The sequence below is a fragment of the Bacteroides gallinarum DSM 18171 = JCM 13658 genome (assembly GCF_000374365.1).
Classification (GTDB): domain Bacteria; phylum Bacteroidota; class Bacteroidia; order Bacteroidales; family Bacteroidaceae; genus Bacteroides; species Bacteroides gallinarum.
Genome location: NZ_KB894115.1, coordinates 284,322 through 341,992, shown reverse-complemented (window position 1 = coordinate 341,992; position 57,671 = coordinate 284,322). Strand labels below are relative to the sequence as shown.

The window sequence follows — 57,671 nt, the reverse complement described above, 5'->3', positions numbered from 1 at the left end:
AGGCGCTATTACATACCACCGCGGATATTTTATACACAAAGAAGTGGCAAGTGCAAAAGCCGATGCCGTATGCCCCGACGGAAACGAGGGGCTGCTCTCATAACTGTGCGGATGTACTCTGTCCGGATAGCGTTCGTACGGACGCTCGCGGTCCACGAGATACTTCATGCCGTAAGTCACGGCAAATGCACCCGCCACACTCGTCCCTACATATATGGCATCTTTCAATAAATCCTTATCCTTCTTAGCCCATGCGGTCAGAGCCATAGCTACCGGAACCCCAATCGCCACATAAGGTTCCGAACGCGAAATAAACCTATTATAATTACGGACAAACGTATTGTCCCAACTATTGACCCAATGCAATGTATTAATATCCCAATTCTGTGCAGAAAGATTTGATACAACTAAGGAAACAAAAAATACAAAAAAAACGACTCTCTTCATACAACCTGTCTATTAGTTCGGCGCAAAGATAGGCGAAATCATTAGAGTATTCGCAAAATTATCTTATCTTTGTTGCCATAAATGGCATATTAATACAATTCACATATCTATTCATGACATCGAACGGTTGTTGCTCTCGGCAAATTGATTGCGCATTATGTTCTAAAACGTCCCAAGGAGCATTGATATATAACCAATACCCTAAAGGACAACATCTTCCTGCCGAAAAGTGTACGCAAAACTGCATAATATTTATGTTGAAAGGCGAATTGCTCGTTAACAGCGAGGAATATCCCGGTACTGTCCTGTGCGGCCGCCGATGTATCCTGCAAGCTATCGGCTCCAAAGTAGAACTGCTGGCGCTGACCGATGTCGAATACATCACCTACTGGTTCACAGAACTCCCGCTACTCTGCGAGGAACGCTATAAAGAGATACTCGAAGCAGCATGCGCCCCGTTGACATACACCCCTTTGAACATCATTCCCAAACTGGAAAGGCTGCTCGAAGACCTGGCAGGATATTTCAAAGAACAGCCGGATACGTGCGATAAATACCTCGATATCAAATGCCAGGAAATAATTTATATCCTTACCTGCTACTATCCGATTCAGCCAATCGGTATCTTCTTCTATCCAATCAGCACATACACGGAAAGCTTCCACTACTTCGTCATGCAGAATTACGACAAGGTAAAAAACGTGGAAGAGTTCGCCCACCTCGGAGGATACACCACTACCACTTTCCGCCGGTTATTCAAGAACATGTACGGTGTACCTGTGTACGAATGGATTCTGGACAAAAAACGCGAAGGTATTTTAAACGACCTGCAATATACCAAACAACGTATCTCCGTAATCAGTACGCGCTACGGATTCGACTCATTATCGCATTTCGCCCACTTCTGCAAAGACTCTTTCGGCGACACGCCCCGTGCCTTGCGAAAGCGCGCCGCCAATGGTGAAAATATCGTTGTCACCTGCAAAGAACACAACAAAGAACAAGAGTGCGAATAACGCCGGTCTGCATACTCACGGGTTCCATTGCCCCTAATTACGGAATTATTTCTTTAATTCCTTGTTTAATCAAGGTATTTCCTCTATTTTTGCGGGAAAATAGTAAAACGGCATTCTAAGAAAATATTTTCTAACTATTAAATAATTTAAATTCAATCATTTATGTGGTTAAGTAATTCATCTGTAGGAAGGAAAGTGGTGATGAGCGTTACCGGTATCGCCCTTGTCCTGTTTCTGACATTTCACATGGCGATGAACCTTGTTGCACTGGTTTCGGCCAACGGCTACAACATGGTTTGTGAATTCCTGGGAGCAAACTGGTATGCATTGGTGGCAACCGTAGGTTTGGCTGCTTTGTTCATCATCCACATCATCTACGCTTTCTGGCTGACTATGCAAAACCGCAAAGCACGCGGTAACGAGCGCTATGCTGTGGTAGACAAGCCGAAAACTGTGGAATGGGCTTCTCAAAACATGCTTGTGCTGGGTATCATCGTTATCGTAGGCCTCGGCCTGCACCTGGTAAACTTCTGGGCTAAAATGCAGCTTCCCGAGTTGATGCACAACATGGGCGCACATGCCGACACGCTTACCCTGGCATACGCTGCAAATGGCGTTTATCACATCCAGAACACCTTCTCCAACCCGGTATTCGTAGTGCTTTACCTCATTTGGCTGGGCGCATTGTGGTTTCACCTGACTCACGGTTTCTGGAGTTCCATGCAGTCTCTGGGCTGGAACAACAAAGTATGGATTAACCGTTGGAAATGTATCTCCGACATCTATTCCACTATCATTGTTGTATGCTTCGCCCTGGTAGTTGTCGTATTCTTCATCAAATCACTGATGTAAGGCGGCGCTTGCTGATAAATTATTATAAATGATTAAATTGTAATAGCATTATGACTAAGATAGATTCTAAAATACCGGAAGGACCGGTAGCAGAGAAATGGACTAACTATAAAGCTCACCAAAAATTAGTGAACCCCGCCAACAAGCGCCGTTTGGACATCATCGTAGTAGGAACCGGACTTGCCGGAGCCTCTGCCGCCGCTTCCCTCGGCGAAATGGGTTTCAAGGTATTCAACTTCTGTATTCAGGACTCCCCGCGCCGTGCACACTCTATCGCCGCACAAGGCGGTATCAATGCTGCAAAGAATTACCAGAACGACGGCGACTCCGTTTACCGCTTGTTCTACGATACGGTTAAGGGCGGCGACTATCGTGCCCGCGAAGCCAACGTTTACCGTCTGGCCGAAGTATCGAACGCTATCATCGACCAATGCGTCGCACAAGGCGTTCCCTTCGCCCGCGAATACGGCGGCCTGCTCGACAACCGCTCTTTCGGCGGTGCACAGGTTTCGCGTACATTCTACGCCAAAGGCCAGACCGGCCAGCAATTACTGCTGGGTGCATACTCCGCACTGAGCCGCCAGGTAAACGTAGGAACCGTAAAACTGTTTACCCGTTATGAAATGCAGGATGTCGTTCTCGTAGACGGACGTGCCCGCGGTATCATCGCAAAGAACCTCGTAACCGGCAAGCTGGAACGCTTCGCTGCCCATGCAGTAGTCATCGCTACCGGCGGTTACGGAAATACCTACTTCCTCTCTACCAATGCAATGGCATGTAACTGTTCCGCAGCTATGGCATGCTACCGCAAAGGCGCCTGGTTCGCCAACCCGGCATACGTACAAATCCACCCGACGTGTATCCCCGTTCACGGCGACAAACAGTCCAAGTTGACCCTGATGTCCGAATCGTTGCGTAACGACGGCCGTATCTGGGTTCCGAAGAAATTGGAAGACGCCAAGAAACTGCAAGAAGGTACGCTGCAGGGCAAAGATATTCCCGAAGAAGACCGCGACTACTACTTGGAGCGCCGTTATCCGGCATTCGGTAACCTCGTTCCGCGCGACGTTGCCAGCCGTGCAGCCAAAGAACGCTGCGACAAAGGCTATGGTGTAAACAACACCGGACTTGCCGTATTCCTCGACTTCAGCGACGCAATCAACCGTCTGGGCAAAGACGTAGTAGCCCAACGTTACGGCAACCTCTTCGATATGTACGAAGAAATCACCGACGTAAGCCCGTACGAAAACCCGATGATGATTTATCCGGCTATCCACTACACAATGGGCGGTATCTGGGTTGACTACGAACTGCAAACCTCTATCAAAGGCCTGTTCGCTATCGGCGAGTGCAACTTCTCCGACCACGGAGCCAACCGCCTCGGCGCCTCCGCATTGATGCAAGGTCTTGCCGACGGTTATTTCGTATTGCCTTACACTATACAGAACTACCTTGCCGACCAGATTACGGTTCCCCGTTTCTCTACCGACCTGCCCGAGTTCGCTGCCGCCGAAAAGGCTATCCAGGAGAAAATCGACTGGATGATGAACATCAAGGGTAAGAAATCCGTAGACTCTATCCACAAAGAGCTGGGTCATGTAATGTGGGAATACGTCGGCATGGGACGTACTGCCGAAGGCCTGAAAGAAGGATTGAAGAAAATGAAAGAAATCCGTAAGGAATTCGAAACCAACCTCTTTATCCCCGGCGACAAAGAAGGCATGAACGTAGAGCTCGACAAGGCTATCCGCCTGTACGACTTCATCACAATGGGCGAACTGGTAGCATACGATGCCCTGAACCGCGACGAAAGCTGCGGCGGCCATTTCCGTGAAGAATACCAGACCGAAGAAGGCGAAGCCAAACGCGACGACGAAAACTTCTTCTACGTTGCTTGCTGGGAATACCAAGGCTCCGACGAGAAAGCCCCGGTATTGCTGAAAGAACCGCTGGTATACGAAGCAATCAAGGTACAGACTCGTAACTATAAGAGCTAATCGGGAAGTTGAACATTTAAAGAATTAAAGAAAATGGATAAAAATATATCATTTACGCTCAAGGTATGGCGCCAGAAGGGTCCGAAAGCAAAAGGCGCTTTTGAAACATACCAAATGAAAGATATTCCGGGCGATACTTCATTCCTCGAAATGCTGGATATCCTGAACGAACAGCTCATCAGCGAAGGTAAAGAACCGGTAGTATTCGACCATGACTGCCGCGAGGGTATCTGCGGCATGTGCTCCCTCTACATCAACGGACATCCGCATGGACCTGCAACAGGTGCTACCACCTGCCAGATTTACATGCGCCGCTTCAACGACGGCGACACTATCACCGTAGAACCGTGGCGTTCCGCCGGTTTCCCGGTTATCAAGGACTTAATGGTAGACCGTACGGCATACGACAAGATTATGCAGGCAGGCGGTTATGTCAGCGTACGTACGGGTGCTCCCCAGGACGCCAATGCTATCCTGATTCCGAAACCCATTGCCGACGAAGCTATGGATGCCGCTTCCTGCATCGGTTGCGGTGCTTGTGTAGCTGCCTGCAAGAACGGCTCAGCCATGCTGTTCGTTTCTGCTAAGGTAAGCCAGTTGAATCTGCTGCCTCAAGGCAAGCCGGAAGCACTGCGCCGCGCCAAAGCCATGTTGAGCAAAATGGACGAGCTCGGTTTCGGTAACTGTACGAATACCCGTGCCTGCGAGGCCGAATGTCCGAAAAACATCTCTATCAGTAACATCGCACGCCTGAACCGCGACTTTATCATTGCGAAACTGAAAGACTGACCCGTACTTCCACATTTGATTAATATCACGAATAACTCCTCTGCCGGAACCGGCAGGGGAGTTATTGTTATTATACAAGAAGTCCGGAAATAGAAGCACAGAACCCAACACGACAAAACCACAGCAAAACTACAGTAAAACCGCTCCAGACAAGAAATATAAGAAAAACCGCCTCGGCAAGAACCACCTTAAACAGGCTGAAGCACAGGACTCGGAGATACAGAAGACGAAGCATCCGCATCATCCCCCTTCCTTAAACTCCGGGGAGACAGCCCGAAATTCTTCTTGCAGAAGTTAGAAAAATGAGGCAAAGACTCGAAGCCATACCTATAACAGATTTCGGAAATCGTAGCATCCGTTTGCTGGAGGTCATAGAGGATACCTTCCTTCCTGCGCTCCTGCATCCACTCGTACACCGGTTGGTGGAATACAGAAGTAAATATGCGGCGGAAAGTCGTAACCGTATATCCTCCCAAGCGGGCAAGTTCCTCGACCGTCTTGACTCTGCCGTAGTTTTTCAGCACGAAATACTGAAAACTGTCGGTGTACTTCGACAGCGGGTGCACTAACATGGAAAGCTCGTAGTCCGAATAATAGTGCCACAGAATAAAGGCAAGCTCCTTCTGCTTGAACAGCATCAGCTCCCTGCATATCTTCTCCCCCGCCAGGTAAGCTTTGGAAGCCTCCAAGAAGAAATTCAACTCGGGACAGATTTTCAGAGGAAAGAAAATAAGGGGCGGAACCACCTCCTCCACGACATGCCGGTAACCCCCTTCGCAGAAAAATTCCGGCTGTACGAACCGGTAACATACGCATTCCACATCCGTCATGGCAAGAACCTCATACCTCGAACCGATAGCCTGGAGGATAAACTCACCCGCATGCAACCTCACCCCGGGATACTCCTCGCTATTGACGAGCACCTCGCCTTTCAGAAGAAACATGATAACATTATCCTCGCACTTAGACACGACAAGGTGGAAACCCCTGCCATGAGAAGCATACAGAATGAGATTGTCCACAGCTTTGGGACATTTCAGACAATCGATGTCGGCCGCTCCACAAGCGGGAAAGTCATACATGGTGGGGCAGAATGTTTCTATTTGTTTGCAGCGGCAAAAATAAACATAAACACCCGACAAAAAAAAGATATTCCCCGAAAACTTCTCCTTTCGAAATTTTCGGGGAAACATTGAAGTATTATAAAAGAATCAGGATTTCCGTATTCGGACAATTACAGTCCGGTAGAAGTTCCGTTTTCATCCGTCCATACATCTACCTTAGGAGTAAACTTGATAGGAGCGGCATTGTTAGTCAACGTCAGTGTATAACGCACATTCTTTCCCATTCCCCAGCTTCCCGTAAGCGTAACTGCCTTCGTGTCGTTCCAAGTATATTCAGCCGGCTTATCCGTTGGCGCAGCGGTATAGGTAACATCCAGGGTCACCCCCGTCAAATCCTGGGGCATCAGCATAAACAAAGCGTTACCCGAAGTCTCGAACGATGCAGACGCACCGGTATCCGCCGTAGTCGTAGTAACCGACACGGGCGTACCCGCATATTCGTACGTTACACCTGCGGCAGACTCTGCCAGATTGCCCCAGCCACCTACGGAACTGGTCCCGTCGAAAGTGAAAGTCGCCTTATCCTTAGCACCTTTAATCACCAGCTTCGATACAGTGTAGATAAAATCCGCCGCATCGCCTTTAATAGTAAAATTCACCTGGGTCAATAAATGCTGGAAAGGAAGGGAAAGAGCCGTTTCGGACTTAACCTGGTCTATCACGTTGGCGGCAACCAAATCTTCCTGGTCGGCAACCGCTTTCACGGTATAGTCGAATGTAGGATAACCAGCAGTAGTCGCAACATCCAAAGTCTGTACCGGCGAAGTGGCAAAGAATTGCAGTTTGCCGGAAACAGGCCAGTAACGTGTCCCCGTATACTGCCATTCCGTAGCAGGTTTTGTTACCTCGACATCATCCATGAAACCTGTACTCAACTGTACGTCCGTTCCCATTGCATCCGCCGTTTTATAAGCACTCACGGTAAACGTAGTAAAGTTATCGGTAGTAGTTACCACCGCTTTCGTACCTGCCTTCACCACTGTACCAAATGTTATCTCCACCTTCGTACTTTCATATTCGAATTCTTCATTTTCAGCGCAACTCACCATTGCTACGGCAGCCAGCGCCACCCATAAAATCTTTTTCATAACCACTTGTCTTTTTTAATTAATATATCAATCCTTTCATATTTCTCCGTTACACAACAATACCCACATCGGTTTCATCGTCCCAATCGCCCACATCGCCGTCAATACCCCCGTTGCTGCCTTCCCCCGCAGTCGCCTCTACCGTAATCTGCCCGTTGGGAACAGGCACTTCAATAGGTATCTCCCTACCGGGAGCAGGCGGCATCTCCTCTCCGCCGGGGAGCGGAGGCATTATCAAATCGCCAATATCCACCTCCACCTTCTGTACCCGCGTATCCACCCTGATAATCTTAATCATCAGTACCACCGGGTTATCTGCACGTGTAACAGCACTTTCCGGGCTTATGAAATGCGAGAAACGCCCTCGCAACATTCCGTCCTTACAAGCAGTCTCCACACAGACAGGCGCCCCGGCGGGTATGCACCTCCTCTTACCGAGAAAATACTCCCCGTTCAATCCGCTGGCATGGCACACGATAGCTGCTATATTCTCCATACCGTTCACCTTTATGCCGAACGAATAACTGCTTACCGCCCGTTCCGGCTTCAGTTTCATCGGGACAACCGTTTCGCTTTTCATTACCTCCACATCGTCCGATGCCGCTACATAAAGTTCGTCCGGCGACCAAACCATATCCTCTCCCGTATCTATGCCCGTGCACGGCTCCGTATAAGCCCTGATAGTCTCGTAACTCTCATCATCCTTTATACAGACACTCTCCGTATCGTAATTATAGGCGACCACTGCATAGTTGCCGGGAGGCACTCTCATCTCCCCGCCTGTGGCAGGCAGGTAGCCTTCCACCTTCCGCCCTTCGGCATCTTTCGGATAAAATATCACCCGCACCGTCTCCGGCAGCTTCTCCGTAACATCCGTCCAGTCCAGCACTATCTGTACACCGCTGACAGGATAATCGTCCAGTACTTCCCGGAAACCACATCCCGACAGCACTGCCGCCGACAGGCAGGACAGAAACATCAGCAAACCATATCCTACCTTCTTCACTGCATTCATCTCCCTGCCTTTATATGCCACACTAAAGAAACCTTCGCCTTCGTGGGGCCGATAAAGTGATAGCGGCCGCCATTAGCCCAAACCAAATCTCCTTTGTAAGAAGTATATTTACGGTACTCCGTCGTCAAATAACCTATTCCCAAACTGAACTCCACAGCAAGGCATCCGGCAATCCGGCGGGCATATCCACAGGTCAGCCCCGAAGCCATGTAATACCTGCCCCGGACGCCGTTCTCCTCCTTCAACTGGAAATCGTACGCTCCACCCTCCGTATACGCCCCCAGGAAATACCCTGTCAGCCTATTGCGCACTCGTCTGTTGCCCAACCAGTAACGAACTTCCATACCTCCCGAAAGAAGCTGATAACAGAAATCGTGTCTGCTGTTCAGCCACCAGGGGCACTTATATTCGGTATTCAAAGACCACCTCCGTCCTATCGAAAGTTCCACCTCCACATTCGGAGCCAGCACCAAATCATACAGTATATTATTCTTCAAAGCTATAACGACACCCTGCGACGCACGGACATCCCGCCCCGCAATTCCCGGAACGGACGGAATAACTTGCACGGCATTCATTTCCACAGTAACCCTTTCCGCCGCCGGCAGCACCCTCCCGGGAGCCACCCGCATTTCCGTTGCAGCAAGTTCCCCGGCTCTTACAGCATACCTGCCTATCCGCGGAAAAACGGACTGAGACAAATAAGCATACGCCGCACCTCCGTCCAGATAGTGCAACAACTCCTCCAGCCTGCCGAAATTCCCGTAATGATGCCGAATCAGCATCAGAACCTCCTCCCTGTCCGGTACATCCGCATCGGCAAGTACCCAACGATAAGTCTCCTCCCACTCATCCGCCACGGCAACCGTATTTTGCGCCGCACCATTTACAGGCGTCAACGCACCTGCCCGCATATATACCCTCCCCGACATCAAAAAAAAGAGTATCACAAGAACTGTTATATCGATGCGGTTCATCATATCTTTGCGTTGCATGCAATCAAAAGTAAACTATTAAAATTAATAAAATACGGAAAATCCAACTCTTTTAGAGCTCTGGCAGGTTCTGTGAAACGATTGGAAGCTTTTCGCAACTTATGCAAGTTCCGGTACGGACAAAAAGGAAGAACACCCCGTATCCGAAGGAATGATACGGGCATTCCCTGCCCGACAAATAATTATCATATAGTCAGCATAAGCCTTTTATTTAAGACACAATGTCAAATCGTGTACGAAAACAGTAAATATCCGTGAAAGAAAATTAAAAGAATTTCCGAAAAGAATAAATATTTGGAAGATACCGGGAGAAATCCTACATTTGCTACGTGATTTTTTTCATAGTATTAGATTTAAGGTTAACAAAGGTTGGAGTACGGCGGTACTCCTTTTTTTTATGCCAGCAAACGGTACATCCCTCCGACCAGCGTCCTTACCAGCCCCTTCATCTCCAGCCCAAAAAGCAAGGCGCTCATGCGTCCTACGGGAATATCCGCCTCCACAACGAGCACATTGATATGCACATCTCCCCGGCGTGCCAATATGCGCACCACCATTTCTTCCTCCTCCGTCAGTCCCGGGAACAAGTCGCGCTGAACACCCGTCGCCCCGGACGGGCTCGCTGCTTCCGCCCAGCCCATTGCCTTCACAAAGTCTCCGGCATTCTGTATAAGCGCTGCCTTATTGTCTTGTATCAGCCGGTTGCAACCCACAGACGCGACATCGCCTACCCGCCCGGGAACAGTAAAACAGTCGCGGTGATACCCTCCGGCCAAATCTGCGGTAATCAAAGAACCGCCTTTGGCGGCAGATTCCACGACGACCGTCGCGTCGCACATTCCCGCTACGATGCGATTACGACTGACAAAGTTATACTTGTCCGGATTGGTTCCGGTAAGGAATTCGGTAAGCAGGCCGCCGTTTGCCAACATATCGACCGCCGTTTTGCGATGCACAAAGGGGTAGATGCGGTCTAGCCCGTGAGCCAGTACGGCAACCGTGGAAACATTGTTTGCCAGGGCGGCACGGTGCGCATGGATATCGATGCCGTAAGCAAGCCCGCTCACCACCAATACATCGGGAAGAAGGACGGACAAGTCGCGCACGAAATCCGCACAAAACTGCTTGCCATAGTCTGTTGCACGGCGTGTACCTACCATATTGACAACATGCAGGCGATTGAAATCTGCATTTCCCTTGAAGAACAAGACAAGCGGAGCATCCTCGCATTCCCGCAGGCGCGAGGGATAAGCCTCATCTATCAAAGTCAGGCAAGCCAGGCGGTTCTTCTCTACGAACTCCATTTCGCGCCCGGCACGGAGAAAAGCCGCCGGACAGTCGAGGGCGGTAACCACAGAAGGAGATATTCCGGGCAGAAGCTCCGGCAGCTCCCTGCGCCGCCTGAAAACGTCGGCAGCGCTTCCCGCACCGTCTACCAGACGTTTTGCCCCGATATGCCCTATACCGGGACAAAGCGTAAGAGCTATGCTGCAAAGACGTTCGTCGTCACTCATGACCGAGGTAAGGGGCAAAGACGTTATCGAATAACTCGCTGTCGCTTAAACGTCCGTTCACCACACATACCGTTTCAACCACCGCCTTAATGGCTACCTTATTATCGCTTTTCCGGAAAATATCCTGATAGAACACATACTTGATGCCCTCTTTCCTCATTGCCAGCTTCGACACGAACTCATCGCCGCTTTTCAGCGGCGTCTTGAAAGCCATATTGATTCGCGCCACCACCGGGTCTACCCCCTGCTCGTGGAGCGCGGCGAAGCCGATGCCCGTACTCGCCAGGAACTCGTGCCGCGTATGCTCCAGGTAATGCTGGTAGTTGGCATTGTTGACGATGCCCTGCAGGTCGCACTCGTAGTCGCGCACCTTCATCTGCAATTCATAGATATAATTCATTATGAGACATTTATTATTTGACTATCTGCTGTCTACTACCCAATAGTTAACCGCGCTTGTTCTCTATATCCAAACCTTTGAACTTCTTCAGTTCCTCTACGGAAACCAGTTTGTAGAGTTTGTCGCTGGGACGTATTTTGTCCGCCTTCATTGAGAAATGTTCTCCCTTCCTCACGGTCTGTACGGGTTTCAAATCCACGCGCGCCTCTTCCAATGTAGTAAATACGGCTCCCGTTGTAGGTCCCGTTATCAGCAGCTTGTCGCCTACGTTGATTTCGGCAGCTTCCACCAAGAACTCCGCCACACCGATATTCGAGAAATAGCGGATACCCTTGCCTACGTAAATCTTGCGCTCGGTGGCGGCAGAGCCGTAATTCCGGGTCCATTCGCCCAGGCGCTGTCCCAAGTAATAGCCGTCCCAGAAGCCGCGGTTAAAGACCGTTTTCAGGCGCTCGTCCCACGCAGCTATCTTCTCGTCGGTAAACGTACCGTCCACATACGAACGGATAGCCTCCTTATAACACTCCACTACGGTACGTACGTACTCCGGGCCGCGGGCACGCCCTTCAATCTTGAACACACGCACGCCGGCATCCAGCATTTTGTTCATAAAGTGAATGGTTTTCAGGTCTTTGGGCGACATAATGTACTGGTTGTCTATATCCAGCTCCACATCCGTCTCCTTATCGCGTACGGTATAAGAGCGGCGGCACACCTGCATGCAAGCTCCCCTATTGGCAGAATGGTTCATCTCGTGCAGGGAGAGGTAACACTTGCCCGATACCGCCATACATAAAGCACCGTGACAGAACATCTCGATACGTATCCGTTCGCCGCCCGGACCACAGATATTCTCCTCGCAGATATGACGGTAGATTTCCGCCACCTGTTCCAGATTCAGCTCGCGCGCCAGCACCACCACATCGGCAAATTGGGCATAGAAACGCAGCGCCTCCACATTCGAAATGTTCAATTGGGTAGACAGATGCACCTCCTGCCCTATCTGCCGGGCATAGCTCATCACCGCCACATCCGCCGCAATCACCGCCGAAATGCCTGCCGCCTTCGCCGCATCCACAATGGTACGCATCAACGGAATATCGTTGTCATATATAATGGTATTCACCGTAAGATAGCTTTTCATGCCGTGCTCGTCGCAGGTACGAGCTATCTCGCGCAAATCATCTATTGTAAACGTATTTGCCGAACGGGCACGCATATTCAGATTTTCGATACCGAAATAAATAGAATCCGCACCTGCCTGGATAGCAGCCGCCAAAGATTCGCGCGAGCCTACCGGCGCCATAATCTCGAAATCACTGATAGAGGGCATAAGCATTAATTAAAGATTAAGAATTGAAAAAGGGGAAGAGACAGACCTGTAAGTACATCATTATCCACCGCTTTATACTTTTCACTATAAACTTATGTGCAAAGGTAGGCTTTTTTCCGTACTTTTGCAGGCAAATCCCGTTAGATTATGAAGATTAAAGATATAGACCTCGGCAAGTACCCCATACTGCTCGCCCCTATGGAAGATGTCACCGACCCGGCTTTCCGCCTGATGTGCAAACATTTCGGGGCAGACATGGTATATACCGAATTCGTATCGAGCGACGCACTGGTACGCTCCGTAAGCAAGACCGAACAGAAGCTGAACATCAGCGACGAAGAGCGTCCCGTAGCCATACAGATATACGGCAAAGACACGGACACCATGGTAGAAGCGGCACGGATTGTGGAACAGGCGCACCCGGATACCCTGGACATCAACTTCGGATGCCCCGTGAAGCGCGTAGCCGGCAAGGGAGCCGGAGCCGGGATGTTGCAGAACATCCCCAAGATGCTGGAGATAACCCGTGCCGTAGCAGACGCAGTAAAAATACCCGTCACCGTAAAAACCCGCCTCGGCTGGGATGCCGGCAACAAGATTATCGTAGACCTGGCAGAACGGTTGCAAGACTGCGGCATCTCCGCCCTGACCATACACGGCCGTACCCGTGCCCAGATGTACACCGGCGAGGCGGACTGGACTTTAATCGGCGAAGTGAAGAACAACCCCCGCATGCACATCCCCATTATCGGCAACGGCGACGTCACCACCCCCCAGAGAGCCAAAGAATGTTTCGACCGCTACGGAGTGGACGCCGTAATGATAGGCCGTGCCAGCTTCGGCCGCCCCTGGATATTCAAAGAAGTGAAACACTACTTAGAGACAGGCGAGGAGATGCCCCCGCTCAGTTCCGAATGGAAGCTGAACGTACTCCGGCAGGAAGTGGAAGACAGCGTAAAGCTGCTGGACGAACGGAGAGGCATCCTGCACGTACGCCGCCACCTGGCTGCCAGTCCGCTGTTCAAGGGTATTCCCAACTTCCGGGACACACGCATCGCCATGTTACGGGCGGAGACGAAGGAGGAGTTGTACCGCATCTTCGACAAGATTGCCGGCCTGCTGTAAGTGGAAACACTTATCCGCCCACGCCCTTCCGCAGAAAAAAATCACCCCTTCCGCAAAGAACGTATGTACGACACCCGGATGTGGGCATGTCTGACACCCGGATGTCGTACATACCCACACCCGGGTGTCAGACGTGCCGAGACCCGGGTGTCGTGCATACCTCCGCCACAAAGGCGAATATCTTCATATACCGGAATAAAGAACGGGAAAGGCTTTACCTGAACATCGGCTGCGCAAACCACCGCTTGAACATCCACGTTACCGCCACATAAAGGGCAATGGCAGAGAAGAAACCCACGATAGCATCTATCAGGTAATGCGCCTGGATATATACCGTAGCCCCGCACAGCAGCAGATAGAAAGGAAACAGCCAGGCGAACAGACGCCTGCTGCCCCGCCATGCCATAATCATCAGAATGGTGGACATACCTACGTGCGAGCTGGGAAAAGCAGCCGTGGGACGCTCGCCCACTTGTTGCGAACTCTCTACCAGGTTATAGAAGAATCCGTGTTCGTACCCCGGACCGGGCAGTAATTCCTGGTTGTGGTTGAAATAATCGCCGATAGCGGGGAAGACACCCTGCGCCACATTATCGTACCCGATAGCCGGGAAATAGAACTGCGGCCCTGCTACCGGCACGAAAATATAGAACAGGTAATAGATAAAGAAAGCGGTGACTATCACGAACGACACTTTCTCGAAAAGCTCGAAACGATAGAGGAAATACCATACCACCACCAGGAGAATCATCGGATAGTAGAAGAAGTAACCCATATTGAACGGCTCGCTGACCCATATCTGGGGAAAATGCCAGGAGAACCACACGGCAGGCTGCCCGCCGAATATCCACTGCTCGGCAGCGGCGAAAATGTGGTCGAGGTTGGGGAAGATACGATTGAACTCGAACGTATCGGGATACCAGTAGGAAAGCAGCGACATCTGAATGGTGATGCGGACGAAGGCAGAAAACTTGCAAGGCGCAAGCCGGTAAAGATACATCAGCAGGAATGTCATGCCCGCAATCATGGCACGGTCGGCAAGCATCTGCACCGGATGATCCATTTCTTGGAAAAGAAACAGTATGAGAATGGAAGTCAACAGATTATATATCAGTGTAATCTTCTCTACCGCAAAAAGCCCCTTACGGGTTTCTACTCTCTTGAATAAGTCTAAAGCCATCCTTTATCTTTATACCAGGCAATGGTTTCCTTTACCCCCCGTTCCAAATCGTACCCGGGACTGTAACCCAGTTCTTCGATAGCCGGAGTGATATCGCACTGCCAGTTGCGTTGTTTCATTATTCTATACTTGTCCGAATTGAGCGTACTGGTGGTATTCCTGCGCTTCGCCCAGTATTCGGCGAGCAAAGATACTACTTTCAATATAATTAACGGGCATCTCAGGCGAATTACAAACGGATTGCCCAATTCTTTCCGTATCAAATCGGAGAAAGCGCGGCTCCGGTACACCTTACCGTCCGCCAGGAAATAGGTGCGGCGCGAAACCTGTTTCTCTATTCCTAAGAAAACGGCCTGCACGATATCCTTGACGTAAACGAACGTCAAGTCCTGCCGCCGGCAGCCTACCGAGAAGTCGGTATGCTGCCGGATAGATTTCGCCATTAAAAAATAGTCCTTCTCACGCGGTCCGTAAACACCCGTAGGACGGTAAATAACGTACGGGAAGCCCGGTATGCCCTGCAAATAAATCTCCGCCTTCAGCTTGCTGAGTCCGTAGGCGGTATTAGGCCGGGGGGTATCCGTTTCCGTAATCGGAGTGTAGGTCTTTTCGCGCACCGGTCCGAACACGCTCAGCGTGCTGATGAAAATGAACTGCCGGGGAATCATGTTCAACTCCCGCAGCGTATCTACGAAATACTTGGTCTGCAAGTAGTTCACCCGGTCGAAATCGTTCTTGTCCACACACTTCGTAGCTCCGGCGCAATGGATGATATAATCGAACTTGCTGTACGTTCCCTTATGGCCGGAGAGTTGCGCACGAAGCTCATTCGGGTGGGCGAAATCGAGCTCGAGGAAGTGTATCCTACGGTCTTGCAGGTACTCCCGGCTACTGGACGAACGGATACCCGCCCACACACCGAACTTGCGCCTCAACGCTTCTTCCACGATGAAACTTCCGATAAACCCGCTCGCTCCTGTTACTAAAACCGACTCCACGCTGCCAATTACAAATTACGAATTACAAACAATTTTCCTCTCTTCTCGCCGTCTCCGTACGGATGTTGGCGGGGAGCCTCTGCCTAAACCGTTCCCTCCGGGGACGATACGGCAACTCCAGTTCCTCTCCCTCTGTCGCTGCAAAGATAGTGCAAACCGGGAGTAAAAACAAACCCGTCCGCCCGTACCGGAACAAAGCCTGCCTTCGCCCGGCAAATATATGCAATAATCCATTACGGACGGCCGTTCTTCCATTATTTTCAACGTAACAGCGAGATTTTAAAGGGATATTGAACTACCGAAAACAATTATTTGTTTACTTTGCAAAGGAAGAGTGTGTAACGACACGCCTGCACGCTATCGCATTAGCATATTAATACATTATCATTATGGCCAAAAAGAAAGAAAAGAAAGCCGGCAAACGCATGAAGAAGAAAGAGCTCGTTGCCGCGCTCATGGAATTTTTCCATTCGAAAACCGACGAAGTACTGTCCCTAAAATACATCTTCGAACAATTGCACCTCACTACGCATCCGCTGAAAATGCTGTGCATGGATATCCTGTCCGAACTGTCGGACGACGATTACATCACCGAGGTGGACAAGCATAAATACAAGCTGAACAACCACGGCGTGGAGATGACCGGCACTTTCCAGCGCAAGAGCAACGGCAAGAACTCGTTCATTCCCGAAGGCGGCGGCGACCCGATTTTCGTAGCCGAGCGCAACTCGGCGCACGCCATGGCAGGTGATAAGGTGCGCATCGCCTTCTACGCCAAACGTCGCGGACGCGAAGCCGAAGGCGAAGTCATCGAAATCCTGGAACGCGCCAACGACACCTTCGTAGGGACGTTGGAAGTTGCCAAGTCGTACGCCTTCCTCGTTACCGAGAACCGTACGCTTGCCAACGATATCTTCATCCCCAAAGAGAAGCTGAAAGGCGGAAAAACGGGCGACAAGGCAGTGGTGAAGATTATAGAATGGCCGGATAAGGCCAAGAACCCTATCGGGCAGGTTATCGACATCCTGGGGAAAGCCGGAGAGAATACCACCGAAATGCACGCTATCTTAGCGGAATTCGGTCTGCCGTACGTCTACCCCGCCGCCGTAGAAAAGGCTGCGGACAAGATTCCGGCGGAAATTCCGGCAGAGGAATATGCCAAACGCGAAGATTTCCGGGGTGTAACCACCTTTACCATAGACCCCAAGGATGCCAAGGACTTCGACGACGCCCTGTCTATCCGCAAGTTGAAAGACAACCTCTGGGAAGTAGGAGTACACATCGCCGACGTGACGCATTATGTAAAAGAAGGCGGCATCATCGACAAAGAAGCTGAGAAACGTGCAACGTCCGTTTACCTCGTAGACCGTACTATCCCGATGCTGCCCGAACGGTTATGCAACTTCATCTGCTCGCTGCGTCCCGATGAGGAGAAGCTGGCTTACTCCGCCATTTTCGAAATGACGGGGAAGGGAGAGGTAAAGAACTCGCGCATTGTGCACACAGTCATCAAGTCCGACCGCCGCTTCACTTACGAGGAGGCACAGCAGATTATCGAAACCCGGGAGGGAGATTTCAAGGAAGAAATCCTTAGGCTGGATGCATTTGCCAAGATATTGCGCGAAAAGCGGTTTGCCGCCGGAGCTATCAACTTCGACCGCTACGAGGTGAAATTCGAAATCGACGAGAAAGGTAAACCCGTCAGCGTATATTTCAAGGAGTCCAAAGACGCCAACAAGCTGGTGGAGGAGTTCATGCTGCTTGCCAACCGTACCGTGGCCGAGAAAATCGGACGCGTGCCCAAGGGCAGGAAGCCGAAGATATTCCCATACCGTATCCACGACCTGCCAGACCCGGAGAAGCTGGACAACCTGTCGCAATTCATCGCCCGCTTCGGGTATAAGCTGCGTACCAGCGGAACCAAAACCGATGTTTCCAAGTCTATCAACCACCTGCTGGACGACATCCAAGGCAAGAAAGAGGAGAACCTCATCGAAACCGTGTCTATCCGTGCCATGCAGAAGGCGCGTTATTCCGTGCATAACATCGGCCACTACGGGCTGGCGTTCGACTATTATACTCATTTCACCTCGCCTATCCGCCGTTATCCGGACATGATGGTGCACCGACTACTGACCAAGTACCTGGATGCGAACGGCCGGAGTGTTTCCGAGCAGAAGTACGAGGCGCTTTGCGAGCATTCCAGCAACATGGAGCAGATTGCCGCCAATGCGGAACGTGCCTCTGTAAAGTACAAACAGGTGGAGTACATGACGGAGCGCCTGGGGCAGACTTACGACGGCGTTATCTCCGGCGTTACCGAATGGGGGCTGTACGTCGAGCTGAACGAGAACAAGTGCGAGGGAATGATTCCTATCCGCGACCTCGACGACGATTACTACGAATTCGACGAAAAGAATTACTGCCTGCGCGGACGCCGGAAGAAACGTACATACAGTCTCGGCGATGCCATTACTATCAAGGTGGCGCGTGCCAACCTGGAGAAGAAGCAACTGGATTTCGCATTGGTCGAATAAACAGGTTTAGCATTGTCCATTACAAAAATTCGCATACACATACATGAAAACGATTACTATTACAGACCGCACGCAAATAGAGGATATCATCCGCAAATGCCCTTATTGTACGGTAGGAATGACCGACGAAGAAGGCAATCCGTACGTAGTACCCATGAACTTCGCCTGGGAGAACGATACCGTTTACCTGCATTCGGGCCCCGAAGGGAGGAAAGTGGAAATGGCGACACGTCATCCGCAAGTCTGCATCAACTTCTGTGAGGGGCACGAACTGGTGTATATGCATAAGCAGGTGGCATGCAGTTACAGTATGAAATCGCGCAGTGTCATCTGCAAAGGCAAGGTACGCTTTATCGAGGATATGGACGAAAAGCGCCGGATACTCGACATCCTTATGAAACAATATACCGATAATACATGCAGCTATGCCGAACCTGCCGTACGGAACGTGAAAATATGGGAGGTAAAAGTGAACGAGATAAGTTGTAAATCGTTCGGGCTGCGGCCGAGTGAGATAAAATAAGCGAGTGAGATAAAATAAGAATGAAGGTGTCAAATTCACCGCAGGATTACACAGATTGAAAATTAAATAATTGATTATCAAGATAGATAATCTGTAAAAATCTGTGTAATCCTATGATAAATAAGATTTTTTGGGCATACCTTTATTTTCCGTCATAAAGGATATTCCTCAAAAGCATAAAGCAACGTCGACAAATAGCGTTCCCCCGTATCGGGCAGCAGCACCACGATGTTTTTGCCCTCGTTCTCCGGCAACTGTGCCAACCGGATTGCAGCGTTGACAGCCGCTCCCGAGGAAATTCCTACCAACAGACCCTCGTACTTAGCCAACTCCCGGCCTGTACGGATAGCATCGTCGTTGGACACCTGCATAATCTCGTCTACCACCGTGCTATTGTAATTCCTCGGAACGAAGCCCGCACCGATACCCTGGATTTTATGCGCTCCCGGTTGTCCGCCCAACAATACCGGAGAGTCCTCCGGTTCCACGGCTACAATCTTCACCGCGGGGTTATGCTTCTTCAAGGCCGCACCGACACCGCTCACCGTTCCGCCAGTACCTACGCCGGCAACGAATATATCGACTTTGCCGTCCGTATCCCGCCAAATTTCCTGTCCGGTAGTGCACTCGTGTACGGCAGGGTTGGCCGCGTTATCGAACTGCTGTAAAATCAATGAACCGGGAGTAGCCGCTTGCAGCTCCTCGGCACGCGCTATGGCTCCCTTCATGCCGCCTGCGCCGGGCGTCAGGACAAGTTCCGCTCCAAGGGCTTTCAGCAGGCTGCGACGCTCCGTACTCATTGTATCCGGCATGGTTAGAACCAGCCTATACCCCTTGGCAGCCGCCACGAATGCAAGCCCTACCCCCGTATTTCCGCTGGTCGGCTCAATAATCGTTGCGCCGGGCTTCAACAAACCTTTCGCTTCCGCATCTTCTATCATGGCAAGCGCCACACGGTCTTTTACACTGCCCGCAGGATTAAAATATTCCAGCTTGGCAATCACACGGGCTTTCAGCTCTTTATTCCTACCGTAATTATTCAGCTCCAGCAAAGGAGTATTACCTACCAAATCGGTGAGGTGTCGCGCTATTTTTTTCATAATTCATCTTGTCTTTACCGCAGCCTGTACCGGCCTGCACCGTCCCTGACCTGCCGGCTTACACCGGCCGTACGAACCGGCACAATATGCAGCGGGTTATCGATAATGCAAAGGTACGATGCCGCCCGCTCTTTCAAAATACCACAAATATGGTAAATCCATACTATAAATGAGGGATATGTAGGAAAATTGGCGAGTATTTTATACCTTTGTAGCCACTTTATTAATAAAGGATATCATAATGAGTCCACTTAATTTTACTCACATCCTGACACAAGCAGTCGATGAGCTATCGGAAAGCGAATCTTACAAAGGACTGTTTCACCAGCATACGGACGGCAACCCACTGCCTTCAGCTAAAGCACTGTGCGATATCATCGAACTTGCACGCGCCATTATCTTCCCCGGATATTTCGGAAACTCCACGGTAAACAGCCGTACGGTAACCTACCACATCGGCGTCAATATAGAAAAACTATTCGACCTGCTGACCGAGCAGATTCTTGCAGGGCTTTGCTTCGGCAGCGACGACGAATGCAGCGGCTGTACCGAATTCCAACGCGAGGAAGCCGCATCGATTGCCGCCGAATTCATCAGCCACCTGCCCGGACTGCGCCGCATATTGGCAACAGACGTAGAGGCCGCCTACAACGGCGACCCCGCCGCCCACTCATTCGGCGAGGTCATCAGTTGCTACCCCGCAATCCGCGCTATCAGCAACTACCGTATCGCACACGAGCTGTTAGCGCTCGGCGTGCCTCTTATCCCGCGTATCATAACCGAAATGGCACATAGCGAAACCGGAATAGACATTCATCCGGGAGCCGTGATAGGCAGCCACTTCACGATAGACCACGGCACAGGCGTGGTAATCGGCGAAACATGTATCATCGGCAACAATGTAAAACTGTATCAGGGTGTAACCCTCGGAGCCAAAAGCTTCCCGTTAGACGAGGACGGCAAACCGATTAAAGGCATTCCACGGCATCCGATACTGGAAGACAACGTCATCGTATATTCCAACGCCACCATATTGGGGCGTATCACCATTGGGAAGGATGCCACCGTAGGCGGCAACATCTGGGTAACGGAAGATGTGCCGGCAGGTGCGAGAATCGTACAGCCCAAAGCAAAAAAATAAAGAACTCACAACCCGTAACATATTAAACTGAAAATAAACAGATGAGCGAACAATCATTCGAGATGATTGCCAAGACTTTCCAGGGACTGGAAGAAACACTGGCACAGGAGCTAACCTCTTTAGGAGCAGACGAGATACAGATAGGACGCCGTATGGTATCATTCTGCGGAGACAAGGAAATGATGTACAAGGCGAACTTCTGCCTGCGGACTGCCATACGCATCCTGAAACCTATCAAACATTTCGTTGCGAAGAACGCCGACGAGGTGTACGAGCAAATCAAGGAAATCCACTGGGAAGACTACCTGGATACCGATAAGACGTTCGCCGTAGACGCAGTCGTGTTCAGCGAAGAGTTCCGCCATTCCAAGTTCGTATCCTACAAGGTGAAGGATGCCATTGCAGACTATTTCCGGGAAGCCTACAACAAACGCCCGTCTGTACGTATCAGCAAACCGGACGTGCTACTGAACATCCATATTGCAGAAACCAAGTGCACCCTTTCCCTCGACTCGTCCGGCGAGTCCCTGCACCGCCGCGGTTATCGCCAGGAAGCCGTCGAAGCCCCCTTGAACGAAGTGCTGGCTGCCGGCATGATACTGATGACGGGCTGGCACGGCGAATGCGATTTGATAGACCCGATGTGCGGTTCGGGCACGATACCCATTGAAGCAGCATTGATAGCCAGGAACATCGCACCGGGCGTATTCCGCAAAGAGTTCGCCTTCGAGAAATGGGTTGATTTCGACCAGGAGCTGTTCGACAAGATTTACAATGACGACAGCCAGGAGCGCGAATTCGCCCACAAGATATACGGATACGACAACAACCCGAAAGCCCACGAGATAGCGACCCACAATATAAAGGCGGCAGGAGTATCCAAAGACATAACGCTGAAATTACAACCTTTCCAGCAGTTCGAGCAGCCCGAAGAAAAGGCCGTCATCATTACCAACCCGCCTTATGGGGAACGCATATCGACGAACGACCTGCTGGGCTTATACTCAATGATAGGCGAGCGACTGAAACACGCATTTACGGGAAACACCGCATGGATACTCTCTTACCGGGAAGAATGCTTTGACCAGATAGGGCTGAAACCGGCTGCCAAAATACCCCTATTCAACGGCGCCCTGGAATGCGAGTTCCGCAAATACGAAATATTCGACGGGAAATACAAGGAATTCAAAAAGCAGGAGAACGGAAACGAAGAAGGCGGCGACTGGGGGGAACGTAAACCCTACGCACCGAGAGAAAGAAGAGAATTCAAGCCGGGAGAAAGACGTGAGTTCAAGTACGGCGAAAAGAGAGAATTCAGACCCGGCGAGAGAAAAGAGTTCAGGCCCGGTGAAAGGCGTGACTTCAAATCCGGCGAAAGGAGAGAATTCAAACCCCGCGAATACAGAAAGCCGGCAGACGGAGAATGGAAACCGAAACGGGAGTTCGATAAGGAACGCAAACCGGAAAGTTTCCGGAGACGGGAGAACGAACGGAACAACGACTGATGCTGTTATAAAGTGAAAAGCTATGAACATAAAGAGAACCGGTAAAGCAATCGTGGCGCTGCTGCTTACAGCACCCGCTTTATTTACAACTGAGCTTATGGCACAAGATTCGAAGAAACCTACCCTGGAAGACCTCATTCCCGGCGGCGAGACTTACCGCATCGCCGACAACCTGCCGGGCTTGCAATGGTGGGGCGACGTATGCATAAAGCCCGGCATCGACTCGTTATTCGCCGTCAACCCCAAGACAGGAAAGGAGACACTGCTCACAACACGGGAGAAAGTAAACCAGGTACTCAACTCGCTGATAACTCCTACCGGAACGGCTGCGGCATCCGACCGCAAAGGCGAAGGCAAGAGAAACAAAGTACAACATTTCTACAACACAGAATTCCCGTGGCCGGACAAACCGCACATGCTTATCAAGCTGCCCGGAAGATACATCGTCTACGATTTCGATAAGGACGAATTCGTTGCAGGTATGCCGCAGGCAGGAAAAAAGAATGGCAGCAACATCGACTACACGCCCGAAGGCGGACATCTTGCCTACACCGTAGGCAACAATCTCTACGTAGACAACCAAGCCGTAACCGACGAACCCGAGGGCATCGTATGCGGGCAGACCGTGCACCGTAATGAATTCGGCATCGGCAAAGGAACTTTCTGGAACCCACAGGGAAACTTGCTGGCATTCTACCGCATGGACGAAAGCATGGTTACGCAATATCCGCTCGTAGACATCACAGCCCGTATAGGCGAGGTAAACCCGGTGCGCTATCCAATGGCAGGCATGACCAGCCACAAAGTAACCGTAGGCATTTACAGCCCCGACACCCAAAAGACCGTTTACCTGAATACCGGAGACCCTACCGACCGCTATTTTACCAACATCAGTTGGGCGCCCGACGGCAGAAGCCTCTACCTCATAGAGCTGAACCGCGACCAGAACCACTCCAAACTCTGCCGTTACGATGCGGAAACCGGCGAATTAACAGCCACTCTCATCGAAGAAACACATCCCAAGTACGTAGAGCCTCAACAGCCTATACTGTTCTTACCCTGGAGCGATACCCGGTTCATCTACCAAAGCCAGCGGGACGGCTACAATCATTTGTACCTTTACGATACGGACGGAAAACTTATCAGGCAGCTTACAAAGGGCGAGTGGCTGGTACAGCAAGTACTGGGCTTCAACTCCAAGAAAAAAGAAATCATCATTGCCTCCACAGCAGCATCGCCTTTGCAAAGCAACTTGTATAAGGTAAATGTAAACACAGGCAGATGTACCCCCTTAGATAACGGAAAAGGCATACACAACGGCATACTTTCCGCTTCGGGCAATTACCTCATCGACCGGTACTCGGCTCCCGATACCCCCCGCAAGATAGACATAATCAATACGCAAAACAGCAAAAGCATAAACCTGCTGGTTGCAGCGAACCCCTACGAAGGCTTCATCATGCCTACGATAGAGACGGGCACAATCAAGGCAGCCGACGGCAAGACCGATTTATACTACCGCCTTATCAAGCCTGCCGACTTCGACCCGGACAAGAAATACCCCGCAATCGTCTACGTGTACGGCGGCCCCCACGCCCAGTTAGTTACCAATGGCTGGATGAACGACGCACGCGGCTGGGACCTCTATATGGCAAATAAAGGCTATATCCTGTTTACACTCGACAACCGCGGCAGCAGCAACCGGGGGCTGGAATTCGAGAATGTCACCTTCAGGCACTTAGGCATCGAAGAAGGCAAAGACCAGGTAAAAGGAATAGAATACCTGAAAAGCCTGCCTTATATAGATGCCTGCCGCATCGGTGTCCACGGCTGGAGTTTCGGCGGGCACATGACTACCGCACTCATGCTCCGCTATCCGGAGATATTCAAAGTGGGCGTTGCCGGCGGACCGGTTATCGACTGGAGATTTTACGAAATAATGTACGGCGAGCGCTATATGGATACGCCGCAGACAAACCCGGAAGGTTACGGACAATGCGACCTGAAAAACCTCGCGGGCGCATTGAAAGGACACCTGCTTATCATACACGACGACCACGACGACACGTGTGTGCCCCAGCATACCCTGTCCTTCATGAAGGCATGCGTCGATGCGCGCACCTATCCCGATTTATTTATCTACCCCGGACACAAACACAATGTACTGGGGCGCGACCGCGTGCACCTGCACGAAAAGATAACCCGCTATTTCGAGGATTACCTATAAACACATAAACAGTTTCAACCGTTAACAATCTAAACATACCTATACAATGAAAATATTATTGCTTGGCTCAGGTGGCCGCGAACACGCTTTGGCTTGGAAGATTGCACAAAGCCCCAGAATAGAAAAACTGTACATCGCTCCCGGCAATGCAGGCACAAATGCAGTAGGCGAGAATGTGGATATAAAAGCCACGGACTTCCCCGCCCTCAAAGAGTTTGCCCTCGGGCATGAAATCGACATGATTGTAGTAGGCCCCGAAGACCCGCTGGTACAAGGCATCTTCGATTACTTCAAGGAAGATGCCGCTACACGGCATATCGCCATTATCGGCCCTTCGGCAAAGGGAGCGCAACTGGAAGGCAGTAAGGAGTTCGCCAAAGAATTCATGCTGCGCCACAATATCCCCACCGCCCGCTACAAAAGCGTAACCGCCGACACACTGGAAGAAGGGCTTGCCTTCCTCGAAACCCTCACCGCTCCCTACGTACTGAAGGCCGACGGCCTTTGCGCAGGCAAGGGCGTACTGATTCTCCCCACCTTAGAGGAAGCCCGGAAAGAGCTGAAAGAGATGCTCGGCGGCATGTTCGGCGACGCCAGCGCCACCGTAGTCATCGAAGAATTCCTGAGCGGAATAGAATGCTCGGTATTTGTACTGACCGACGGCGAGCACTATAAAATACTGCCCGTAGCCAAAGACTACAAACGCATCGGAGAAGGCGACAAAGGACTGAACACCGGCGGTATGGGCAGCGTAACGCCCGTTCCCTTCGCCAACGGCGAATTCATGGAAAAGGTACGCCGACGCATCGTCGAACCCACCATAAACGGCTTACGCACAGAAGGCATCCTCTACAAAGGCTTCATCTTCCTGGGACTTATCAACGTACAGAACGAGCCGATGGTTATCGAATACAACGTCCGCATGGGCGACCCCGAGACAGAAAGCGTCATGCTGCGCATCAAGAGCGACCTCGTAGACCTCTTCGAAGGCGTGCACCAGGCAGACCTCGATACCAGGATAATGGAGCTTGACCCGCGTACCGCCGCCTGTGTAATGTTAGTCAGCGGCGGCTATCCCGAAGCGTACCGGAAAGGCTATCCCATTAGCGGGTTCGACCTTGTCGAAGCTACGGACAGCATCCTGTTCCATGCCGGCACAGCCGTGAAAGACGGCCGTACCGTAACCAACGGCGGACGCGTCATAGCAGTCTGCTCGTATGGAGAAACAAAAGAAGAAGCATTAGAGAAAAGCTATAAAGCGGCAAACATGTTGAGCTTCGAGGGCAGATACTTCCGCCGCGACATCGGATTCGACCTTTAACGACCGATGAGGAGCCAAAGATTCCAAAACCGGGTTACGGCGGGACGCCTCACACTTCCCGCCGCTATCTTCATATCAGTAACCTGCTGGGTACTGAGCGCCGTCCTATTGCCCGGTTCAGACATACGGAAAGAGAGCTACCCCTTGTGGGAGGCATTCCGCAACGCATGCATCCCCGCCTGGGGCAACCGCCTCTCCAGCTTTCTACTGTACTCCGTCATCGGGTACTTCCTTATCGGACTGAACAACGCATTCGCTATCATCCGCATGCGGGCATCGGTACAGACCGCCATTTACTTCCTGCTGGTTTCCGTCTGCCCTGCCATACACACCGTATATACCGGAGACCTGGCAGCGGTTATCTTCCTGATAGCCCTGTACTTCCTGTTCAGAAGTTACCAGCAGCCCAAGCCGGCGGGCTACCTTTTCCACGCCTCCGTATTCATCGGAACCGGCAGCCTGCTTTTTCCGCAACTGACGTTTTTCATGCCCGTTTTCTGGATAGGCGCCTACAGCTTCCAGTCCCTCCACCCTAAAAGCTTCTCGGCATCGCTCATCGGCTGGAGCGTACCCTATTGGTTCCTATTGGGATATGCCTATATTTCCGGGCAAATGGAACTGTTCTGCCAGCCATTCCGGGAGCTGGCGGACTTCCGGCCTATACGGTTCGGCTTCCAACCCTGGGAGCTGGCTACAACCGGATACCTGCTCCTTTTATATATAGTAAGCTCCAGCCATTGCCTCGTCACCGGCTACGAAGACAAAATACGCACACGCAGCTACCTGCACTTCCTGATATTCCTGAACTTCTGTATTTTCGTGTACATGGGACTGCAACCCGCACTCTACCCCCACTTGCTATCCCTGCTACTAATCGGCATCAGTATTCTTACAGGACATCTGTTCGCATTGACCAACAGCCGTAGCTCCAACATATTCTTCATCATCATGCTTGCAGGATTATTCATCTTATTCGGATTCAACCTATGGACGCTTTTACAGATACACTGATACGACTGCTGATTGACTGGGGATATGTCGGGCTGTTCATTTCCGCCCTACTGGCAGGAAGCATCATACCGTTCAGCTCCGAGCTGGTGATGATAGCGCTCGTCAAGGTAGGGCTGAACCCTGCCGTCTGCGTCGTTGCGGCAACGTTAGGCAATACGGCGGGCGGCATGACCTGCTATTACATGGGACGCCTCGGCAAGACGGACTGGATTGAGAAATACTTCAAAGTAAAGAAAGAAAAGATAGACAAGACACAACGGTTCCTGCAAGGCAAGGGAGCGCTTATGGCATTCTTCGCCTTCCTGCCCTTTATCGGGGAGGCTATCGCCATAGCACTGGGCTTTATGCGCAGCAACGTCATGCTGACTACGCTTTCCATGTTCGCAGGAAAACTGATACGGTATATCGCCATGCTGCTGGCACTGCAAGGAGCTTTGTCGGCGATTGGCGCCTAACGGACAACGCCTTATATACATATTATATGGAACGGATTATAGAACGGACGGAAGACGGAAGTGCAACCCTGTTTGTACCGGAGCTGAATGAGCATTACCATTCGGTAAAGGGAGCGCGTACCGAGTCGCAGCATATCTTTATCGATATGGGGCTGAAAGCGTCCGCCGCTCCCCGCCCCCACATCCTCGAAATAGGATTCGGCACGGGGCTGAACGCCCTGCTCACCCTGGAAACTGCGGAACAGGAACAGAAAGCGGTGTGCTATACCGGTATCGAACTCTACCCCTTGTCATGGGAGGAAGCCGATGCGCTGCATTACAGCGACAATCCCCTGTTCAGAGAGCTGCACATGTCGGCATGGGAGAAAGAGGTGAACATTACACCCTACTTTACGTTACACAAAATACAGGGAGATATAAAGACCCTGCGAATGGAAAACGGAGAGCTGAAAATAGCCGTACGGCACAATAACCCGCACAACGCCCCTGCCTGCCCTCCATTGGCGGCCTCCGGCGTGCCTGCCGGTTTCGATGTCGTTTATTTCGACGCCTTCGCTCCTGAGAAACAACCGGAGATGTGGAACGAGGAGCTTTTCCGGAACATATACGCCGGCATGAACGCCAACGGGATACTGACTACGTATTGCGCCAAAGGCGCCGTCCGCCGGCTTCTGCAAAGCGTCGGATTTACGGTGGAACGGCTTCCCGGTCCTCCGGGCGGCAAACGCGAAATACTCCGGGCTTCCAAAACAAAAGAACAGCCCATAAAGGCAGGAGCGGCAGCCACCCCGCACCGTACATTATAAAAGCCATAAACAAATACAGATGAAGAAGATATACTTTTTACTACTTGTAACCATACTGGCGGTTTCCTGCAAGCCACGGAGCAACCGAAGCGGCAATGCCGGCAACAAGCCCGTCATTACCGTAACCCTCGAACCGCTGCGGTACTTCACCGAAGCCATTGCCGGCGACCGGTTTACGGTAGTCAGCATGGTTCCCAAAGGCACAAGCCCCGAAACCTACGACCCCACGCCGCAGCAACTGGTAGACCTGGCACGCAGCAAGGCTTATTTCCGTATCGGCTACATAGGGTTCGAACAGACCTGGACAGACAAGCTGACAGACAACGCCCCACACCTGCAATTTTTCGATATGTCGCAAGGCGTAGACCTGATTTATGACGATACCCACACCCACCGGCACACGGCAGATGACAAAGAGCACCGCCACGGCGCCGGGGTGGAACCCCATATATGGAACTCCACCGTCAACGCCCAAATCATCGCAGGCAATATCCTGGAGGCGCTGTGCACTATCGACAAAGTGAACGAAAGCGCCTATGTGGAACGCTACAACGCCCTTTGCCGGCAAGTAGAGCACACCGACAGCCTTATACGGCAAATGCTGGCAGCGCCCGGCGCCGACCGCGCCTTTATGATTTACCACCCGGCGCTCTCCTACTTCGCCCGCGACTACGGGCTTCGCCAGATACCTATCGAGGCAGGCGGCAAGGAGCCGTCGCCCGCACACCTGAAGGCGTTGATAGATACCTGCCACGCCGAAAAGGTACATGTGGTTTTCGTACAGCCGGAGTTCGACCGCCGCAATGCCGAACTCATCGCCCGGCAGACCGGAACCCGGATTGCCGATATCAATCCCCTATCCTATGACTGGAAAGCGGAGATGCTGAACACGGCCAAAGCGTTGAGTGCACCGGAAGCCGCCCGATAAAACGGCAGGCTTACAGATAAAAGTCAAAACAACAAGAAAGGAAACCATGCCGACCCCTATTATCGAAATAAGAAACCTCAATGCCGGATACGACGGCCGCACAGTACTCCGCAACGTAAACCTCACCGTTTACGACCGGGACTTTCTGGGCATCATCGGCCCGAACGGCGGCGGCAAGACCACGCTTATCAAATGCATCCTGGGATTGCTCAAACCCGTTTCTGGTGAAATATCTTTCACATCTCCCCGCACAACGGGGCACTCCCAACTCACCATGGGCTACCTGCCCCAATACAACAGCATAGACCGCAAGTTCCCTATCACCGTCGAAGAAGTCATTCTGTCGGGGCTCAGCAGCAAGAAGCCGCTCACCTCGCGTTTCACTAAGGAGCACAGGGAGAAAGCCCGCCGGGTCATTGCCCGCATGGGGCTGGAAGGGCTGGAAGAGCGTGCTATCGGCGCACTGAGCGGCGGACAACTTCAACGCGCCCTGCTGGGACGCGCCATTATCTCCGACCCCGAAGTGGTTATCCTCGACGAACCCAGTACCTATATCGACAAGCGTTTCGAAGCACGCCTGTACCAGTTATTGGTCGAAATCAACAAGGACTGCGCCATTATACTCGTCAGCCACGACATAGGCACGGTATTGCAGCAAGTAAAGTCCATTGCCTGCGTCAATGAAACACTGGACTATCATCCCGATACGGGTATTACCGGAGAATGGCTGGAACGTAACTTCAACTGCCCCATAGAGCTCTTGGGACATGGTACGCTGCCGCACCGGATATTGGGAGAACACAAACACTGATTCTTGCTTCCTCCGATAAATCACCCCTATATCAAGAAGCTGTTTGCTGTATATAGTACTAATATACAGCATCTTACTTATATATCAACGATTGGATTTATCCCCCCTGGCAATCAGTTATCCTATCTATTTTATCCCTATTTTTGCCGGTGATATTTTATTAATCACCAATATCCATAGAAAACAATGAAACACGTACACCAAGTACAACTTATGTTGTTGGCGGTCGCACTGATATTGGCCTCTTGCGGTCAATCAGACAAACGGACCATCAAAGATGACAGATTGGCAAGCTACATGCTTGCAGGTATCTACACACTGACCGGTTATCAGGGAGAAACAGAAGGGACTATCCGGATGTTCCAAGACAATTTACCCGATACACTTGCAAACGATTTCCTATCTCAAATGCAGGAAGGTTACTCCTATCTGATGATTTTACCTTTCAAGGAAGGGCATACCCAATCGGACATATTGCGCGAATTACGCAATTCATGGGGGATTGAAAACAAAGAAGACTTACTGGCAACCCTCGATGAGTTGAAAAATGGCTTACATCAGCCATTATTCGAGAAATGCCTGCAAGCAGTCAAAGAAAACGGCGGAAAAGACGCCGACATCAACAATATCGATTTAAAGAAATACGATGCGGACAAGGAAGACGTAGAGTTCGTCATCCGGAATTTCGACAAAATATCTCCCACCGGAATCAAAGCGTGGGATTACGCACGCTATGCCAACAACGTCAATATGGGGCAAGGGGCCGGTTTTTTGACCGAAACAGAATGCGACGACTTGCTGAAAGAGCTCTTATCTGTAGTACGTGCCAATTATAACGACTGGAAATCTTACTTTGCCGATTTCGATATGGGACGCCGCTTTTGGGGCGGTAATAAAGAAGGTACCGAAATGTTCAGCCGCAATGCTGCCTTATTGAGCTCCGACAACAGTTACCTCATCTACAAATACATTCCGTTGCAAGCAACCGAATAACCCGATTTACCCATTTAAAAGACTATCCGATTATGTTTCAGAAAAATTATCAAATCAAAGGGGTGCTTCCCGGTCTGGATGAACTGGAAGCGAGCTATAAAAAATCAGGCAAATACCCTACGAAAATCATAAAAGGGAAAACAGGCATAGGTGCCACTATCTTGGGAAAAGACCCAAACGACTATCTATACATCACCAAGAACAAGTATCACGGAGTAGGCATCATGGTGTATGAAGAGCAAGGTATGTACTTCATCCAAGCAGGACAATGCATTCCCAGCCGTGTCGTTGCCTGGCTCAGAAGCCAGGTCGGTTTTCTACTGCTTCCATTGTTTCCCATGATATGGGGCAAACAGAAAGAATTTTATAAAGAAGTAGACTCCTTCATAAAAGATACATACCCTATCGAGAAGACACTGGACATCAACGACTTGAACATCATGACAATGTTCCATAAGAAAACGGAAAGCGAATAAACGCCCTCTTTCGTATCAACAGAAAGAAGTAGATGCAACAAAATATACCCGACCTTCTTTCTGGCACGGATTACGCCACCCCCATAGAGAGACTCAAGGAGAGCTTGCGGGAGCCAACGTAATCCGTGCCTTTATACATACCTCCCGATAAACATACTCCATACAGACATACATCCTCTCCCCATACCATAGCCAAAGCTCGCAATGGAAACTCCACGTTCTAAAATTCCCCCTATATCTTTTAACCAATCCTAATAATCCGCCTTATTGTCACTCATTTAGAACTGAAATCATTATCTTTGCGCCCATATATGCCAAATTTGAAATAAAACCATAACGAATTTCATCCGAATGAAACAGTACAAAACCGTAAACAACCTTATCGGTTGGATTACATTCATAATTGCAGCAACGGTTTATTGCATGACTATCGAGCCGACTGCAAGTTTTTGGGACTGCCCGGAGTTCATTACCACCGGCTATAAACTGGAAGTAGGACACCCGCCCGGCGCTCCGTTCTTTATGTTGGTAGCCAATCTGTTTTCCCAGTTTGCCTCCGACCCCAGCAGCGTGGCCAAAATGGTGAACTACATGAGTGCGCTGATGAGCGGCGCCTGTATCCTGTTCTTATTCTGGAGTATCACTCACCTGGTACGCAAACTGGTTATCACCGACGAAAATAACATTACCAAAGGGCAACTGATTACCGTCATGGGTAGCGGTGCGGTAGGTGCATTGGCATACACGTTCAGCGATACATTCTGGTTCAGTGCCGTAGAGGGCGAGGTATATGCTTTCTCCTCACTGTTTACAGCAGTGGTGTTCTGGCTGATATTGAAGTGGGAAGATGTGGCGGACGAACCGCACTCCGACCGCTGGCTGATTCTTATCGCTTATCTTACGGGGTTGAGTATCGGCGTACACTTGCTGAACTTGCTCTGTCTCCCGGCTATCGTGCTGGTATATTACTACAAGAAAGTGCCCGATGCCAATGCGAAAGGTTCGCTATTGGCGCTGCTCGCCTCTATGGTGCTGGTTGCGGCGGTGTTGTATGGCATCGTTCCGGGTATCGTAAAAGTGGGTGGCTGGTTCGAGCTGTTCTTCGTAAATACGCTCGGCATGTCTTTCAACAGCGGTGTCATCGTATATGTCGTACTGCTGGCAGCCTGCCTTATCTGGGGCGTGTACGAAAGCTATAACGAAAAGAACAAGTCGCGTATGGCGCTCTCGTTCATACTGACCATAGCCATGTTAGGTATTCCTTTCTATGGGCATGGCGGCAGCTCTGTCGTTATCGGTATCATCGTTATCGTGCTGCTGTGGCTCTACCTCAAACCGGGCACGCAGGAGAAGATTAAAGAGAAATACCGTGTATCGGCACGTACACTGAACACCTCGCTGCTGTGTACCATGATGATTGTCATCGGGTATTCGTCTTACGCTCTTATCGTAATCCGCTCTACCGCCAACACGCCTATGGACCAGAATTCTCCGGAGGATATCTTTACGCTGGGTGAATACCTGGGACGCGAACAATACGGCACGCGCCCGCTGTTCTACGGTCCCGCCTACTCCTCACAGGTAGCCCTGGATGTGAAGGACGGGTATTGCGAACCGCGTATCTCCTACAACGGAACCAAGTATATCCGTAAGGAGAAAGCCAGCGCCGACGAGAAGGACAGTTACATCGAAATTCCCGGACGCATCGAATACGAATACGCGCAGAATATGCTTTTCCCGCGTATGTACAGCAGTGCCCATACCGGCCAATACGAGGCTTGGCAGGACATCGAGGGATACGACGTTCCCTACGACAAATGCGGGGAGATGATTATGGTAACCATGCCTACGCAATGGGAAAACATCAAGTTCTTCTTCTCTTACCAGCTCAACTGGATGTACTGGCGTTATTTCATGTGGAACTTTGCCGGACGCCAGAACGACCTGCAAGGCCACGGCGAGATAGAACACGGCAACTGGATTACCGGTATCGGGTTCATCGACAACCTGCTCGTGGGTAATCAGGACTTGCTGCCGAAAGAGTTGAAAGAGAACAAAGGGCGTAACGTATTCTACTGCCTGCCGCTGTTGCTGGGTATTATCGGCTTGTTGTGGCAGGCATACCGCGGGGCTAAAGGTATCCAGCAGTTCTGGGTGGTTTTCTTCCTTTTCTTCATGACCGGTATAGCCATTGTGCTCTACCTGAACCAGACGCCGAGCCAGCCGCGTGAACGCGACTATGCATATGCCGGTTCGTTCTATGCTTTCGCCATTTGGATAGGCATGGGTGTGGCGGGTATCATCCGCTTGTTACAGCATTATGCACGGATGAAGGAGTTGCCTGCCGCCGCCGTTGTTTCGGTGGCATGCCTTTTCGTTCCCATACAAATGGCAAGCCAGACGTGGGACGACCACGACCGTAGCGACCGTTACGTTGCCCGCGATTTCGGACAGAACTACCTGATGTCGCTGCAAGAGACGGGTAATCCGATTATCTACACCAACGGCGACAACGATACCTTCCCCTTGTGGTACAACCAGGAAACGGAAGGTTTCCGTACCGATGCCCGTACTTGTAACCTCAGCTACTTGCAGACAGACTGGTACATCGACCAGATGAAGCGCCCCGCCTACGACTCTCCCTCCCTGCCTATCACCTGGGAGCGTATGGAGTACGTAGAGGGAACCAACGAATATATTCCGGTACGCCCCGAATACAAAAAGAGCATCGACGCCTTGTATGCCGAGGCAGAGAAACAGGCGCTGAGCGGCAATACCGAGGCATTGGTAAATGTGAAGAAAGAGTTCGGCGACAATCCTTACGAGCTTAAAAACATACTGAAGTACTGGATACGCAGCAAAAACCAAGACCTGAAAGTAATTCCTACCGACAGCATCGTCATGAAGGTGGACAAGGAAGCCGTACGCCGCAGCGGTATGATGATACCGGGCGACTCTATCCCCGACTACATGCACATCTCGCTGAAAGGCAAGCGCGCTCTGTACAAGAGTGAGCTTATGATGCTCGAGATGCTGGCGGAAGCCAACTGGGAGCGTCCTATCTACATCGCGGTCAGCGTAGGTCCGGAGAATCAGTTGAATATGGGCAACCACTTCATACAGGAGGGTCTTGCCTACCGCTTCACTCCGTTCGATACGGACAAGCTGGGTGTGAAGGTAGACAGCGAGAAGATGTACGACAACCTGATGAACAAGTTCAAGTTCGGGGGTATCGACAAGCCGGGTGTCTACATTGACGAGAATACGATGCGTATGTGCCACTCACACCGCCGTATCTTCTCCCAGCTCGTACAGCAATTGATACGCGAAGGCAAGAAGGAGAAGGCGAAAGCCGCACTGGACTATGCCGAAAAGATGATTCCTGCCTGCAACGTGCCGTACGACTGGCAAAACGGCGCCGTACAAATGGCCGAGGCATACTACCAACTGGACGATTCTACCAAGGCTGATGAAATGATGCAGGCACTTGCCGACAAAGCCGTGGAATATCTTACGTGGTACTTGAGTATGGACGACAGCCGTTTTGCAATCTCTACCCGTGAGTTCGAATACCATTGGGCGGTACTCGATGCCGAAGTGAAGGTCATGAAGAAATACAACTCCAAGCTGGCGGAAATCTATGAACCGAAGGTAGAGGAGCTGTACAACTTATATGTGGAAAGACTTAAATAATTAACGATTGATGATTGGCGGTTTGCCCGTATCTTTCGCGTTGCCCCGGCGCGCAGGGTTATACGGGCAAGCTGCCGACCGCCAATCGCCGTTAACTAATCATTAACCGCTGACACCCGTGTTTATAGAACAGCCTCCCGAGTTTGTTCGTAAGTTATATCCCAGCGCCATTTGGCGGATGAACCCGAACGAGAGAGCCGTTTACCTGACTTTCGATGACGGCCCTATTCCCGAAGTAACCCCGTGGGTTCTCGACTTGCTCGACAAATACGACATAAAAGCCACCTTCTTCATGGTAGGCGATAATATCCGCAAGCATCCCGGCGAATTCCGTATGGTTGTAGAACGGGGACACCGTATCGGCAATCATACCTACAACCACCTCAGGGGATTCGAGTACAATTTCAAGGATTATCTGGCAAATGCCGAGAAAGCAAACGAGGTGATGAAAACGGACTTATTCCGTCCTCCGCACGGACATATGGGGTGGACACAGTATATGATACTGAAACGCCGCTATAAGATAATAATGTGGGACTTGGTGACACGCGATTACAGTAAGAAGCTCCGCGGCCCGCAGGTGCTTGCCAACGTAATGAAATATGCGCGCAACGGTTCTATCATCACCTTCCACGACTCCTTAAAATCCTGGAACAACGGTAACCTGCAATATGCGTTACCGCGGGCGATAGAGTTCCTTAAAGAAGAAGGATACGAATTTAAACTGTTGTAAAAGCCGGAAGCCGGAAACAAGAACTGGGAAGCTGGGAGCCGGGAAGCGAAAACGGGGACTAAGAACCGGAAACGGAGTCGGAAGCCGGAGTCAAGAACCAGGAGTCGGAAGCGAGAGTTGGAAGCTGAAATCAAGAACCAAGAACCGGAAATGAAGTCAGAAACCGGAGTCAAGAACCGGAAACCCAAAGTTAAAGGCCGGAAGTCCGCCATGCGTTATAACCGCACAGCCTGACTTCCGGCCTTTAATCCATAGCTCCCGGTTTTTCAATTCCCGGTTCTCAAATCTTTAGTTTATTTCCACCGTTAACGGATTACGTACTTTTCGGGCGAAATCCGCCATATACCGGTTCCATTCATCGGCAGTCTTGATATCGGCTCTATCCCAGGCAAATCCCCAATAATACACATACTCCGAACCCGGCTCGTAATCGCTGACAGCAAGCACATGACCGTCGGCATTATTACGCTCCTTCTTCTCCTGTGCAGAGAAAAGTACGGTTTTCGCCTTCTTGACAACTGTAGGAACGGCAGCTCCCATAAAGATTTTACCGTTATCAGGACCGGTAGTGGGGTCTACATAAGTGATATATCCATTGGCGGCATCGGCAACGACAGCACCATCCGGCTCATGCAGCACGATACCCGTAACAATAGGCAATGTCTCTTTCAGGTTACTGTACGATACGGCAGTCCTGTTCAAGTGCGAGCCGGCATCCAATGTAACGAGGCGTGTCTCTACGACGGTCGAATCGCCCTTTACAGTCAGAGGGTTGAACTCCAGCCTTACAGTGAAGCGTAGCGGGCCGTTATCCAGAATCTCCTGGTTCTTATAGCACCACGGATAGATAATACTGTCATTCACCATTAATGCGGCTACACCGGCTCCCAGTGTAGGGCCTACTGCATAGCAGTCCATACCGTGACCGTGGTCGACGTGATAAGAACGCTCACGGCTTAGCTCGGCAGCAGCCTTCGGGTCGGTCTTTTTCAATTCGGCAATCTTAGCCAGAGTTTCCTTGTTCAGCTCTTTGGCATACATCGCTTCCAGTATCGGCTCGGAAGTATCGCGCTTCGTAAACAAGTCATAACCGAAGCCACGCTCCCCTTTAGCCTGCAAAGCAGGACCGTAAGCACGGAAAGCCACCAAATCATTTTCCCAAGCCATATCATCCATACGTTCGGGATAGCACCTACCGCAAGCCTTCACATCGAAAGCTCCGGGTGTACCGGCCTGTATGGTATACGTAACAGAGCTATTGGCAGCTACCGTAGCCGGGAATATAACCTTGCCGTCGTACGTAATCTGGTAAGGCAACTGCTGCCCGTCAGCATCCAATACCACAATCTGTGCCGTGTCTGCCAAACCCAAGCGGTTTGTAATAGTCTCCATAGACACCTCCACCATTTCATCGGAGCGCTCTATGGCCAACGGATTGGTTACCGTAACGGTTACCGTCTTGCTGTCATTACAAGCGAAGCAAAACAAAGCCGTCATACATAATAAAAGAAGTTTCTTCATATTGAATAAATAATGGGGTAATATGATAAAGCGATAATGCGATAGGGTGGTAATGCGATGAAGTGATAAGCAGCCTGATAAAAAATAAGGCGGTAAAGTAATATCCTTCTATCACCTACCGCCTTTACCACCTTATCAGCTTATTATTTAGGCTGTTTTCCGATATAAGCCAAGATACCGCCGTCAACGTACAGGATGTGTCCGTTCACTGCGTTAGAAGCCTCGGATGCCAGGAACACAGCAGGACCTGTAAGCTCTTCCGGGTCTAACCAACGGCCCGCCGGAGTCTTGGCGCAAATGAATGAATCGAACGGGTGACGGCTACCGTCAGCTTGTTTTTCACGCAACGGAGCAGTCTGCGGAGTAGCGATATAACCCGGGCCGATACCATTACACTGGATGTTGTATTCACCGTATTCGGAGCAGATGTTACGGGTCAACATCTTCAAACCACCCTTAGCGGCAGCATAGGCAGATACAGTCTCACGACCCAACTCGGACATCATAGAACAGATGTTGATGATTTTGCCATGGCCTTTCTTCATCATTGCAGGCAGAACAGCCTTAGAAACGATGAACGGAGCATTCAGGTCGATGTCGATAACCTTGCGGAAATCGGCAGCTTCCATTTCGTGCATGGGGATACGGCGGATGATACCCGCATTGTTAACCAAGATATCGATAGTGCCCACTTCCTTTGCAATCGTTGCTACCATAGCCTGAACAGCGGGTTCGTCTGTTACGTCGCATACATAGCCGTGTGCCTCGATACCCTTTGCAGCATATGCAGCCATACCTTTATCCACCAGTTCCTGGTTGATATCGTTAAAACAGATTTTTGCGCCTTGTTCTGCAAAAGCCGAAGCGATAGCAAAACCGATACCGTAAGAAGCACCTGTAACGAGGGCTACTTTACCTTCCAAAGAAAAATTCAAATACTGATTCATGATGTTTATTTATTTAGGTTGAAAAATAGTGTTACTTCAAATCGGTAATCAAAGAGAAATCCTGGTCGCCGTAATCCAGGTTCTCGCCGCCCATACCCCATATAAAGGTATAATTGTGGGTAGCGGCGGCCGAATGGATAGACCACTCGGGAGAGAGGACTGCCTGGTCGCCTTTCATCCAGAGGTGGCGGGTTTCGTCCACCTCGCCCATAAAATGACAGACAGCATGAGTTTCCGGAATCTCAAAATAGAAATAAGCTTCCATGCGGCGGCTGTGCACGTGTGCCGGCATCGTATTCCACACGCTGCCCGGAGCCAGCTCGGTCATACCCATTTGCAACTGGCAAGTAGGCAACACTTGGTTTACCAGCATCTTATTGATATTGCGCTGGTTAGAACCTTCCAAAGAGCCCATTTCGGCCACTACCGCATCTTTCTTCGTAACCTTCTTGTCGGGATAGTTGCGGTGAGCCGTTACGGAATTAAAGTAGAACTTGGCAGGGCGGGCGGCATCCTTGCTCTCGAAAGTAACCTCCCGGTCGCCCGAGCCCAGGTAGAGAGCCTCCTTATAATCCATTTCGAATACGGCATCGCCGGCTCTTACCACCCCCGCGCCGCCTACATTGAAAATACCCATTTCGCGGCGGGTAAGGAAATAAGGAGCCTTCAAGGGGTCGATAGCTTCCAGCGGCAACACCTCGCCCACCGGCATAGCACCACCTACTATCATGCGGTCGTACATGGAATATACCATGTTCACTTCATTCGGGGAAAATACTTTCTCTATAAGGAAATCGCGACGGATTCTTTTCGTATCATAACTTTTTGCATCTTCCGGATGTGCGGCATAACGAATTTCGTAGTTCGTTTTCATGGTTTTTCTCATTTTAAATTATCACGTCAATAACCAGGGAGTACGTCGTTTGCGTACACAATTGCAAATGTAGCAAAAGAAAACGGCAAAACATTGCGTTTTTGTCCTAATTATCTATCAATATTGTACAAAGAAAGAAAAAAATAATAGAAAGACAAATAAAATAAGCGAAAGTTCGCTCACCGCCGGAATGTTCACGTAAGAAGCGGGAATTGTACCGGCCTTTTCCCGAAAAATACAGGATTATTTACAAATAACTACCGTTGCGGCTCAATCGTATAATGAATAGAGTTCAGTCGTATACTGAGATAGGTTCACTATACGACTGAACCCCATTCACTCCCATACTGAAATAGGCTAAGTATAAACAAGTGATAGTCATCCAGTTGAATCAGTCTACCCGAGCATTGATAAATCATGACAAAAACAACGACCGGGATGCTTCAGGCAGAGGCGTTCCACCAATGCAGCTTCGGAATCATTCAATGCCAAAATCAAGGAGTTCAGAACTCTGTTCAGGGGAATAAAGGACAGAGCTTTCTTTCTATTCAGGCTAACAAAAATTTATGCTTAATCAATAAATCTCTCAGGGTTTTACGTTGACACCAATTTATGCTCAATCTATAAATCCCTCAGGCTTTCACGTTGACCCGAATTTAGAACACAGTTCAGAGGAGTAAAGGACAGGGCTTTCTTTCTATTCAGACTAACAAATATTTATGCTTAATCTATGAATCCCTCAGATTTTTACGTTGACCCGAAATCGAGAAACCGGCTAACCCTCTGTCCTAAAATGAGAAAGCCCCGGAAATATTATTTCCGAGGCTATTCTCAACCAATCGGTTGGACTACCAAGATTCGAACTTGGACAAACAGAACCAAAACCTGTTGTGCTACCATTACACCATAGTCCAAACTTATACGCTTTCTGTTAAAAAGCGGTGCAAAGATAGAGGTATGTCCCGAAATATGCAAATATTTCGGGACTATTTTTCATATCCTCGGTGTTATTTCGCAATAACCAAGTAATAATTCTTCTTGCCGCGCTGTACCAGCAGATACTTGCCGTCCAGCAAATCGGCCACGGTAACCACCTGGTCGAAAGCCGTCAGCTTCTCCTTATTCAAAGAAACGCCGCCGCCCTGCACCAGCTTGCGCATCTCGCCTTTGGATGCAAATACGGGTGCATTGTCTACGAACAAATCGACCGCCTTTACACCGGCAACCAAAGCGTCACGGGATACTTCGAACTGGGGAACGCCTTCGAACACCGCCAACAAGGTGTCCTCGTCCAGCTTCTTCAACGCCTCGGAAGTGGCATTGCCAAAAAGGATATTGGAGGCATCAACCGCCGCATTGTAATCTTCCTCGGAGTGTACCATAACGGTAACTTCCTTAGCCAGGCGCTTCTGAAGGGCGCGCAAGTGCGGAGCCGCCTCGTGTTCCGCCGTCAAAGCCTCGATTTCTTCTTTAGACAAGGAAGTGAATATCTTGATGTAGCGGGCTGCATCGGCATCGCTTACGTTCAGCCAGAACTGGTAGAACTTATAGGGAGATGTATAACGGGGGTCGAGCCAAATGTTACCGGACTCCGTCTTACCGAATTTGCCGCCGTCGGCCTTCGTTATCAGAGGACTCGTCAGGGCGAATACCTCACCTCCGTTGGTGCGGCGAATCAGTTCGGCTCCCGTAGTAATGTTGCCCCACTGGTCTGAACCGCCCATTTGCAGCTTGCAGCCTTTGGTTTCGTACAGGTGCAGGAAGTCGTAGCCCTGCAGCAACTGGTAAGTGAACTCCGTAAAGGAAAGACCGTCGCGGGCTTCGCCGTTCAGACGCTTCTTGACAGAGTCCTTAGCCATCATATAATTTACGGTGATGTGCTTGCCTACTTCGCGGGCAAAATCGAGAAAAGTAAAATCTTTCATCCAATCGTAGTTGTTCACCAGCTCTGCACGGTTGGGAGCGTCCGAGTCAAAATCCAGGAACTTGCTCAACTGTTTCTTCATGCCCGCCATGTTGCGCTGCAAGGTTTCTTCAGTAAGCAGATTACGTTCTGCCGACTTGCCGGAAGGGTCGCCAATCATACCCGTAGCACCGCCTATCAGCGCCAACGGCTTATGGCCGCAACGTTGGAAGTGACGCAATATCATCACACTGCAAAGGTGTCCTATGTGCAGGGAGTCTGCCGTAGGGTCGAAACCGATGTATGCAGTCACTTGTTCTTTTGCCAGCAGTTCTTCCGTACCCGGCATCATATCGTGGAGCATGCCACGCCATCTTAATTCTTCTACAAAATTCATCGAATGATTAACTATTAATTATTTGATTTATACTTTGTCCGGAGCAAAAGTACGACTCTTTATATTAACAAGCAACTCTTATCGGCAAAAAAAGACTTTGTTGATATTTTCTTGCATCGCAGCCGTAAACTCCGTCAAGGATGCTCCGCGGATTTCGGCCGCCCGCCTGTACAATTCCTCAACCGGCACTCCGCTCTCGTCCGTCTCCAGGAACAAGTGGCACGAAGGGACGGCACGGAGCGCTTCTTCCCGGTACTTCTCTCCGAAGGAGAGGTAAAACCCGTGCCGCAGATATTCTTCCGCCAAAGCCGCCTTTCCGCGGAAACCGTGGATAATCCAGGGATTATCGGGGCGCATCTGCCGTTTGAACCTCAGCAACTCGTCCACAGCTTTTACCAAATGGATAATTAAAGGTTTGCCGAGCTGCATGGACAGCCGTGCCTGAAATTCAAAGACTTCCGCCTGCACAGCCGCCGGGGCGCCGGCAAGTTTATCAAGGCCTGCCTCTCCTACGGCAAGTACCTGCGGATGTTCCGCCAGTGGAACCAGTTCCTCCATTTCGTACTGGACGGCCGGAGTAACGGCAGCATCCGGGATGTGCCAGGGATGTATGCCCACCGAGTACCACCCGCCTGCTACCGGGGCAAAGGTAGCGGGATAGCAGTTTACGATAGCCTCTCCGGGTGTGTGCGGTGAACGGTGCGTATGTATGTCGGCCGGGATTTTCATGGAACGGGGTCGTATCCGGAGCCTCCCCAGGGGTGGCAGCGCAAGATTCGTCTTACTGCCAGGTAAAGCCCTTTGAAAGGCCCGTGTTTCTTGATAGCTTCTACGGCGTACTGGGAGCAGGTTGGGGTAAACCTGCACGCCGGGGAAATCATGGGCGAGATGCACCTCTGATAGAAATAGATAGGAAGGAGCAGCAGGTATGAAAGCAGTTGTTTCATGGCTCGAGGGAGGAGGTTGGGGCGGTATCCGTGTCCAGGGACGCCACTTTTTCGGCTATACGTGCCAATGCGGTTTTCATCCTATCCTCTATCACGGAAGATTCGACCAACTGGTCGGAGAGGTAAATAAAAGCGATAGCCAACCGGCATTTCTTTTCTGCCAAGACACTCAGCAGCCCGTGCTTATTCACACGGTAGGCTTCACGTATCCGGCGCTTTACACAATTACGCTTTACCGCATGCTTGAAACGGCGCTTCGAAACGCTGACGAGGATAGAGGCGTCCGCCTCCAGCTCCTCTACGGGCAAATACACCACACGCAACGGAAAGACCGAAAACGAACGCGAACCGCCCGCAAACATCTTTTCTATTATCTTTTTCTTATCCAGCCTTTCGGCTTTATGCAACGTATTTGCCATGAGTGGATTATTTGTTTACGGATTAGAGACTGTGAACTGAAATGGTGTGTTATAAAAAACGAGCTACAAGGCCTGCGACATATAAATACCACCACCCGTAGCTCGTATTTCCATTGTTACGACTACAAGCCACAAGCCCGCGGACTCATAACTTATAATTCATAACGCATAATTCGTTTCACTTTCCTTTATTGTTCTCCTTGATGAACATGTCGAGCGCCGCCGTCATAGAGGGAGCCTGCACGCTGGGCGCTTCCAGGTCTAACCGGAGTCCGGCATCGCGTACTGCCTGCGCTGTCGTAGAGCCGAATGTACCGATTTTGATTTCTTTCTGCTCGAAATCCGGGAAGTTTTTCTTCAAAGAAGATACTCCCGCAGGGCTGAAGAATACCAGCATGTCATAATCGAACTTCTCGTCCGGAGTGAAGTCGTTGCTTACCGTGCGGTACATCACTACTTCTGTGTGCTGTATCTTGCTCTTGTCCAGCAGGTTCTTGATTTCATCCGTATGTACATCCGACATCGGAACCAAGTATTTCTCTGTCTTGTGCTTTATAATGGAAGGCAACAAATCATCGAACTTTCCGGTATTTCCAAAGAAAATCTTACGCTTGCGGTATTGTACATATTTCTGGATATACAAGGCAATCGTCTCCGTAACACAGAAATATTTCATGGTTTCGGGTATCGTTACACGTAATTCCGTACAAAGATGAAAAAAATGATCGATTGCATGACGCGAAGTAAAAATAACCGCAGTATAGTCTAATATGGACACCTTCTGCTGTCTGAACTCTTTCGCTGAAAGGCTCTCTACTTTGATAAACGGGCGAAAATCTATTTTCACACCGTACTTCTCGGCAATGTCGTAGTAAGGAGATTTCTCTGATGCCGGTTTCGGCTGCGACACAAGTACTTTCTTAATTTTCAACGTCCTAAAATTTTATTATCAAATAATCGTTTAGCTGCATCACTCCTTGATATAACATGAAACAAGGCATGATTTCAAGGGCACAAAAGTACAAAATTAAAAGGAAACTGCCATATAAATTGTTACAAAAAAGCTTTAACCACTTATAGAACATCAATATTTTAGTAAAAAACGCCAAAATTAATCCAATTATCATTGTAGATTGCAGGCTCAAATCGAAATAGACGATGAATAAAGCAAAGGGAAAAAGGGCAAATCCAAGATAATAAAGCAAAGTAGAATACGATTCGAGCCAAAGAGTCGTAGTACTTTCGTCAAAAAAAATCCAACCCAACACGGAATAAATCACCCATTTCAGGAACAGGTAACAAAGGCTTATTCCGATATAAACGCCCAGCAGTATGAGGGAGGGGACGTGATGTACCAAATCCGGCCGGATATCGTTGCAATAATTGAAGATGCAGACACCGGCAAGTATGCAGGTTTGCAGAATCAGCAACAGCAAGTAGCGCATATCGCCCGCCGTCGAAGTAGCGAAGATATTAGTACGCTCGCGGTGCAGCAAGAAGTCTTTTACCAACTGCAACAAGAAGCGGCGGCTACGCGAAAGGACATAGGACGACAGGAAAAAACAACATAGGAGGACTATGGTTATGCCGTCATCCATTCTCGGAGAATAAGGAAGGGGGATACCTTCCGTCCCGCTTGCCGCCCACACCGCCAACCAGTTCATCATATCGCTGCGAACTTACGGATAGAGGCGTCCCACAAAGGAATGGTGTGCACCAACTCGACAGCTTCCCGGGCTGTACCCGCCACGTGCCAGATAGCCCCGTGCTGCGTACGCATGAAGTTTTCTTCCACAGCTTTTTGAAGCATGGCAAGCAATGGGTCGAAATAGCCCCCGGTGTTCAGCACCACTACCGGGTTCAGGTAAAGCCCTAATTGTTTCCAGGTGATGATTTCGAGCAGCTCTTCCAGCGTGCCGCAACCGCCGGGCAATGCTATCACCGCATCGCTCAGGTCTGCCATTGTCTTCTTGCGCTCGTGCATGGTTTCCACTTCTACAAGCTCGGTCAGCCCCGTATGATGCCACCCCTGCTCTACCATAAACCGGGGTATCACACCGGTAACCTCGCCGCCCGCCGCCAGCGCGGCATCCGAAACGGCAGCCATAAGCCCCATATTGCCGGCTCCGTTAATCAGGCGGATATGCCGCTGCCCCAACAAGGTTCCCAGCTCACGGGCGGCATCGAAATAAACCGGGTCGATTTTCGTACTCGAGGCGCTATATACGCATACGGAAGTTATCTTATTCATCATCTTTCAGCTATATCGGTTTTTACTTGCTGCAAAGGTATATGATTTTAAGGAGATTTGAAAAAAGGAAGCTGCCTATTCTGCTCCGGAATATTCCGGAAGCGGAAAAGCAGCTTTCTATAATAAATAGCCTGTAAAGCTATGCTGATTACAAACCCGGGGCATATTACAGCCCGAACGCAGCCTTCACCTTATCTACGTAGTCCAGCTTTTCCCAGGTGAAGAGTTCTACGGTTACATCCCTGTCGCCTTCATAACGCGATTTGAAGTGCTTGGTAACCACCTGCGGCTCACGCCCCATATGGCCGTAGGCGGCAGTTTCCTGATAAATAGGATTGCGAAGTTTCAAACGGTCTTCGATAGCCTTCGGACGGAGGTCGAAGATTTCATCTATCTTTCCGGCTATCTCGCCGTCGCTCATATTTACGTGGCTGCGACCGTATGTGTTTACGTATATATTGATAGGACGCGCCACACCGATAGCATAGGATACCTGTACCAGCATCTCGTCCGCCACACCGGCGGCAACCAGGTTCTTGGCTATGTGACGGGCGGCGTATGCGGCGCTGCGGTCTACCTTACTGGGGTCTTTGCCAGAGAAGGCGCCGCCGCCGTGGGCTCCCTTGCCGCCGTAGGTATCTACTATAATCTTACGTCCCGTCAAGCCGGTATCTCCATGAGGTCCGCCGATAACGAACTTGCCCGTAGGGTTGACGTGGTATTTTATATCATCGTTAAAGAGCGACAATACCTTTTCATGATGAATGGAGGCGATGACACGGGGCATCAGGATATTGACGACATCGTTGCGGATAATGCCCAGCATCTCTTCATCCGCTTTCAACTGGGCGGCTTCGCTCTCGTCGGCAGGTTGGATAAAGTCGTCGTGCTGGGTAGAAACGACAATCGTATCGATACGGACGGGGTTACCGTTATCATCATATTCAATGGTTACCTGGCTCTTGGAGTCGGGGCGGAGGTAGGTCATCACCTTGCCCTCACGACGGATATCCGCCAATACTTGCAGGATACGATGGGCAAGGTCTAACGAGAGCGGCATATAGTTTTCCGTTTCGTTAGTGGCATAGCCGAACATCATACCCTGGTCGCCCGCACCCTGTTCCATAGGGTCCCGGCGTTCCACACCCCGGTTGATGTCGGGGCTCTGCTCATGGATAGCGGAAAGCACGCCGCACGAATTACTTTCGAACATATACTCGCCTTTGGTATAGCCGATTTTCTTAATTACCTCACGCGCGATGAGTTGAAGGTCGACGTATGCCTTGGTCTTCACTTCTCCAGCCAGCACTACCTGACCGGTAGTAACCAGAGTTTCGCAAGCTACTTTCGAACTGGGGTCATAGGCCAACAGTTTGTCAAGCACAGCGTCCGATATTTGGTCGGCCACTTTGTCGGGGTGTCCTTCAGACACCGATTCGGATGTGAATAAATATCCCATTTCAACTAATAATTAAAAATGAATAATTAAAAATGAAAGAGGAAGACCGGGGTACGAGTAGTCATGGCGGAACATTCAGAAAAGGATGTGTTTTAGCATTTTTTTCTGTGGTTGCAAGCTACTCAAATCTTTCCACATATCATTTTTCGGGTGCAAAGATAAAGGTTTTATGGGAATATGGCGCACAAGAAGTAAAGTATTAACGAAAAAACACGCTTATTACTGCAAAATACCTATTTTTGCAAAAACTTAATTCTAAATCCAATCATGAAGAAACTATTAGTAATGTGCCTGCTCCTGCTCGTATCCACAGCAGGAAGAAGCCAGGATAAAAAGGAGTTTACCGTACTGCAATGGAATATCTGGCAGGAAGGGAGCAAAGTACCGGGCGGGTACGACGCTATTGTAAACGAGATTGTCCGCCTGAAACCGGACTTCGTAACTTTCAGCGAAGTGAGAAACTACAATAACACCCGGTTTTGCGACCGCATCGTACAATCACTGAAATCGAAAGGAGAAACATATTACTCTTTTTACAGTTATGACTCCGGGCTATTGAGCCGCCACCCGATAACCGGTTCCCTGACCGTATTTCCCGAGAAAGACGACCACGGAAGCATTTATAAGATGACAAGCAACATAAACGGACACAAAATAGCCGTTTACACAGCACACCTCGACTACTTGAACGATGCATATTATAATGTACGCGGCTACGACGGTTCTACTTGGGAAGAAATACCCGTTCCGCAAACCGTACTGGAAGTATTGAAAGTGAACGATGCCTCCCTGCGCGACGACGCTATCAAAGAATTCATCGCTGCTGCCCGCAAAGACATCGCGGAAGGTACAATCGTTATCTTGGGCGGAGATTTCAACGAACCTTCTCACCTCGACTGGATTCGGGAGACAAAAGACTTGTACGACCACAACGGACTGATTATCCCCTGGACAGTCCCCCTGATGTTAGACAACAGCGGTTTTATAGACACTTACCGTACCCTCTACCCGGATGTACTGAACTACCCCGGTTTCACCTTCCCCGCAGACAACCCGCTTATCCCGGTGGAGAAGCTGACCTGGACACCCAAATCCGATGAACGCGACCGGATTGATTATGTATTCTATTACCCCCACCCTGCTATCCGACTGAAAGATGCCGTGATATTCGGACCACGAGGCAGCATAGTCAAAAGCAAGCGGACAGAGGAAAAGTCCAAAGACAAGTTCCTATTACCCCAGGGGGTATGGCCGACAGACCACAAGGGGTTGCTCGTAACTTTCGATATAAAGTAAAGGTAACTATATATTGCCTTACAATGTGAATCCTTGTTAAGCAGTAGGATATATTGAAAATATAAACCCTCTATAAATCTTATAATCGTTTATAGAGGGTTTTGCTGTAAGATAGTATATAATCACCAACACAAGAAACAGACGAGTATTACAAAGCCCATGCAATATCGGAACATATAAGTGCAGCATAACTGCCACCGGTATCGTACATGAGTCTAAAGCCGGCAGACCGAAATCAGATAAAAGTATTTTTCTAACATCGTATTCAACCGCTGCATATCTAAGCGAATGCATATATAGGACAGATATAAGAAATGCGCCGATATCCCATCGCCGCATTTCTTCTAATAATATTTATATTGTTAACTCAAAAAAAATCATTTCAATAAATTCCGATAATAACTCTCCACATCACTCCATTTATAATAAGGAAACATATCCGTCTTTACGGGAATATGCACCTCGTTCTCATTATGCATAATCTTGACCAGGATATCGTCCGATTTCTCGCTCCGGAAGAAAATCATCTGCACATTGGCCGCCATGGGAACGACCTTGAAGTCACTCCATACCTTATACACCTCGTACGGATTGTCCACTGCCACATTGCAGTTCTCTATCCGCATCAATGCAACTAAAGGAATCACATTGCCGTCGTGCCCGAAACGAAGCGTTGCGGCAATCCCGCCTTTCCGGATAGCCTCATCGGCACTATCCAGAATATTCCTCAACAAAGGCTTCGCATTGGCTACGACGATGCCCTTTCCGTCGGCATGGTTGGCATTGCCTACATAAAAGCGGTAATTGATGCACTGCCATAAGTCGAAAAGCTCCTGAGGCTCGAACAAATCGTAAAAAGAAACCGGCGTTTCGGTATTCTGCATATCGCTGGCTATCCAGTACATCCCCCACATCACCTCCTTGGGATTCACCTTTTTCAGGATAAAACGCTCATCCTTGAATAAAGACGCAATCAGGCGGTCGGGCTTCGTATGAGCCTCCTCGAACTTCCTGTATTCCTCCGCCCAGGGACCGTCATGCGAAGAAGTGAAACGGTTGGACACATCCGTATGGTAATTCAGGTAATCCATATACTTCCCGCTCGCCTCGTACGAAATCCGTAAACCAGGATTCAGCTCCTTCAAGCGGTCGCCGAAAGCTACCATACTCATCGCACAACGCAGCACCACAGTAGAACGTGCCGATATGAAAGGACTACCCTTAAACACCTCCGGAAACGAAGCATACATCCTCTCCGCAATGCCCCGGTGCTGCCTCACACCCAACGGGGTCAAATCGCCACCATGTCCTTCAGCTTCCTCCCATACCTTGAGCAGACGCCGGTAAGTATCCTCCCCCAAAGCAGTAAGCGCCTGTTCGCGCTGTGCATCCCCGAATAAATCTATCAACCATTTATAATCCCGGTCTGCAATCAGATAACGCGAGCCGTGGCGCCCGTAATGGCTGATATAAAAAGGCTTATACCCTTTAGGAGGCTTGGTTTGCGGAGCAAAGTCGAGCGGATACGCCCAATATACCCCGCCGGTCTTTTCGGGAGTAGCCAACATCTCCTCCTTGGAAGTCTGTGCCCCCAAAGGAGCACAGCACATCCACACCAGACCACATAGTAAAATCCGTTTCAGTTTCATCATAATTCTCATTCTTATTTTATCACTTTATAACCGTCATTCTGTACCAAAGTAGGATTATTCGTCAGCTCGCTTTCCGGAATCGGGAACAAATTATACTTGTCGTCCACATCCTCTCCTAAACGCACGCCGTTTTTCCAATCCCAGTTATGCCCCTTCGTATATTTGCCGAAGCGAATCAGGTCTGTACGCCTCACCAGCTCGGATGCCAGTTCCTTCTGGCGCTCAATCAGCAGGAAGTCCAAATCGAGCTCGTCCGCAGTGATTTCACCGGACACATCGGAACGTACACCGTTCTTTGCATACTTACCGGACATATAAGCTCTTGCCCTGACCTCGTTGACATACCCCAACGCTTCCGCCTTCGAGCCGCCCCCTCCGCGCAGAATAGCCTCGGCAGCCATAAGGTAAGCATCCGCCGTACGGAACAACGGAAAATCGATAGAAGTATAAGCATCGCCCGAGGCACAAAGCTCGTCGTCCTTCGTAACATTTCTCCATTTGATATAACCGTATCCGCAAGTAAACGTGCTGGTCATATTCATATCCACATCCCACGTATCCTTCACCTGGTTAGGGAGAGCGGTCATAAACTGCGCCCGTTTGTCCTTCTTGTTATTTCCCCAGATATCACGGGTATCGAACACCACATCATCCGCATCGAACACATCCACCAGCGATACTTTGGCACGGACATTACCCCAACCCCTGGAGCCGACACCCGTCTTGTAAAGCTCGTCCATAGGACCGTTTACAAACGCTTTCACATAGAAATTCGTTCCGGCGGAACTCTGCGCACGCAAGCCGTCCTGCACCAGCGGCCAGATAATCTCCTTACACGTATTGTTGTCCGCCAGGAAGATTTCACGGTAGTCGGAAGCCAGCGGATAATGCCCGTTGGCAATGACTTTCGTTGCATAAGTATATGCCTCCTGGTACTTATTCTCATTAATCCACGTCTGCGCATTCAGGTACATGCGGGCAAGCAGAAACCAGCCGGCCACCCGGTCTATGCGTCCGTACTCATTGGTTCCCGGAGCCTTCAGCTCGTTCTCGATAGCCAACAGCTCGCTTTCCGCAAACTCGAAAATCTGCTTGCGGGTGTACTGGGCGGGAATTTCCTTCACCCCCGTATACTCGTCCACATAAGGAACCGCACCGAACAAATCGCAAAGCATCGAGTAACAGTAAGCACGTATAAAGCGCGCCTCCGCCCGGTAACTCATATAATCGTCCTTCATCTCCTCCCACAGGCCTCTGCCCTGCAACTTACTCTCCGTACATTCGCGTAAAAGCTCGTTACAGTAAGCGATACTCATGTAAAGCCGCTGGTAAGTCCAGGTAACGACCGACGCGTTGGAAGCGTCCCACTGCAAGTTCAGACACTTGCGCAAGCCGTTGGAAGACGAAGGCATCAGGAAATTATCCGTACTCAGTTCCTGCAGATAGAACAGCAGGCGCACATAACCGGAATACCCCTCATTAGCACCCTCGAGGTCGCCGTCTCCCCCGTCACCGCCTTGCTGTCCGGTCAGAATCAGCGAGGCATAACACTTTGCCAGTACACCGGTATAACCGTCTTTGGTCTGGTACACCTTTTCACTTACCAGTTGGTTGTCGTCCAAAGGCATCGTATCCAAATCGCCCAGACAGGACGCCAAGCCTATGCCCACGAAAAACAGAATGAACGAATAAGCAATTATCTTTTTCATATCGTATGGTTTTAATCCGTTAGAAATTTAAATTAGCACTTAATGAGAATACGCGCGGACGAGGATATACCTCCTTGTCGATACCGCTGTAAATCTCCGGGTCGATGCCGGAATAACTCGTGAAAGTAGCCACATTCTGCACGCCGAAAGTCAGGCGCAGCGAGCTCGAACTGTTCCAAAGCTTCCGGAACGTATATCCCAGGGAAAGATTGTCGATACGGAAGAAATTCCCTTTCTCCAGGAAATAATCCGAATAAAGCTGCTGGTTCTGGAAACCGGAATCCCGGGTACGGCACAATATATTGGAGAAATTGCCCTGGTCGCTGTACACCGACTGCACATACTGGTCGGCCGCCACATAATTGTACACATAACTGCCGAACGAACCATGCCCGCTGATAGCGAAATCCCAGTTCTTATAAGTAAGCTGCGTATTGAATCCCAGATAAGAAGTGGGCAACGCACTTTTGTTCGTAGCATACTTCGTTTCGGTGGCAGAAACGGAACCGTCCGGCTGCACATACTGCCCCTCGATAGGATTGCCCTTGTCGTCGTAAGCCTGCTTCGCCAGGTAGAAAGTATAAGGGCGCTGGCCTACCATGAATACCTGAACCGTCTTGCCCGTACCGGAGATAGCCCCCGTCTGCACGAAGTTAGCCTCCGAGTCGATAACGTTCAGCTTGGTAATCTCGGAATCATTCCATGTATAATTCATCCCCACCGTCCACTTCCAGTTCTTGGTATGCACGGGTACTGCATTGATAGCGAACTCCAATCCCTTATTATCCATTTCGCCGATATTTGTCGTAATGACGGAAGAATAGTTGGTTCCCGAAATCACATTGATAGTATTCAGCAAATCCTTCGTATGGCGCTGGTAATAATCGATAGAACCGTAAATGCGGTTGTTCAGGAAACCGTAATCCAAACCGATGTTATACGTCTCCGTCGTTTCCCATTTGATATCGGAATCATAACCGTTCGGACGGTAAGTATAATACCACTTGTCGCCGAACTGGTAGCAAGACTCCGGATAAGACACCGTGAACGTAGTCATATACGGATAGTCGTTCAAGATATCCTGCTGACCCGTCTGGCCGTAGCTCAAACGCAGCTTCAAATCGGACAACACCTCCGAATCGCGCAGAAACGCCTCCTGGCTGATTTTCCAGCCCAACGCCACGGAAGGGAACAACCCCCAGCGGTTATCCTTCGCAAAGCGGGAAGAAGCATCCGAACGCAAGGTAGCCGTAACCATATAACGGTTGTCGTACGAATAGTTCAGACGGCCGTAGAAAGAAAGCAGATAGTATTCGGACTCGTAATGGTTCGGTGAGAACAACTCCTTGCCTGCCGGAGAAAGCGTCGTCGCATCGAACTTTTTCCAGAAATGCTGCCAGCCGTATCCCGCCATTGCACTGAAATTATGCTTCTCGTTGAACACATGAGAGTAGTTGGCATACAAATCCAGCAAGTAATTGCGCTTGTTCTGCTTGGAATCGTACACAAGCCCCGTACCGTCCTTCATGTTGGACGTGTACATCATACCCGCCATATCGGGCACATTCTTGTTGTATTCGCTCCTCAGCACATCATATCCCAGGTTCATGTTCAACTGCAAGTCCTCCAAGCGGTGCACCTTGTAGTTGACAGCTGCGTTACCGATAGAACGCGTCACCTTATTATGCAAATCCTGCAATTCGAGCTGCGCCACAGGATTATCCGTCTGGATAGCCATAGGCGAATTCCCGTTCATCCAGATATAATATCCCAACCCCGGGTCTGAGGCCGCTGTAGCGCTTCCCGTCATAACAGGACGGGTAGGGTCGTAACGGAGCGCATTATTAACCACGCTTTCGTCCACCTTCTGGTTATCCTCGTAAGACACCTTGACATTCAAGTCTACCGTAAGATGATTGTCGAAAAACTTAGGAGCTATCCCGCCGTTAAAGGTGAAACGCTCGTAATTATTAGTCTTTACCACACCGTTCTGGTTATTATAACCCACCGAAAGACGGTAAGGAGCATTCTGTTTCACCTTGCCCGAAACAGAGAAGTTATGCTCCTGCCCGAAAGCCGTGCGGTAAATCTCGTCCTGCCAGTCCGTAGAAGCAGTGCCTAAGGTTACGGAAGACGGAACCCCCGATACGGTAGGAACGAACTGGCGGAATTCGTCGGCCGAAAGCACATCCAGCTTTTCCGTAATGGTGCTCACGGAGAGATTCGTAGAGTAGTTGAAACGCAACTTGGCATCGGCGCCCTTCTTGGTAGTAATCACAATCACACCGTTGGACGCACGCGAACCGTAGATAGCCGTAGCCGAAGCATCCTTCAATACAGTGAACGTCTCGATGTCGTTCGGGTTGATTCCCCCGATAACATTGCCGCCTCCCTCGATAGTGGAGTTATCTACCGGCACACCGTCTACAACGATTAGCGGGTCGTTGGAGGCAGACAGCGACGCCCCGCTCCTGATGCGGATAGTAGCCCCCGCGCCCGGAGCGCCGGAACTTGCAACCACATTCACGCCCGGCACTTTACCCACCAGGGCATCCTGTGCGGTGGTGCGCAGCCCCTTGTTGAAATCGTCCGGCTTGATAGCGGTTACCGAACCCGTGGCATCCGATTTCTTCACGCTGCCGTAGCCGATAACAACCACGTCCTCGAGCATCTCGCTATCCTCCTCCATTACGATTTTCATCGTCGGAGAAACCACCTTTTCCACATCCTTATAACCGATATATTTAATAAGCAGTACAGCCTTGGGACTACTCACGGTTATGGAGAAATTGCCGTCCACATCACTGATAGTTCCGTTCGTCGTACCCTTTTCCAGGATATTCGCCCCGATAACGGGCAAATTCTCCCTATCAAGGATATTACCTTTCACAACCGTTTTCTGCGCGGAAACCCCTACGCTGAAAACCAAGGCAAGCAGTACGGACAAATACCGCCACCTTCTTCCAAAAAACTCTGGATTCTTCTCGTTTTTCATAATGTCTTCAATTAAATAAAAGTATAACAAAGTGTACCGTCCGGCACTAAGACCAGACCGGAAGCGAAAGTAGATATTACCATTCCGCCAAACAACGGCACGAAACGAAAAAGTAAGTAAAAGGAAGACAGATAAAAACATAACATACTCATTTACAGCCGCATGCCGAAACAAGTACAAGATATTAAAGTAAATCCGAAGGAAGTGATTTTCAGAGTTTCTGCACCTGCACAGCCAGGTCTTTTCCCGGAATAATAGCCTTGTTGCGCATTTTCAGTCGGTAATTATACACCGTCTGAAGCGAATAATGGAGGAAATTGGCAATCTTGGAATTATCATTAATGCCCAGCCGTATCAACGCATATATACGCAGTTCGGGCGTCAGCAGCTCGCCGTCTTTTACCTGCACGCGCTCACCCTCTTTCAGCAGCGCATTGAACGACTCCACGAAATCGGGGAGGATAGACAAGAAGATAGTATCGAACTTATTGATAAACAGCTTAAAATCCTCCGTAGTCGAAGACTGGCTGCGGAGCATCTTCGAAATATCCGCCATAGAGCCGGTATTGACAATCTTCAACAATGCCTTGCGCTCGTTCTCCTGCTTGTAGATATATTCGGAGCAGATATTAAACAGCAAACCGATGTACTCCTCCTTGATGCGGTTGGACTCCTGAATTTCCCCGTTCATCCGGGTAAGATTTTCCGTCATCTCCTGCAGGCGCCCGTTCTGCTCGGCAAGCGACTGCTTCACCCTCACCAACTTACGGTTCTTCTTGCGGATAAAAAGGAAAAGCGCCGCCAGCATAATGACGAGCACGGACAGAACCAGCAGGAAGAACAACGCCTTGTCCCTGTCAGCTTTTATACGGGCATCGTTGGCAGCCTTTATGATAGGAAGATACTCGGAAATGTCGATGATGCGGTAACGCGCCTTTCCGAAGTTTACATCTTCCAGCGAACAAGAGATATAATTGTAAGCCCTTTCAATGTCTCCCTCCCGGAAAAGCAATATGGCCAACTGCTGCAAAGACATATACACCTTTTTGGCATTGGCTATATCGGTAATGGAAGCCCGGATAAGATAATGCTTCGCCAACGGCATATCCCCTTTTCCCAGATACAGCTCCGCCAGCAGATATTCCACCCGCGCCTTGTCGGGGTTATCGTCCGTACAGCTCCCATAATAACCCTCCAATAACCGGATAGCCTCGTCCCACTTTCCCTGCAAGCTCAGGCTGCCGCACTTATTCGTTACATAACTCGCCGTAGAAGGGTCGCTGATAGCCACCAACGTATCCTTGTAAGCCCTTATCCGCCGCATGAACGCCTGCTTCTTGGCAGCCTCCGTCTCATCGTTATAGCACGACAGATAAGTGGTATGATAGAGATAATAGAAATACGTATCCTTCCTTACAGCCTCCGTCCGCGTCACCCTATCGAGCACAGACAACGCATTCTCGTGCTTCCCTATCTTGTTCAGCGCATCGGCAAGGTTCATCAGCCCCTGGTTCACATACTCCTCGCCCAACTCCTCCGCCAGCCGGAGCCTCTCCTCCGCAACGACCAGCGCCGTGTCTATCCTGAACGAACGGTACTTGACGAACAAATCGCCCAGAATATCGAACCGCACCTTATCGTCTTCCACATAATCCAGCGTCCGGCGAAGCTCCGCAATCTCCCTCTCCACCTCCTGCTGATACACCGCACGGCGTTCAATCATCCCGTCCAGCTTCAGAAGCAGGGCATCATCGCCCGTCCCGTCCGCAGCCGCCGGGCAGAGACAGGCACAAAGCAATGAAAATAGAAAAAGCAAATACCGCAGCATCGGCACAACGATTTAAGTACGAAAGCAAAGATACTGTTTTTTTATAATAATTCCCGCATCTTCTTCCCCAATACCGGATGCACCAGCTCCGGCGCAATCTCCGCCAACGGCTCCATGACAAAGCGGCGCTCGTGCATCAGGGGATGCGGCAGTTTCAGTTCGGGAGTATCCAGCACCCGGTCGTCGTACAGAAGCAAGTCTATGTCTATCAGCCGGTCGCTATATACCCCGCCGGCAGACTTCTGCGTACGCCCCATTTCGCGCTCTATCTCCTGCGTGGCATACAACACGGACAACGGCGGCAGAAGCGTATCCACACAAGCCGCCGCATTCAAGAAAGTATTCCCGGAAGAGAACCCCCACGGGGCGGTAGCATAAAAAGCGGACAGGGAAACCACCTTCCCTATCCGCTCCCCTATCTTCCGGACGGCGAGCCGGAGATTGTACTCCTTATCGCCCAGATTAGTTCCTAAACCCAAGTAAACGTACATCGGACAACTCCCAGCCGCTACCTTACTTATCCGTAATCAGCATTGCATCGCCGTACGTACCGAAGCGGTAATCCTCCTTCAACGCCACATTATAAGCCTCCATTACCTGCTCGTAACCGCCGAAAGCAGCCACAATCATCAGCAGCGTGGAGAGCGGCATATGGAAGTTGGATACCATTGCATTGGCAACCGTAAAGTCGTACGGCGGGAAGATGAACTTGTTCGTCCAGCCTTCGTACTCCTTCAAATGCCCGTCCGTGCTCACCGTACTCTCTATGGCACGCATCACCGTAGTACCTACGGCACAAACCTGCCTGTTCAAGTCCTTGGCACGGTTCACAACCTTCACTGCCTCCTCCGTAACAATCATCTGCTCGGAATCGGTCTTATGCTTCGTAAGGTCTTCCACATCGATGTCGCGGAAATTGCCCAGGCCGGCATGCAGGGTGATATAGGCAAAGTCTATACCCTTGATTTCCATGCGCTTCATCAGCTCGCGGCTGAAATGCAGGCTCGCCGTAGGAGCGGTTACCGCCCCTTCGTTGCGGGCGAAAATAGACTGGAAGCGCTCCGCATCCTCCGGCTCCACCGGACGGTTGATGATGCTGTGCGGCAGCGGTGTCTCGCCTAGCGCATACAGGGCTTTCTTGAATTCGTCGTGCGGACCGTCGTACAGGAAACGGAGGGTACGCCCGCGCGAGGTCGTATTGTCTATTACCTCGGCCACCATGGAGTCGTCCTCGCCGAAGTAGAGCTTGTTACCGATACGGATTTTACGGGCAGGGTCTACCAGCACATCCCACAAACGCAACTCCTCATTCAACTCACGCAGCAGGAACACCTCGATAC

Annotated in this window: 50 protein-coding genes, 1 tRNA gene and 1 pseudogene (2 of these 52 cut by a window edge); 23 read left to right on the top strand and 29 right to left on the bottom strand. The window is 50.3% G+C overall.

Features of this window, described 5'->3' with window-relative positions:
* Window positions 1-447 carry the 5' portion of a phosphatase PAP2 family protein gene (locus tag C233_RS0101700; RefSeq protein ID WP_025068545.1) on the bottom strand. The gene continues 159 nt to the left of window position 1, outside the view, so only the first 447 of its 606 coding nucleotides appear in the window; it begins with the start codon at window positions 445-447; the stop codon falls past the left edge of the window.
* 113 nt (window positions 448-560) lie between these two features.
* On the opposite strand from C233_RS0101700, the gene C233_RS0101695 reads away from it, so the two are divergent.
* The 4 genes from C233_RS0101695 (at window position 561) to C233_RS0101680 (ending at window position 5,101) form a co-directional block, all read left to right on the top strand.
* On the top strand, window positions 561-1,463 hold the full coding sequence (locus C233_RS0101695) for a helix-turn-helix domain-containing protein (protein WP_026314690.1): 903 nt from the start codon (window positions 561-563) through the stop codon (window positions 1,461-1,463).
* A gap of 162 nt (window positions 1,464-1,625) precedes the next feature.
* Window positions 1,626-2,315, top strand: coding sequence for a fumarate reductase (locus tag C233_RS0101690; RefSeq protein WP_026314689.1), 690 nt, complete (start codon window positions 1,626-1,628; stop codon window positions 2,313-2,315).
* A 50-nt stretch (window positions 2,316-2,365) separates the two neighbouring features.
* A complete protein-coding gene (locus tag C233_RS0101685) occupies window positions 2,366-4,312 on the top strand; it encodes a fumarate reductase/succinate dehydrogenase flavoprotein subunit (protein WP_018665746.1) in 1,947 nt (648 codons plus the stop codon).
* 33 nt (window positions 4,313-4,345) lie between these two features.
* Complete coding sequence (locus C233_RS0101680) at window positions 4,346-5,101, top strand: succinate dehydrogenase/fumarate reductase iron-sulfur subunit (protein ID WP_004291708.1); 756 nt, start codon at window positions 4,346-4,348, stop codon at window positions 5,099-5,101.
* Window positions 5,102-5,289: 188 nt separating this feature from the next.
* Here the strand turns inward: C233_RS0101680 and C233_RS0101675 are convergent, their stop codons facing one another.
* The 7 genes from C233_RS0101675 to C233_RS0101645 form a co-directional block, all read right to left on the bottom strand.
* Window positions 5,290-6,183: a helix-turn-helix transcriptional regulator gene (locus tag C233_RS0101675; RefSeq protein ID WP_025068543.1), complete on the bottom strand. Its 894-nt coding sequence runs from the start codon at window positions 6,181-6,183 to the stop codon at window positions 5,290-5,292.
* 152 nt (window positions 6,184-6,335) lie between these two features.
* Window positions 6,336-7,313 carry a fimbrillin family protein gene (locus tag C233_RS0101670; protein WP_018665743.1) on the bottom strand — a complete coding sequence of 326 codons (978 nt, stop codon included), beginning with the start codon at window positions 7,311-7,313 and terminating at the stop codon, window positions 6,336-6,338.
* 49 nt (window positions 7,314-7,362) lie between these two features.
* A complete protein-coding gene (locus tag C233_RS0101665; protein ID WP_018665742.1) occupies window positions 7,363-8,328 on the bottom strand; it encodes a DUF5119 domain-containing protein in 966 nt (321 codons plus the stop codon).
* Window positions 8,325-9,323 (bottom strand): DUF3575 domain-containing protein, encoded by a 999-nt coding sequence (locus C233_RS0101660; protein WP_018665741.1) that lies wholly within the window; start codon window positions 9,321-9,323, stop codon window positions 8,325-8,327. The genes C233_RS0101665 and C233_RS0101660 overlap by 4 nt, the downstream gene beginning before the upstream one ends.
* A 395-nt stretch (window positions 9,324-9,718) precedes the next feature.
* A complete protein-coding gene (gene dprA, locus C233_RS0101655; protein WP_018665740.1) occupies window positions 9,719-10,837 on the bottom strand; it encodes a DNA-processing protein DprA in 1,119 nt (372 codons plus the stop codon).
* Window positions 10,830-11,237 carry an acyl-CoA thioesterase gene (locus C233_RS0101650; protein WP_018665739.1) on the bottom strand — a complete coding sequence of 136 codons (408 nt, stop codon included), beginning with the start codon at window positions 11,235-11,237 and terminating at the stop codon, window positions 10,830-10,832. Before C233_RS0101650 ends, dprA begins: the two co-directional genes overlap by 8 nt.
* Window positions 11,238-11,283: 46 nt before the next feature.
* Entirely contained in the window at window positions 11,284-12,570 is a 1,287-nt protein-coding gene (locus C233_RS0101645) for a peptidase U32 family protein (RefSeq protein ID WP_018665738.1), read from the bottom strand.
* Window positions 12,571-12,717: 147 nt separating this feature from the next.
* On the opposite strand from C233_RS0101645, the gene dusB reads away from it, so the two are divergent.
* Entirely contained in the window at window positions 12,718-13,695 is a 978-nt protein-coding gene (gene dusB, locus C233_RS0101640) for a tRNA dihydrouridine synthase DusB (protein WP_018665737.1), read from the top strand.
* Window positions 13,696-13,909: 214 nt separating this feature from the next.
* On the opposite strand, the gene C233_RS0101635 is transcribed toward dusB, so the two are convergent.
* Window positions 13,910-14,875 (bottom strand): phosphatase PAP2 family protein, encoded by a 966-nt coding sequence (locus tag C233_RS0101635; RefSeq protein ID WP_018665736.1) that lies wholly within the window; start codon window positions 14,873-14,875, stop codon window positions 13,910-13,912.
* Window positions 14,866-15,873, bottom strand: coding sequence for an NAD-dependent epimerase/dehydratase family protein (locus C233_RS0101630; protein ID WP_018665735.1), 1,008 nt, complete (start codon window positions 15,871-15,873; stop codon window positions 14,866-14,868). The genes C233_RS0101635 and C233_RS0101630 overlap by 10 nt, the downstream gene beginning before the upstream one ends.
* Before the next feature lie 389 nt (window positions 15,874-16,262).
* On the opposite strand from C233_RS0101630, the gene rnr reads away from it, so the two are divergent.
* Window positions 16,263-18,410: a ribonuclease R gene (rnr, locus tag C233_RS0101625; RefSeq protein ID WP_018665734.1), complete on the top strand. Its 2,148-nt coding sequence runs from the start codon at window positions 16,263-16,265 to the stop codon at window positions 18,408-18,410.
* 43 nt (window positions 18,411-18,453) lie between these two features.
* Window positions 18,454-18,933: a pyridoxamine 5'-phosphate oxidase family protein gene (locus tag C233_RS0101620; protein ID WP_018665733.1), complete on the top strand. Its 480-nt coding sequence runs from the start codon at window positions 18,454-18,456 to the stop codon at window positions 18,931-18,933.
* 152 nt (window positions 18,934-19,085) lie between these two features.
* Here C233_RS0101620 and cysK read toward each other — a convergent pair whose 3' ends face one another.
* Window positions 19,086-20,033, bottom strand: coding sequence for a cysteine synthase A (gene cysK / locus C233_RS0101615; RefSeq protein ID WP_018665732.1), 948 nt, complete (start codon window positions 20,031-20,033; stop codon window positions 19,086-19,088).
* Window positions 20,034-20,274: 241 nt separating this feature from the next.
* Between cysK and C233_RS0101610 the strand changes: the two genes are divergently transcribed.
* The 13 genes from C233_RS0101610 (at window position 20,275) to C233_RS0101550 (ending at window position 36,133) form a co-directional block, all read left to right on the top strand.
* Window positions 20,275-21,174 carry a serine O-acetyltransferase gene (locus tag C233_RS0101610; RefSeq protein WP_018665731.1) on the top strand — a complete coding sequence of 300 codons (900 nt, stop codon included), beginning with the start codon at window positions 20,275-20,277 and terminating at the stop codon, window positions 21,172-21,174.
* Between the two features lie 41 nt (window positions 21,175-21,215).
* Window positions 21,216-22,679 (top strand): THUMP domain-containing class I SAM-dependent RNA methyltransferase, encoded by a 1,464-nt coding sequence (locus C233_RS0101605; RefSeq protein WP_018665730.1) that lies wholly within the window; start codon window positions 21,216-21,218, stop codon window positions 22,677-22,679.
* 22 nt (window positions 22,680-22,701) lie between these two features.
* The gene (locus C233_RS0101600; RefSeq protein WP_018665729.1) at window positions 22,702-24,906 is read left to right on the top strand and encodes a S9 family peptidase; all 2,205 of its coding nucleotides are present in this window, start codon (window positions 22,702-22,704) and stop codon (window positions 24,904-24,906) included.
* Between the two features lie 46 nt (window positions 24,907-24,952).
* Window positions 24,953-26,227: a phosphoribosylamine--glycine ligase gene (purD, locus tag C233_RS0101595; protein WP_018665728.1), complete on the top strand. Its 1,275-nt coding sequence runs from the start codon at window positions 24,953-24,955 to the stop codon at window positions 26,225-26,227.
* 6 nt (window positions 26,228-26,233) lie between these two features.
* Window positions 26,234-27,238: a hypothetical protein gene (locus tag C233_RS0101590; RefSeq protein ID WP_018665727.1), complete on the top strand. Its 1,005-nt coding sequence runs from the start codon at window positions 26,234-26,236 to the stop codon at window positions 27,236-27,238.
* Window positions 27,214-27,693 (top strand): YqaA family protein, encoded by a 480-nt coding sequence (locus C233_RS0101585; RefSeq protein WP_018665726.1) that lies wholly within the window; start codon window positions 27,214-27,216, stop codon window positions 27,691-27,693. Before C233_RS0101590 ends, C233_RS0101585 begins: the two co-directional genes overlap by 25 nt.
* Before the next feature lie 26 nt (window positions 27,694-27,719).
* The gene (gene mnmC2, locus C233_RS0101580) at window positions 27,720-28,499 is read left to right on the top strand and encodes a tRNA (5-methylaminomethyl-2-thiouridine)(34)-methyltransferase MnmC2 (protein WP_018665725.1); all 780 of its coding nucleotides are present in this window, start codon (window positions 27,720-27,722) and stop codon (window positions 28,497-28,499) included.
* Window positions 28,500-28,518: 19 nt separating this feature from the next.
* Window positions 28,519-29,427 (top strand): metal ABC transporter solute-binding protein, Zn/Mn family, encoded by a 909-nt coding sequence (locus C233_RS0101575; protein ID WP_018665724.1) that lies wholly within the window; start codon window positions 28,519-28,521, stop codon window positions 29,425-29,427.
* A 46-nt stretch (window positions 29,428-29,473) separates the two neighbouring features.
* Window positions 29,474-30,238, top strand: coding sequence for a metal ABC transporter ATP-binding protein (locus tag C233_RS0101570; RefSeq protein WP_018665723.1), 765 nt, complete (start codon window positions 29,474-29,476; stop codon window positions 30,236-30,238).
* Between the two features lie 186 nt (window positions 30,239-30,424).
* A complete protein-coding gene (locus C233_RS0101565) occupies window positions 30,425-31,231 on the top strand; it encodes a DUF1266 domain-containing protein (protein ID WP_034777235.1) in 807 nt (268 codons plus the stop codon).
* A 32-nt stretch (window positions 31,232-31,263) separates the two neighbouring features.
* Window positions 31,264-31,707 carry a hypothetical protein gene (locus tag C233_RS0101560; RefSeq protein ID WP_018665721.1) on the top strand — a complete coding sequence of 148 codons (444 nt, stop codon included), beginning with the start codon at window positions 31,264-31,266 and terminating at the stop codon, window positions 31,705-31,707.
* A gap of 351 nt (window positions 31,708-32,058) precedes the next feature.
* On the top strand, window positions 32,059-35,400 hold the full coding sequence (locus C233_RS0101555; RefSeq protein WP_018665720.1) for a glycosyltransferase family 117 protein: 3,342 nt from the start codon (window positions 32,059-32,061) through the stop codon (window positions 35,398-35,400).
* A 118-nt stretch (window positions 35,401-35,518) separates the two neighbouring features.
* Window positions 35,519-36,133: a polysaccharide deacetylase family protein gene (locus C233_RS0101550; protein WP_025068540.1), complete on the top strand. Its 615-nt coding sequence runs from the start codon at window positions 35,519-35,521 to the stop codon at window positions 36,131-36,133.
* A 288-nt stretch (window positions 36,134-36,421) separates the two neighbouring features.
* Here the strand turns inward: C233_RS0101550 and C233_RS0101540 are convergent, their stop codons facing one another.
* The 3 genes from C233_RS0101540 to kduI form a co-directional block, all read right to left on the bottom strand.
* Window positions 36,422-37,654 (bottom strand): DUF4861 domain-containing protein, encoded by a 1,233-nt coding sequence (locus C233_RS0101540; protein ID WP_025068539.1) that lies wholly within the window; start codon window positions 37,652-37,654, stop codon window positions 36,422-36,424.
* A gap of 143 nt (window positions 37,655-37,797) precedes the next feature.
* Window positions 37,798-38,601, bottom strand: coding sequence for a gluconate 5-dehydrogenase (locus tag C233_RS0101535; RefSeq protein ID WP_018665716.1), 804 nt, complete (start codon window positions 38,599-38,601; stop codon window positions 37,798-37,800).
* A 31-nt stretch (window positions 38,602-38,632) separates the two neighbouring features.
* Window positions 38,633-39,475 (bottom strand): 5-dehydro-4-deoxy-D-glucuronate isomerase, encoded by an 843-nt coding sequence (gene kduI / locus C233_RS0101530; RefSeq protein ID WP_018665715.1) that lies wholly within the window; start codon window positions 39,473-39,475, stop codon window positions 38,633-38,635.
* A gap of 442 nt (window positions 39,476-39,917) precedes the next feature.
* Here kduI and C233_RS23395 point away from each other — a divergent pair.
* Window positions 39,918-40,049, top strand: a pseudogene (locus tag C233_RS23395) (ISAon1 family transposase); the annotation flags it as partial.
* A gap of 269 nt (window positions 40,050-40,318) precedes the next feature.
* Here C233_RS23395 and C233_RS0101525 read toward each other — a convergent pair.
* The 9 genes from C233_RS0101525 to metK all read right to left on the bottom strand — a co-directional run bounded on the left by C233_RS0101525 (window position 40,319) and on the right by metK (window position 46,851).
* A tRNA-Gln gene (locus tag C233_RS0101525) sits at window positions 40,319-40,389 on the bottom strand.
* A 93-nt stretch (window positions 40,390-40,482) separates the two neighbouring features.
* Window positions 40,483-41,775 (bottom strand): tyrosine--tRNA ligase, encoded by a 1,293-nt coding sequence (gene tyrS / locus C233_RS0101520; RefSeq protein WP_025068538.1) that lies wholly within the window; start codon window positions 41,773-41,775, stop codon window positions 40,483-40,485.
* 78 nt (window positions 41,776-41,853) lie between these two features.
* Complete coding sequence (locus C233_RS0101515) at window positions 41,854-42,504, bottom strand: TatD family hydrolase (RefSeq protein ID WP_018665713.1); 651 nt, start codon at window positions 42,502-42,504, stop codon at window positions 41,854-41,856.
* Complete coding sequence (gene yidD, locus C233_RS0101510) at window positions 42,501-42,722, bottom strand: membrane protein insertion efficiency factor YidD (protein ID WP_018665712.1); 222 nt, start codon at window positions 42,720-42,722, stop codon at window positions 42,501-42,503. Before yidD ends, C233_RS0101515 begins: the two co-directional genes overlap by 4 nt.
* Window positions 42,719-43,141 carry a ribonuclease P protein component gene (locus C233_RS0101505; protein ID WP_018665711.1) on the bottom strand — a complete coding sequence of 141 codons (423 nt, stop codon included), beginning with the start codon at window positions 43,139-43,141 and terminating at the stop codon, window positions 42,719-42,721. The genes yidD and C233_RS0101505 overlap by 4 nt, the downstream gene beginning before the upstream one ends.
* Before the next feature lie 178 nt (window positions 43,142-43,319).
* Window positions 43,320-44,072: a uroporphyrinogen-III synthase gene (locus C233_RS0101500; RefSeq protein WP_018665710.1), complete on the bottom strand. Its 753-nt coding sequence runs from the start codon at window positions 44,070-44,072 to the stop codon at window positions 43,320-43,322.
* Between the two features lie 4 nt (window positions 44,073-44,076).
* Complete coding sequence (locus tag C233_RS0101495; protein WP_018665709.1) at window positions 44,077-44,808, bottom strand: DUF4271 domain-containing protein; 732 nt, start codon at window positions 44,806-44,808, stop codon at window positions 44,077-44,079.
* Entirely contained in the window at window positions 44,805-45,392 is a 588-nt protein-coding gene (locus C233_RS0101490) for an LOG family protein (RefSeq protein WP_026314686.1), read from the bottom strand. The genes C233_RS0101495 and C233_RS0101490 overlap by 4 nt, the downstream gene beginning before the upstream one ends.
* A 166-nt stretch (window positions 45,393-45,558) precedes the next feature.
* The gene (gene metK / locus C233_RS22115; RefSeq protein ID WP_034777231.1) at window positions 45,559-46,851 is read right to left on the bottom strand and encodes a methionine adenosyltransferase; all 1,293 of its coding nucleotides are present in this window, start codon (window positions 46,849-46,851) and stop codon (window positions 45,559-45,561) included.
* Between the two features lie 32 nt (window positions 46,852-46,883).
* Here metK and C233_RS24375 point away from each other — a divergent pair, with 32 nt between their 5' ends.
* On the top strand, window positions 46,884-47,054 hold the full coding sequence (locus C233_RS24375; RefSeq protein ID WP_164835481.1) for a hypothetical protein: 171 nt from the start codon (window positions 46,884-46,886) through the stop codon (window positions 47,052-47,054).
* A 64-nt stretch (window positions 47,055-47,118) separates the two neighbouring features.
* Complete coding sequence (locus C233_RS0101470) at window positions 47,119-48,147, top strand: endonuclease/exonuclease/phosphatase family protein (RefSeq protein ID WP_025068535.1); 1,029 nt, start codon at window positions 47,119-47,121, stop codon at window positions 48,145-48,147.
* A gap of 377 nt (window positions 48,148-48,524) precedes the next feature.
* Here the strand turns inward: C233_RS0101470 and C233_RS0101465 are convergent, their stop codons facing one another.
* From C233_RS0101465 to queA, 6 genes are all read right to left on the bottom strand, one after another.
* Window positions 48,525-49,799 (bottom strand): histidine-type phosphatase, encoded by a 1,275-nt coding sequence (locus C233_RS0101465; RefSeq protein WP_025068534.1) that lies wholly within the window; start codon window positions 49,797-49,799, stop codon window positions 48,525-48,527.
* Between the two features lie 11 nt (window positions 49,800-49,810).
* Entirely contained in the window at window positions 49,811-51,508 is a 1,698-nt protein-coding gene (locus C233_RS0101460; protein WP_018665704.1) for a RagB/SusD family nutrient uptake outer membrane protein, read from the bottom strand.
* A gap of 19 nt (window positions 51,509-51,527) precedes the next feature.
* The gene (locus tag C233_RS0101455) at window positions 51,528-54,503 is read right to left on the bottom strand and encodes a SusC/RagA family TonB-linked outer membrane protein (RefSeq protein WP_018665703.1); all 2,976 of its coding nucleotides are present in this window, start codon (window positions 54,501-54,503) and stop codon (window positions 51,528-51,530) included.
* A 211-nt stretch (window positions 54,504-54,714) separates the two neighbouring features.
* Window positions 54,715-56,331, bottom strand: a complete 1,617-nt coding sequence (locus tag C233_RS0101450; RefSeq protein ID WP_018665701.1) for a DUF6377 domain-containing protein — start codon at window positions 56,329-56,331, stop codon at window positions 54,715-54,717.
* Window positions 56,332-56,372: 41 nt separating this feature from the next.
* Window positions 56,373-56,822 (bottom strand): 2-amino-4-hydroxy-6-hydroxymethyldihydropteridine diphosphokinase, encoded by a 450-nt coding sequence (gene folK / locus C233_RS0101445; RefSeq protein ID WP_018665699.1) that lies wholly within the window; start codon window positions 56,820-56,822, stop codon window positions 56,373-56,375.
* Window positions 56,823-56,844: 22 nt separating this feature from the next.
* On the bottom strand, window positions 56,845-57,671 hold the 3' portion of the coding sequence (gene queA / locus C233_RS0101440) for a tRNA preQ1(34) S-adenosylmethionine ribosyltransferase-isomerase QueA (RefSeq protein ID WP_018665697.1). It continues 232 nt past the right edge of the window; the window shows 827 of its 1,059 coding nt (coding positions 233-1,059); its start codon lies off the right edge, out of view; the stop codon is at window positions 56,845-56,847.

Bases quoted from the DNA above. Each gene is read 5' to 3' on its own strand.
- C233_RS0101695 (WP_026314690.1), top strand. From the start codon at position 561: ATGACATCGAACGGTTGTTGCTCTCGGCAAATTGATTGCGCATTATGT.
- C233_RS0101690 (WP_026314689.1), top strand. From the start codon at position 1,626: ATGTGGTTAAGTAATTCATCTGTAGGAAGGAAAGTGGTGATGAGCGTT.
- C233_RS0101685 (WP_018665746.1), top strand. From the start codon at position 2,366: ATGACTAAGATAGATTCTAAAATACCGGAAGGACCGGTAGCAGAGAAA.
- C233_RS0101680 (WP_004291708.1), top strand. From the start codon at position 4,346: ATGGATAAAAATATATCATTTACGCTCAAGGTATGGCGCCAGAAGGGT.
- C233_RS0101675 (WP_025068543.1), bottom strand. From the start codon at position 6,183: ATGTATGACTTTCCCGCTTGTGGAGCGGCCGACATCGATTGTCTGAAA.
- C233_RS0101670 (WP_018665743.1), bottom strand. From the start codon at position 7,313: ATGAAAAAGATTTTATGGGTGGCGCTGGCTGCCGTAGCAATGGTGAGT.
- C233_RS0101665 (WP_018665742.1), bottom strand. From the start codon at position 8,328: ATGAATGCAGTGAAGAAGGTAGGATATGGTTTGCTGATGTTTCTGTCC.
- C233_RS0101660 (WP_018665741.1), bottom strand. From the start codon at position 9,323: ATGCAACGCAAAGATATGATGAACCGCATCGATATAACAGTTCTTGTG.
- dprA (WP_018665740.1), bottom strand. From the start codon at position 10,837: ATGAGTGACGACGAACGTCTTTGCAGCATAGCTCTTACGCTTTGTCCC.
- C233_RS0101650 (WP_018665739.1), bottom strand. From the start codon at position 11,237: ATGAATTATATCTATGAATTGCAGATGAAGGTGCGCGACTACGAGTGC.
- C233_RS0101645 (WP_018665738.1), bottom strand. From the start codon at position 12,570: ATGCCCTCTATCAGTGATTTCGAGATTATGGCGCCGGTAGGCTCGCGC.
- dusB (WP_018665737.1), top strand. From the start codon at position 12,718: ATGAAGATTAAAGATATAGACCTCGGCAAGTACCCCATACTGCTCGCC.
- C233_RS0101635 (WP_018665736.1), bottom strand. From the start codon at position 14,875: ATGGCTTTAGACTTATTCAAGAGAGTAGAAACCCGTAAGGGGCTTTTT.
- rnr (WP_018665734.1), top strand. From the start codon at position 16,263: ATGGCCAAAAAGAAAGAAAAGAAAGCCGGCAAACGCATGAAGAAGAAA.
- C233_RS0101620 (WP_018665733.1), top strand. From the start codon at position 18,454: ATGAAAACGATTACTATTACAGACCGCACGCAAATAGAGGATATCATC.
- cysK (WP_018665732.1), bottom strand. From the start codon at position 20,033: ATGAAAAAAATAGCGCGACACCTCACCGATTTGGTAGGTAATACTCCT.
- C233_RS0101610 (WP_018665731.1), top strand. From the start codon at position 20,275: ATGAGTCCACTTAATTTTACTCACATCCTGACACAAGCAGTCGATGAG.
- C233_RS0101605 (WP_018665730.1), top strand. From the start codon at position 21,216: ATGAGCGAACAATCATTCGAGATGATTGCCAAGACTTTCCAGGGACTG.
- C233_RS0101600 (WP_018665729.1), top strand. From the start codon at position 22,702: ATGAACATAAAGAGAACCGGTAAAGCAATCGTGGCGCTGCTGCTTACA.
- purD (WP_018665728.1), top strand. From the start codon at position 24,953: ATGAAAATATTATTGCTTGGCTCAGGTGGCCGCGAACACGCTTTGGCT.
- C233_RS0101590 (WP_018665727.1), top strand. From the start codon at position 26,234: ATGAGGAGCCAAAGATTCCAAAACCGGGTTACGGCGGGACGCCTCACA.
- C233_RS0101585 (WP_018665726.1), top strand. From the start codon at position 27,214: ATGGACGCTTTTACAGATACACTGATACGACTGCTGATTGACTGGGGA.
- mnmC2 (WP_018665725.1), top strand. From the start codon at position 27,720: ATGGAACGGATTATAGAACGGACGGAAGACGGAAGTGCAACCCTGTTT.
- C233_RS0101575 (WP_018665724.1), top strand. From the start codon at position 28,519: ATGAAGAAGATATACTTTTTACTACTTGTAACCATACTGGCGGTTTCC.
- C233_RS0101570 (WP_018665723.1), top strand. From the start codon at position 29,474: ATGCCGACCCCTATTATCGAAATAAGAAACCTCAATGCCGGATACGAC.
- C233_RS0101565 (WP_034777235.1), top strand. From the start codon at position 30,425: ATGAAACACGTACACCAAGTACAACTTATGTTGTTGGCGGTCGCACTG.
- C233_RS0101560 (WP_018665721.1), top strand. From the start codon at position 31,264: ATGTTTCAGAAAAATTATCAAATCAAAGGGGTGCTTCCCGGTCTGGAT.
- C233_RS0101555 (WP_018665720.1), top strand. From the start codon at position 32,059: ATGAAACAGTACAAAACCGTAAACAACCTTATCGGTTGGATTACATTC.
- C233_RS0101540 (WP_025068539.1), bottom strand. From the start codon at position 37,654: ATGAAGAAACTTCTTTTATTATGTATGACGGCTTTGTTTTGCTTCGCT.
- C233_RS0101535 (WP_018665716.1), bottom strand. From the start codon at position 38,601: ATGAATCAGTATTTGAATTTTTCTTTGGAAGGTAAAGTAGCCCTCGTT.
- kduI (WP_018665715.1), bottom strand. From the start codon at position 39,475: ATGAAAACGAACTACGAAATTCGTTATGCCGCACATCCGGAAGATGCA.
- tyrS (WP_025068538.1), bottom strand. From the start codon at position 41,775: ATGAATTTTGTAGAAGAATTAAGATGGCGTGGCATGCTCCACGATATG.
- C233_RS0101515 (WP_018665713.1), bottom strand. From the start codon at position 42,504: ATGAAAATCCCGGCCGACATACATACGCACCGTTCACCGCACACACCC.
- yidD (WP_018665712.1), bottom strand. From the start codon at position 42,722: ATGAAACAACTGCTTTCATACCTGCTGCTCCTTCCTATCTATTTCTAT.
- C233_RS0101505 (WP_018665711.1), bottom strand. From the start codon at position 43,141: ATGGCAAATACGTTGCATAAAGCCGAAAGGCTGGATAAGAAAAAGATA.
- C233_RS0101495 (WP_018665709.1), bottom strand. From the start codon at position 44,808: ATGATGAACTGGTTGGCGGTGTGGGCGGCAAGCGGGACGGAAGGTATC.
- C233_RS0101490 (WP_026314686.1), bottom strand. From the start codon at position 45,392: ATGAATAAGATAACTTCCGTATGCGTATATAGCGCCTCGAGTACGAAA.
- metK (WP_034777231.1), bottom strand. From the start codon at position 46,851: ATGGGATATTTATTCACATCCGAATCGGTGTCTGAAGGACACCCCGAC.
- C233_RS24375 (WP_164835481.1), top strand. From the start codon at position 46,884: ATGAAAGAGGAAGACCGGGGTACGAGTAGTCATGGCGGAACATTCAGA.
- C233_RS0101470 (WP_025068535.1), top strand. From the start codon at position 47,119: ATGAAGAAACTATTAGTAATGTGCCTGCTCCTGCTCGTATCCACAGCA.
- C233_RS0101465 (WP_025068534.1), bottom strand. From the start codon at position 49,799: ATGATGAAACTGAAACGGATTTTACTATGTGGTCTGGTGTGGATGTGC.
- C233_RS0101460 (WP_018665704.1), bottom strand. From the start codon at position 51,508: ATGAAAAAGATAATTGCTTATTCGTTCATTCTGTTTTTCGTGGGCATA.
- C233_RS0101455 (WP_018665703.1), bottom strand. From the start codon at position 54,503: ATGAAAAACGAGAAGAATCCAGAGTTTTTTGGAAGAAGGTGGCGGTAT.
- C233_RS0101450 (WP_018665701.1), bottom strand. From the start codon at position 56,331: ATGCTGCGGTATTTGCTTTTTCTATTTTCATTGCTTTGTGCCTGTCTC.
- folK (WP_018665699.1), bottom strand. From the start codon at position 56,822: ATGTACGTTTACTTGGGTTTAGGAACTAATCTGGGCGATAAGGAGTAC.